The sequence below is a fragment of the Nocardiopsis sp. NPDC055879 genome (assembly GCF_053615935.1).
In genome coordinates, this window is the sequence record NZ_JBSHCT010000012.1 from 173,015 (window position 1) to 230,685 (window position 57,671).

Consider the following 57,671-nt stretch of genomic DNA (forward strand, 5'->3'; position numbering starts at 1 on the left):
AGCCGAATACCACCCGGGATGCCTTGTGGATACTTCGGACGCGCCCGATATCGCCTCGACGTTCCGGGAAACGGGGAAACGAACGGGGCCGGTGCCCGAGGTTCTCCCTCGGGCACCGGCCCCGTGAACCGGCGGCGTACCGCCCGGTCAGTCCGGGATCACTCCCTGGGCCTGAACAGGCTGTTGTTGACGCCGCCCTGCTGCTGCTCGTTCTCACCCGGGAACCCGGGCTCCTCGGTCTCCTCTTCCTCGCAACCCGGCATGCCCGGGAAGAAGCACTCATCCGGGTCATCGGACGGCTCGGACGGCTCGCAGTTCAGGTCCGCCGGGTCGCACTCCGGTTCGCTGGGCTCCTCGCTCGGCTCCTCGCTCGGCTCCTCGCTCGGCTCCTCGCTCGGCTCCTCGCTGGGCTCCTCGCTGGGAGGGGGCGTGGGCAGGTAACTCAGCTCGTCACCGACCCACTGGGGTTCGGGGAACTGCTGGTGTTCCTGCCCCTCCATGGCGGTCTCCATGAAGGCCTTCCAGACCTTCGCGGAGGTGGTACCACCGTAGACGTCACCGAGCTCGGCACCGAAGTCGAGCGGTTGGGCCTCGGCCCGGCTCAAACCCACCGCGGCCGACAGTTGCGGGGTGTACCCCACGAACCAGGCCGAGACGGCGTCGGAGGAGGTACCGGTCTTGCCCGCCACGGGGCGGCCGTCGGCCAGGGCGGCGTTACCGGCACCGCCTTCCAGGACCGCCTGCTGCATGGCGTAGGTGGCGTCCGCGGCGACCGCCTGGCTGAGGACCTCCTTGCCGGCCTCGATCTCCTCCGCGTCGTCGGGTTCCAGCACCGTGCCGTCGGCGGTCTGCAACTCGGTGACCATGTGGGCGGGGAAGTGCCGCCCCTCGGCCGCGAAGGTGGCGTACCCGCTGGCCATGTCGAGCGAGTTCACCTGGTGCGTGCCCAGGGCGATCAACGGACCGACGGTGGACGTGGTCTGCCGGTCCGGGTGCACGCCCATCTCGACCGCCAGCTCGTCGACCCGGGACTCACCGACCTCGATGGCCAGTTCCACGTAGCTGGTGTTGACCGAGTCCGCGGTGGACTGGATGAGGTCCACGTTGCCGTAGTCGACCTCGCCGGAGTTGATCACCGGGCTGGCCAGGCCGGGGAACTCGCGTCCGCTGTCCCCGTTGAACTGGCTGCGCAGGCCGATGTTGTCGGACAGGGCCCGGGCCAACACGTAGGGCTTGTAGGCCGAACCCGCCTGGGTCTGGTGGACCAGGGAGTTGTTGATCACCGTGGAGACGTCAGGTCCACCGTTGAACGCGACGATCCGCCCGGTGGTGGGCTCCACCGCGGTGAGGCCGTGCATGGTGTCGTCGGCCGCGCTCTCGGGGAGGACGTTGAACGCCTCCTCGGCCGCGACCATCAGTTCCTGGTCCAGGGAGGTCTTGATGACCAAACCCTTGGTGGCGATGTCGGCGCCGGTGATGCCCGAGCCCTCGTACCGCCGTTCGACCTCGTTGATCACGGCCTGACGGACGTACCCCTGTCTGGGGTCACCGCCCGTCTCCTCGGGGTTGTAGTCGATCCGCTCGGGGATCTCCAAGGCCTCGGCCTCGGCCCGGGGAAGACCACGTTCTCCGCCGGTCTCCTCGTGCATCAGGGCCAGCTGTTCCTGAACGTAGGGCCAGCGCTCGTCGTTGAGGTAGGTCTCGGTCCAGGAACCCTCTTCGGGGTTCTCGAAGTTGCTGGGCATCTGGATGATGAGGCCCAGGAAGGCGCCCTCGGCGCTGTCGAGCTCGCCCACGCTCTTGCCGAAGTACTCCTGCGCGGCCATCTCGATGCCGGAGGCACCGCGGCCGAAGTAGATCGTGTTGAGGTAGATCGTGAGGATCTCGTCGTGCTCGACCTGCTGGCTGAGCTTGATCGAGATGAAGATCTCGCGGATCTTGCGGGTCAGCGGCTCTTCGCCCTGAAGGTCGTTGTAGTAGCCGCGGGCCATCTGCTGGGTGATGGTCGAGCCACCACCGGCCTCGCCGCGGGAGAGCAGGGCGCGACCGATACCCATGATGTTGATGCCCGGGTCCTCGTAGAAGGTGCGCTGCTCGGCGGCGAGCACACCGTCGACGACCGTGGCCGGGATGTCCTCGCGCTGGACCGCGACGCGCTGGACGTCTCCGGTGGTGAGGGCGAGTTCGCCCTCCTCTTCCTCCCCGGCGCCGGCCCAGTAGATCTGGGTGGCGGACATCTGGTTCTCGGCGTTCTCGTCCAGCTCGTTGGCGTCGGGGGCCATGGAGTACAGGACCGCGAAGGTGGCCACACCGGCGATGAACATCAGACCGCAGAAGGCCAGCGCGGGCTTCCACGCCTTGGACATGAAGCGCTTGAACCAGTGGCGGTCGTCCGGTTCCTCCTCGCGGGAACGTCGGCGTCCACCGCCACCACCACGGCCTCCGGCGCCTCCGGCGGCTCTGGATCCTCTGCCCGGAGCGCGGCGGCCCTCGGAGCGGGAACCGTGTTCGCGTTCGCGGGGGTCACGAGGGCCCGACGTGGTCCTGCGGCGCCCACCGGCGCGCGGGTCGTCGGGGCGACGACGGGGGCGGTCCCCGCCCTCAGGGCTGCGGCGCCTGCCCTCTTCCGGGCGGCGCGGACGCTCGCCGTCCTCGGGGCGGCGGCGTCGTGCGCCTTCGGGGCGTTGGGGTCGGCCGCCATCGGCGCGGCGGCGTCCGCCCTCGGGGCGCGGACGTCCTTCGGCGCGGGATCCGGCCTCGGGCGGGCGCGGCCTACGCGGGGCGGCGTCGTCGTCGCCTCCCCAGAAGCCTCCTTCGTCCGCGGGATCGGGGCGGCGTCGTCCGCCGGCACGTTCCCCCCGGGGCGGGCCGTCGGCCCTACGCCTTCCGCCGTCACCGCGCGGACCGTCGCCCGGGCCGTCGGCCCGGCGACGGCCGCCTTCGGCACTCCGTCGTCGTTCGGTACTCACGTGGTCCTCGATTGCCTCTCACGGCCGGTCGGCCTGACGATTCCTTGGTGGAAGGGGGACTGTCCCCCCTGGGGGATCGGTGATTCGCGACCTGTTCACGGTGTACCGGCGTGGTTCTGGGCCGGATCAGCCTGGTTTTCCACCGCTGTCGCCTGTCGTTCAAGGCTTGATAAAGAGACGCCCAACCCTGGGTGAGGGTTTTCAACAGGTCGCGAAGACGTTGGCCGCTACTTCCTCCTGGTCGTTGGCCTGCGGGTGCGCATCCCCTGCTCAGCGGCCTTTTCGGGCCGATCTGAACGTCGCCGCGGCGGTGGCTCGGTTCGGGGGTTCTACCGGCCGCACACGCAAATCATGAGTCACGGTAGAGCGATCGAACGGTATTGCACAACCCACGCGCGAGGGTATCGCGCACTTCGCCCGACTTGTTACCGTGCGCCGGTTTGGCGGCGTCGTCGCAGGTCACAGCCTCGACTATGAGCACCATCCCGCATGTGACGGCGATCACTCAAATGCGCGACCGTGGCCATCGACCCAGTTGGGAGCCGTGATGTGACATCACCCGTGCGAATTCCTCGGGATGGTGGGCACCTTCTCCTGTTCGCTGTGGGCCATGAGACCCCTCGAGTGCCACGTGACATGCGTTCTCACGGCGAAAGCGAAGATAGAGTCATAGCAGACAAACCAGCCAGACAAGCACAGTTCGCCCTCGTAACCGACGGCCCTGAGGGGGAACAGAACCTTCGTGCGCGCTGCTGACCACATACGGAATACGGACGCAGGATGACGACCCCCGGACCGCCGTCGGCGTGGGGCCGTCGCCATGCGCCGTGGAATCCATGTTCGCGAAGAAGAAGGAGCAAGGACCAATGGGTTCGGTACGTGTAGCCGTCGTGGGCGTCGGCAACTGTGCGGCGTCACTCGTCCAAGGCGTGCATTACTACAAGGACGCCGACCCGGACTCCCGGGTCCCTGGCCTGATGCATGTCCGGTTCGGCCCGTACCACGTGCGCGACATCGAGTTCGTCGCCGCCTTCGACGTGGACGCCAAGAAGGTCGGCCACGACCTCGCCGACGCGATCGCCGCCAGTGAGAACAACACCATCAAGATCTGTGACGTCCCGCCGACCGGCGTGACCGTCATGCGCGGCCCGACCTACGACGGTCTGGGCATGTACTACCGCGAGACGATCCAGGAGTCTTCCGAGGACGCCGTGGACGTGGTCGCCGCTCTCAAGGCGAGCAAGGCCGACGTCCTGGTCTCCTACCTCCCCGTGGGATCGGAGGAGGCCGACAAGTTCTACGCCCAGTGCGCCATCGACGCCGGAGTGGGCTTCGTCAACGCCCTCCCGGTGTTCATCGCCTCCGACCCCGAGTGGGCCGAGAAGTTCACCAAGGCCGGGGTGCCGATCGTCGGTGACGACATCAAGTCCCAGATCGGCGCGACCATCACCCACCGGGTGCTGTCCAAGCTGTTCGAGGACCGGGGCGTGGTCGTGGACCGCACCTACCAGCTGAACTTCGGCGGCAACATGGACTTCAAGAACATGTTGGAGCGCGAGCGGCTGGAGTCCAAGAAGATCTCCAAGACCCAGTCGGTCACCTCGCAGATCCCGCACGAGCTCAACGCCGGCGCGGTGCACATCGGCCCCTCGGACCACGTGCCGTGGCTGGACGACCGCAAGTGGGCGTACATCCGGTTGGAGGGGCGCGCGTTCGGTGACGTCCCGCTGAACCTGGAGTACAAGCTGGAGGTGTGGGACTCCCCCAACTCGGCCGGCATCATCATCGACGCGGTCCGCGCCACGAAGATCGCCATGGACCGCGGTATCGGTGGTCCGATCCTGGCTCCGTCCTCCTACTTCATGAAGTCGCCGCCAGAGCAGTACAGCGACGCCCACGCCCACGACGCGGTGGAACAGTTCATCTCGGGTGAGCACGGTATCTCGGGCGAGCACGGTATCGCGGGTGACGAGTAGCCCGCGGGTCGCGTAGGAAACAGGAAGAGGCGCCGCCCGGGGCCGTAGCGGTCCCGGGCGCCCCCGTCTCTCCCTTCCTCCCCTCCCCGGGCACCGTCGGCTCTCCTATCCTTGGCGGGTGTCCTTCTTCGGCGATCTGCGCGCGGTCCTCCAGGGATCCCGGTTCCGTCGGCTGTTCGGTACCCGGTTGGTCTCGCAGTTCTCCGACGGGATCTACCAGGCCGGGCTGGCCGGCTTCGTCTTCTTCAACCCCGAACAGCACACCGGCGCCGGAGAGGTGGCCGCGGCCTTCGCCGTGTTGCTCCTGCCCTTCTCCGTTGTCGCCCCGTTCGCCGGGGTCCTCATCGACCGGTGGCCCCGCCGTCAGGTCCTGTTGCTGTCCTCGGTGTTCAAGGCGGTCCTGGCCACGGTGACCGCGTTCCTGGTCGCCAACGGCGAAGGGCCCGCGTTCTTCGTCGCGGCGCTCCTGGTGCTGAGCGTCAACCGCTTCTTCCTCTCCGGCCTCTCCGCGGGGCTGCCGTACGTGGTGTCCCGCGACAAGCTGATGATGGCCAACGCCGTCACGCCCACCTGCGGCACCGTCGCCAGTTCCCTCGGGACCGGTGTCGGTCTCGCCATCGGGATGATCGGCGGCGAACAGGCCTTGGGAACCGGGATCATCCTGTTCGTGGCCGCGCTGGGCTTCGCCGGGACCGCCCTGGTCTCGCTCACGCTGCGCTACCGGGAGCTGGGTCCGCACCTGGAGAGGGAGCCGGAGGAGGTTCGGGCCGCCCTCGGCAACGTGGTGCACGGCATGGTCTCCGGGGTCCGGCACATCTGGGAGCGCGTCCCGGCTCGCGCCGCGCTGCTCACCATCGGCGGCCACCGGATCCTGTTCGGCGTCTCCAGCCTGGTGACCCTGCTGCTGTACAACAACACCTTCACCGGGGGCGGTGTCGCCGGTCTGGCCGGGTTCTCCGTGTCCGCCGGGCTGCTCGCGCTCGGGTTCTTCCTGGGGGCCGTGGCCACTCCGTCGGCGACCGCGCGGATCGGGGCGAGCTCCTGGATCGCCGCCCTGTTGGCGTCGGCGGCGGTGGCTCTGCTGGTGTTCGCGCTGCCCTTCTCCCCCGCGCTGTTCCCGGTGGCCGCGTTCGTGCTGGGTTTCGTCTCCCAAGGCGTGAAGGTGACCGTCGACACGTTGGTTCAACGACATGTCGACGACGCGTTCCGTGGTCGGGTCTTCTCCGTATACGACGTGCTCTTCAACGCCACGTTCGTACTGGGCGCGGCACTGGCCGCGGGGCTGGTTCCCTTGTCCGGGGTGAGCGTGCCGGTGATCACGGTGATGGCGTCGGCCTTCCTCGCGATGGGCTGGGCCTGGACCGTTCGGGCCCGCCGCCTGGCCCGTTCCGACTTGGAGCGTTCCGCCTCCTGAAGTCGACCTGTCGAGTTGTCTCCCCGTCGACCTGTCGCCTCATCGACTCATCCATGAGTAGCCAAAGAGTCACTTAATGTAGTGTCCCCGCAGTGACCGATCGATGAGGAGATGGTGACCATGAGCGTCGGCTACGGACTCGGCAACCCCTCCAGCGCCTTCGGGGCGCGCGGGGTCACCAAGAGGATCGAGGCGGTACGCCGGCAGCTCCCCACCCGTGGTGACCGACTGCTGGACGTCGGCTGCGGGGACGGCACCTACACGGTGGAACTCGCCGAGGGGTTCGTGAGGGTGGACGCCGTCGACGTCGAACCCGCCCGCCTCGAAGACTTCGCCGCGCGTGTGGCCGGTACCGACCTGGAGGACCGGATCGGCCTGCACAAGATGTCGGCCGACGCACTCGCCTTCGACGCCAACACCTTCGACCGGGTCACCGCGTTCGAGGTGCTCGAACACCTCGACCACCTGGAGGAGAGTCTCGCCGAGATCCACCGGGTGCTCAAGCCCGGTGGGGCCTTCTCCATCACCACGCCCAACCGGTGGTTCCCGTTCGAGACCCACGGGGTCATGTGGGGAGAACGGCGCCGTTCCGCGCTGACCGTCCCGTTCCTGCCGTGGATCCGTCCGCTGCACGAGCGGATGTCGGACGCGCGGGCGTTCACCACCCAGGAGATGGGACGTCTGCTGCGTGACGCGGGCCTGCGGGTGCGGTCCATCGACTACCTCATGCCGCCGCTCGACCGCCGAATGCGGGCCCTCCAGCCCGTCTCGGACGGCCTGGAGGGCACCCCGGCACGGGTCTTCGGCATGGCGATGGTCGTCACCGCCGTCAAGCCGGGTCTCAATCCTTGAGGTGATCGGCCGCCCAGGAGCGCAGCTCCGCGGCGGCGTCCTCCTTGGCCATGGGGCCGTTCTCCAAGCGCAGTTCCAGCAGGAACCGGTACGCCTTGCCGATCAGGGGGCCGGGCTTGATGTCGAGGATCTCCTGGATCTCGTTGCCGTCCAGGTCGGGCCGGATCTTGTCCAACTCCTCCTGTTCGGCGAGTTCGGAGATGCGTCGCTCCATGTCGTCGTAGGAACGTGAGAGCGACGCGGCCTTGCGCCGGTTGCGGGTGGTGCAGTCCGCGCGCGTGAGGATGTGCAGCCGCTCCAGCTGGTCACCGGCGTCACGGGCGTAGCGGCGCACGGCGGAGTCGGTCCACTCCCCCTTGCCATAGCCGTGGAAACGAAGGTGCAGCGCGACGAGGGCGCCGACCTGGGTGATCACGTCCTTGGGGAAGCGCAGCGCGGTGAGTCGCTTGCGGCTCATGGAGGCGCCCACCACCTCGTGGTGGTGGAAGGTCACCCGGTTGCCGCCCTCGAAGGAACGGGTCTTGGGCTTGCCGATGTCGTGCAGCAGCGCGGCCAGGCGCAGAACCAGGTCGGGTTCGTGCCCACGGGAACGCTCCAGTTCCATGGCCTGGTCCAGGACGGTGAGCGAGTGCTCGTAGACGTCCTTGTGCCGGTGGTGCTCGTCGATCTCCAGGCGCATCTTGGGGATCTCCGGGAGCACGTACTCGGCGATGCCCAGGTCCACCATGAGTTCGATGCCCCGGCGCGGGTTCGGGCTGAGCATGAGCTTGGTGAGCTCGTCGCGGATGCGCTCCGCGGAGACGATGGAGAGCCGGTCCGCCATGTTCCGGGCGGCCTCGACCACCTCGGGAGCCAGTTCGAAGCCGAGCTGGGCGGCGAAGCGCACCGCTCGCATGATGCGCAGCGGGTCGTCGCTGAAGGAGTCCTCCGGGCGCCCCGGTGTGCGCAGGATCTTGGCCCGCAGGTCGGCCAGGCCACCGAAGGGGTCCACGAACTCGACGTCGGGCAGGCGCACCGCCATCGCGTTCACCGTGAAGTCGCGGCGCAGCAGGTCGTCGTGGATGTCGGTGCCGTAGGACACCTCGGGCTTGCGTGACTTGGGAGAGTAGTCCTCGCTGCGATAGGTGGTGATCTCCAGTTGGAGCCCCCTCTTGCGCAGACCCACCGTGCCGAACTCGATGCCGACGGTCCACACCGAGTCCGCCCAGCCATCGACCAGCTTCAGGATCTGCTGGGGTACGGCGTCGGTGGTGAGGTCCACGTCGTTGGAGACACGCCCGAGGAGAGCGTCGCGCACCGGGCCACCGACGAGGGCGAGTTGTTGGTCGTGCGCGGCGAAACGATCCCCGAGGTCCTCGGGGATCGGGCGGATCGAGTCGATCAACGCGGTGATCGCCGCCCGCTGCTCACCGGTCGGCTCGTTCACCACGGGCCGGGTAGGGGCGGTGTCGTTCTCACTCGAAAACTCTGTGTTCGGCACACCACGCAGATTAAGCGGCCTCGCGGGGTGACCGCGAATCGCCGACCTGCTCGCGTCGCCTCTGGCGCGTACCCCGCACCGGATGAAATGCTGTCCCCGCCACGCGCCGGGCGACCGGGCGCACCAGAACCCGGGTTCGGTGGACACGGTATCTTCTGGTGGAGTGGTGGCCCGTCACTTTCGTCCTGCGGCCACCGGCCCCGCCTCACGCCGAGCGCGCCGCGCGGGCACCCCGATCCGTCCCCGCCCCGTCACTTCACGGCCCCGGCGGGACGGACCCCTGGCCCCGAATCAGGAAACCGGTCAAGCGTTGCGTCGAACTGCTTCCGCGGCCGCGGTCATGGCCATGACCGCCGCGCTGCTTCCGATCCCGGCCACGCTCTCACCCGTCGCGGCGGAACCTGAGAACGAGGAGTCGGTGCCTCCGATCGTCGTGGACCGGATCACGCCGGACGCCATCGACGAGGACAGCACGCTACGCGTGTCGGGTGAGGTGACCAACGCCACCGACACCTCGATCGAGGACGTCACCGTCCGGATCCGTTACTCGCGGCACTCCTTCAACACCCGCGAGGAGATGGACGAGTTCGCCACCGGCGACGGCTGGCAGCCGGACGCGGAGGGACCGGAGAAGGAGTTCAAGGGCGCGTTGGAGCCCGACCAGGGCCTGGAGTACTCGCTCAGCACCCCGGCGGAGGATCTCGACCTGGGCTCCTACGGCGTGTACCCCATGGTCGTGGAGGCCCTGGACGGCGACGGCGAACAGTTGGGCGCTCAGTACACCTTCCTCCCCTACACCGGGAACGACGACGTCGACGAACTCGACCTGGCCTGGGTCTGGCCGCTGATGGACGAACCACAGCGCGCCGACGACGACACCTTCCTGAGCGAGGACCTGCACTCGTCCGTGACCGAGGAGGGGCGTCTGGGCCGTCTCCTGGCCGCCGGCGCCCAGGTCCCCCTGTCCTTCGATCCCGGCGACGAGGACCTCGTCGACGAGCTCGGCCTGGAGGAGGAGCCCACCGAGGACGAGCCCTCACCCGACGCCGAGAGCCCGACGGCCGAACTGTCCCCTGGCGAGGAGCCTCCCAGCGCGGAGCCCACCGAGGACGACGCCACCGCGGAGGAGCCCCCATCCCCCGAGGCGAGCGCGTCTCCGGAGGACGGCGCCACGGAGGCCCCGGACGCACCCGAGGAGACCGAAGGGGGCGAGGAGGACGAGGAGGAGACCCCCACGCGGACCGAGGGTGTCCCCATCACCTGGGCGATCGACCCTGGGACCATGGACGACGTCCTGCGCATCGCCGCGGAGGAACACGACGTCCTGGAGGATCTGCTGGAGGTCCCCGAGGGGGTCGAACCGGAACGCCACCAGCGCGCCGCCGACGTCCCCGCCCAGGTGTGGCTGCGCGAGGCCCGGCGGATCCTGCCCGCCGACACCGTCGTGACCACCCCGTACGCCAACACCGACCTGGTCGCGCTGTTGCGCAACGACCTGCACGTCGACGCCGACGCCTCCCTGACCCTGGCCCAGGAGGCGGTGCGCCGTTCCCTGGCGATGGAGCCCGACTCCAGGTACGCGTTCCCGGCCCGCGGTCTCATGGACGAGAACGTCCAGCAGCTGTACGCCTCACACGACGCCCACCGATTCATCCTGCGCGAATCGGCGATGCCGACCGCGTCCTGGCTCTCCACCACCCCCACCGCGCAGGCCCCCCTCCCGGCCGGTGAGGACGACGAGGACGACCCGTTCGCCCTGGTCGCCGACGCGGGCCTGACCGAGGTGCTGTCCATGCCCTCGCACGGCCCCGGTGAGTCCACCCTGGCCTTGCAACGGTTCGCCGCGGAGACCGCGATGATCGCGAGTGAGAACGTCGGCGGCGACCGTGTCGTGGTGGCCGCTCCCCCGGCCGGTTGGGACCCCGGCACGGGACTGGCGTCCGGCGTCCTCGAAGCCACCGAGGACCTACCGTGGCTCTCCCCCGAACGTCTGGACGAGGTCGAGCCGCCCTCCCAGGACGACCAGGAGGAGACCCGGTCGGGCCTGCGTTATCCGGACCGGGCCGCCGAACAGGAGCTCGGCTCCGGCTACCTCGGCGAGGTCGAGGACGTGAGTCGGGACGTGCGCCTGTTCAACAGCATCCTCGTCGGGGACAGCGACCCCTTCCGTCCGGCCATCGTGCGTCTGGAGTCGGTGTACTGGCGTGAGCGCGAGGCCCTGGCCGGGGCGACCCGTTCGGTGGTCGGTCAGTCGGTGCAGGAGCGGATGCAGGACGTGCGGGTCATCCCGGGCGAACCGGTGACCCTGGCCAGCAGCACCGGGATCACCGGTGTACTCGTCGCCAACGACCTGGAGGACGAGTCGGTCTACGTGCACCTGTCGATCTACTCGGAGAACGCCGAACGGCTCGGCATCGGCACCTACACGTCCGACTTCCAGATCGCCCCGGGCGCCAAGACGACCGTCTACGTGCCGCTCTCGGCGAGGATCAACGGGACCACCGCGGTCCACGTGAGCCTGCAGAACTCCAACGGTGAGCCGATCAGCCCGCAGGACACCGTGATCCAGGTGAACGCCACGGGTCTGGGCACACAGGCACTGCTCATCAGCGGGATCGGACTGCTGATCCTGGTCGCGGCCCTGGCCCCGAGGGCACTGCGCAAGTGGGCCCGCCGACAGGCCGCCAAGGCCGACGCGGCCGAGGGCGGCGCCCCTGACGGCGACAAGGACGACGAGGGCGACGCGGGCAACGAGGATGAAGAGGAACCGAGCGACGGCGAGGACGCGAGGTCCGAGCAGGACGCGAAGGACACCGAACCCGAGGACACGTCCCGTTCCGAGGACTCATCCGACTCCGAGGGCGAGTCCGTCCCCGAGGACACCGAACCCGGCGAGGACCGGTCGAATGACGGCGACACCCGCGCGTGAAGCCCGAAGCCGTGTCGACGAGATGACGGGGCGACATGACGACATGTCGCCCCGTCGACCTGTTCCCTTGTCCACACGTCACCACGCCCGCACCCCTCGCGAGGCTCCGGGCCCCGGAGTCGCGTCTCGATACCTCCGATGAAAGGAACCCTGATCCACGGTGGTCACCGAATCCCCTAACGGCGACGAACAACCCCCTCGTTACTCGCCGAGGCACAGTAAGCACTTCGACGGGTCCCTCCCGGGCGACAGCGCGACCCGGCCCTACCCGGGCTCGACGCCCTCCTCCGAGGATGGTGAGTTCCCCGAGCCCATGGACGCCCCACGCGACCCCGCGCCCGACGCCGAACCCGTGGCGGACAAGCCCGCGGCGGAGAAGGGCTCCGGCGGCATGATGCGTTCCAGCGCGATCATGGCCGTGGGCACCATGGCCTCCCGACTGACCGGATTCGCGCGGACCATCGTGCTCGCCGCGGCCATCGGAACCCACCTGCTCGGTGACGCCTACCACACGGCGCACACGATCCCCTTCATCCTGAACGACCTGCTCATCGGTGGCCTGATGGCCTCCGTGGTCATCCCGTTCCTGGTCAAGCGACGCAAGAACGACCTGGACGGTGGCAAGGCCACCGAGGACCGCCTGTTCACCTCGATGGTGCTGGCGTTGCTGGTGGTGACCACGGTCGCGATCCTGGCCGCCGAGGCTCTGATCTGGCTGTACGGTTCCCGGTTCACCCCGCTGCAGTTCGAGGCGTCCGTCTACCTGGCGCGTTTCCTGCTCTCGCAGATCTTCTTCGTTGGTCTGAGCGGCCTGCTCAGCGCGATGCTCAACACCCGGAACAAGTTCGGCGCCGCCGTGTGGGCTCCGGTGCTGAACAACGTCATCATCATGTGCGTGGCCGGGTTGTTCCTACTCGTGGCCGGGCCCGGGAAGACCCCCGACACGGTCACCGGTTCCGAGCTGACCCTGCTGGGCGCGGGCACCGCGGCGGGCATGGCCATGCAGGCCCTGGTCCTGTTCATCGCCCTGTCCCGCACCGGTTACCGGTGGCGTCCCCGGCTCGACCTGCGCGGCTCCGGGCTCGGCGAGGCGCTCCGAACCGCCGGCTGGATGATGCTCTACACCCTGCTCACCCAGGCCGGGCTGTGGATCACCACCAACATCGCCAACGCCGCCAACGTCGCGAGCATCGAAGAGGGCCTGGACGTGGGCGCGGGCATCAGCGCCTACAACCTGGCCTACCAGCTCTTCCAGTTGCCCTACGCGATCATCGCGGTCTCGCTGATCACCGTTCTCCTGCCCCGCATGAGTGCGCACGCCGACGATCGGAACTGGGACGCGGTCCGCTCGGACTTCTCCCGCACCCTGAGGATCTCCGCCTTCGTGCTGGTGCCGACCGCCTTCGCGGTCGCGATGTTCGCCGAGCCGCTGTCCATCCTGGCCTTCGCGCGCGGGTCGGTCTCGGTGGCCGACGCGGTCGCCATCGGCCAGATCCTCGCGGTGATGTCGCTCGGTCTGGTGCCGTTCACGGTCTTCCAGCTGATGCTGCGCGTCTTCTTCGCCATGGGCGACACGAAGACCCCCGCCCTCATCGGTGGCGCGAACCTCGCCGTGCACAGCGCGCTGGCACTGGTGGCCTACCTGCTGCTGCCGCCGAACATGGTCGTGGTCGGTGTCGCCTCGGGCTTCATGCTGTCGTTCCTGTCCGGTCTGACCATCGCCGGTCAGGTGATCAGTCGTCGTATCGGGGGACTTGACGGAAAGCACGTGCTTGGCACATTGTTGCGCCTGCACCTGGCCGTCATCCCCAGCATCGCGGCGGGCTTCGGTGTGCTCTGGTTCTTCGACGCCTACGTCGGTCCCGGTCTGTTCACCTACGTCGGCGCTCCCCTGGTGGGTTGCGTCGCCGGCGCCCTGCTCTTCCTCGTGTCCGCGCGCGTGCTGCGCGTGCCCGAACTGAGCGCCGCGGTGGAACTGATCCGCGGTCGGCTGCGTCGATGATGAACGTCCCCTTGTTCCGGCCCCGTACCCGCCGGCGCACGAACCCGTAGCCGCACTCAGTCAGAAAAGGACCGCCCGACGGTGTCCAGCGACAACCCCCGTCAGTACGCCGACGGTTCCCGGAACGGACCCGAGGACCCTCCGAAGCAACGCTCCGGTCGCCAGATGGTGATGCCGGAGGACGTGCTCGACGCGTATGAACGTTCAGAACCCCAGGGCGAACCCGAGACCGGTCTGAAGACCCTCCGGGATCCGAGCGACATCGGTGACGTGGGTACCGCGGACCGCGCCGGTATGGAGGACGGCGACGAGATCGGTGGTTCGTCCCACACCGGTCCGGGCAACATCGCCAAGTCGACCGCGATCATGGCGGTCGGCACGATCGCCTCGCGTGTGACCGGCTTCGTCCGGACCATCGTCCTGGCCGCCGCGATCGGCACCCAGCTGCTGGGCGACGCCTATCAGACCGCGGGCATGGTCCCGTACATGATCTACGACCTGCTCATCGGCGGGTTGTTGGCCAGTGTGTTCGTGCCGTTCCTGGTCAAGCGACGCAAGCTCGACCAGGACGGCGGCGACAAGACCGAACAGCGCCTGGTCACCCTGATGCTGCTCGGTCTGTTCGTGCTGACCCTGGTCTCGGTGCTGATCGCCGAGTGGTTCATCAGGATCTACGCGGGCGGGTTCAGCGGGGCGCAGTACGACGTCTCGGTGATCCTCGCCCGGTACCTGGTGCTGCAGATCTTCTTCATCGGCGCCAGCGGTCTGGCCAGCGCGATGCTGAACGCGCGGAACAAGTTCGGCGCCCCCATGTGGGCTCCGGTGCTGAACAACGTCGTGATCATCGGCATCTGCCTGTGGTTCCTGAGCATCGCCGGCCCGGGACGGACCCCGGAGACCATCACGCAGGGCGAGATCGCGCTGCTGGGCCTGGGGACCGCGCTGGGCCAGGTCGTGCAGGCCGCCGTGCTGATCTGGGCGCTGTTCGCGGCGGGCTTCCGCTGGCGGCCGCGTCTGGACCTGCGGGGTTCGGGCCTGAGCGAGGCGGCCGGCGCCGCCTCCTGGATGATGCTGTACATCGTGGTCGCGCAGGTGGGCGCCCTCGTCTCCACCAACGTCGCCACGCGCGCCGGGGCGATGTCGGCGGAGCTGGGTTACGACAGCGGATCGGGCATCGCGGCCTACAAGTTCGCCTCGATGCTGTTCCAGCTGCCGTACGCGATCATCGCGGTCTCGGTGATCACGGCGCTGCTGCCCCGAATGAGCGAACACGTCGCGGCCGGCCGCAAGGACCAGGTCCGCAGTGACTTCTCCCGGGGCTTCCGTCTCTCCTCGGTGTTGATCGTGCCGATCGCGGTGGCGATGATCGTCTTCGCCATCCCGTTCTGCGTGATGATCTACGCGCAGGGCAGCACCAGCGCCGAGGACGCCGCGGCCATCGGTCGGATCCTGATGGTCTTCTGCGTGATGTTGATCCCGTTCACGCTGTTCCAGCTACAGATGCGTGTCTTCTACGCGCTGGGCGACACCCGTACGCCCGCCCTGGTGGCGATCCCCTCGGAGATCACGCACGCCATCACCGGTGTCGCCCTGTTGTTCGTGTTCGCGGAGACCCCGCAGCACATCGTGGTGTGGTTGCCGGTCCCCTACGGCCTGTACTACATCGTGGGTTCGGCGATCATGTGGTACATCCTCCACAAGCGACTCAACGGCCTGGACGGGCGTCGCACCGTGGTCACCTTGTTCAAGTTGCACCTGGCCACCGTCCCCGCGGCCCTCTTCGGCATCCTGATGCTCGTGGTCTTCAATGGTCTGCCCGGTGATCTGTGGCCGGCTCTCTCCTCGATGGTGGCCGGAGGCCTGGTCGGTGCCGTACTGTTCGTGGTCTCGGCCAAGTTCCTCAATGTGTCCGAAGTCACATCCTTCCTGGATTTGCTCAAGACACGACTACGACGCCGCTGATCACCTGGAATGGATGACCTTGGGTAGTCGGATACGAATACGTCCAGGAAGGTCGATGGGTAATCAATGTCCTCCAAAGAGGCTGTTCACGCGTCCTAGCATGGACAGACACCGCTTTACCGCCAAAGCATCGTTCATCCGAGCTGCCCGAAGGGAGGCTGGGGACAGCAGACAGGGCCGATCCCCTCGTGTGAACCCGCATGGGAACCACGCGACTCAGCGGCACTGGCACCCGTCACTCCCATCATGAGCACCTTCCTGATCGAACCCGGGGCGAAGCTGGCCAACCGCTACCGACTCGACCACGTGGTGAGCGAGACCGGTGGTGCGACCCGGTGGAAAGCCACCGACGAGACGCTGGCGCGTCCGGTCGCCGTATGGACCTTCGCCGACGGTTTCCCCCGAACGTCAGAGGTCGTGCGAGCCGCCAGGGCCACCAGCCGTGTGCCCGACGCACGCGTGACCCAGGTCTTCGACGCCGACGACACCTCACCCATCCCCTATGTGGTCGAGGAGTGGGTCATCGGCTCCTCCCTGGCCGAACTGCTCCAGCAGGGCCCCATGGAGCCCGAACGCGCCGCGGGTCTGGTCGCCGAGGCCGCCGAGGCCATCGCCGCCGCCCACGCCAACGGTCTCCATCACCTTTGTCTGTCCCCCGGCAAGCTCATGTGGAGCAGCGGCGGAGCGGTCAAGGTCACCGGTATCGGGGTGGACGCCGCGCTGCTGGGCAGCAACGTCCCCCAACCCGGTGCCATCGACGCCCAGGGGCTGGGCAACCTGCTGTACGCGGCCCTCACCGGCTACTGGCCGGGCGGACCGCAGAGCGGCCTGCCCGGCGCCCCGCAAGGACCGATGGGCCCCTACCCTCCCGGTCAACTGCGTCAGGGCATCACCGAACAGCTCGCCACCATCACCACCCGCGCGGCCCTGCCGCAGCTGGTCGGTCAGATGGTGCCGGGCCCGCCCATCACCACCCCCGCGGAGTTCTGCGCGGCCCTGGCCGAGGTCCCCCGTCTCATCCCCCTGCCCGTGGCTCCGGCGGAGGCGGTCCCCCCGCCCGAACCCGGCACCTCCCGGCGCACGGGTGAGTTCGACACCACCACCGGTCCCCGTCGCAGCGCCCGCAACGGCTCCACCGCCGCGCGTTCGGGCGGGTCCCGGCCCCCGGCGGCCTCGCGAATGGAACAACGCGACTCCCGTGACCAGGGATCGTCGACCAAGCGCCTGCTCATCGGCGCCGTGGCCGTCCTGTTGTTCGCCGGTGTGGTCGCGGGCGCCTGGACACTCGGCACGAACCTGCGTTCGGGCTCCGGTGAAGAGGCCGACCCCAGCGCGGACGCCACCGAGGACGTCGTCGACAGCGCCGAACTGGAGGTCCTCCCCATCGCCGCGTCCGACGGGTTCGACCCGCTCGGTGACGGCAGCGAACACGGGGACAAGGCGGGGCTCGCGCACGACGGCGACCCGAGCACCCAGTGGAACACCGAGGGCTACAAGGACCCGATGGGCACCGAGAAGGCCGGCGTCGGTCTGCTCATCGACCTGGGTTCGGCCAAGGAGGTACACGAGCTCGACCTGATCACGCCCGACAAGGACTTCGGTATGCAGATCCGGGTCGGTGACGACGTCTCCGCCACGGACCCGGCGGCCCTCGACGCCGCCCTTCCCGTCGCCTGGGAGGGCTCGGTCAACGGCTCGGAGACGGTGCAGCTCGAAGAGAGCGTGACCGGACAGTACGTCGTGGTCTGGTTCGTCGAACTACCCGCGGACGGCGACCGCTACCGTGGAAGCGTCAACGAGGTCGAGGTACGCGGACTCTAGTTCTCTCTAGTCGTGGGGTATGTGATCAGCGCTGATGGAAGCGGCCCAGGAGCTCCCTGACAAGGAGCTGTTGTCCAGGCACGCTCAGGGTGACGAGCAGGCGTTCGCGGTACTGGTTCGCCGACACCGTGAGCGCCTCTGGGCTGTCGCCATCCGGATGATGCATGACCCCGAGGAAGCGTCCGACGCCCTTCAGGACGCCTTCCTTTCGGCCTTCCGCGCCGCGGATCGATTCCGAGGTGAGTCCCAGGTCACCACCTGGCTGCACCGGATCGTGGTGAACGCGTGCCACGATCGGCTCCGGCGCAGGAAGGTCCGGCCGGCCACCCCCACCGAGGACGAGACGCTCGACGTCATCTCCAACGAACGACTCGGCCGGACCGGCGGCGCCCCCGACCACGCCTCCCAGACCGAGTCCCGCCTGGACGTGCACGCCGCCCTCGAACAACTGCCCTTGGACCAGCGCATGGCACTGACCCTGGTGGACATGCTCGGGTACCGGGTCGACGAGGCCGCCGACATCCTCGAAGTCGCCACCGGCACGGTCAAGAGCAGATGTGCGCGAGGTCGCGCCAAACTACTTCCTTCCCTGGCTCATCTAAGGAACCCTGGACTTCCCCGAGACGTCACATCTGGGAGAGGAGGTGCCAACCCATCGTGACGTCCCATCCTGAGGTGGAGGCACTCGCCTTCTTCGCCGAGGACCTTCTGGAACCCGACGAGGAACGCTCTGTCGCCGACCACATCGAGACCTGCGCCATCTGCGCGACCACCATCGACGAACTCGCCGGGGTCACCCGCGTGCTCGCCGATGTCCCGGCGCCCACGATGCCGCAGGACGTCGCCGACCTCCTCGACGGTCGGATCTCCGAGGCCGTCTCCGAACGCACGGACGTGGACCGGCCCACCGGTGAACGCGACACCACACCCCCGACGGCATCGGACGCGCCCGCGTCCGTCACCCCGATCAACCGGAAGCGACGCGGTTTCGGTCTGCCCAAGCTCCTCATGGTGGCCGCCGCTTCGGTGTTCGTCATCGGTGCCGGCACAGCGGTGATCGGAAACCTGATGTCCGATGAACCGGACATGGGAGCGGCCTCCCAACTGTCGGAGGACACCGCGACCGAGAGCGCCCCGGACACCGCCCAGTCCTACTCCGCGGAGAGTGTGGCCAGCGGCACCGTCTACACCGAGGACGGTCTCACGACGCAGGCCTCCGAGGTCCTGGACCGGGCCGGGGACGACGGCATGGGCGTCAAGTCGGAGGAATCGGCGAAGTTGCCCCAGGGGGCGCGGGAATGCGTCGCCCACGTGGAGGCGACCACCGACTCCCACGTCACCCTGGTCGACGACGCCCAATGGGAAGGGCCCGAGGGCACCGACCGCGCCTGGGTCCTGTTCATCCGAAGCGGTGAGGGTGTCGACGTGCTCGTGGTCGACCCGACCTGCGCTCGCGGCGGTGACCTGGACTCGGCCGTCCTCGCCGAGGGAAACCTCTAACGGACTACCGCGGTGCGGGTCCGCCTTCTCCGGGGCGGACGAGGCCGCTCTCATAGGCGACCACGACCAGACCCACCCGGTCCCGTACCCCGAGCTTGGCCAGCAGTCGACCCACGTGGGTACGTGCCGTGGCCGGGCTGAGGTGGAGCTCGCCACCGATCTCCTGGTTGGACATGCCCCGACCGACGAGGGCGAGGACCTCGCGTTCCCGGTCGGTGACGCCGGCCAGGCGTTCGTCCGCGTTCGGCGGGGGTTCCACCCGTGCCAGACGTTCGACGACCCGACGGGTCACCCCCGGGGACAGCAGGGCGTCGCCCGCGGCGACCGTTCGGACCGCCTCGCGCAATTCCCGGGGGCCGGCGTCCTTGAGGAGGAACCCGGCGGCACCCAGGCGCAGCGCCCCGAACACGTTGTCGTCCTCCCCGAAAGTGGTGAGCACCACCACCCGGGTGTCGACATGTCGGCGCCCCGACGTGTCGACACGTCGACGTTCCAGCTCCCGCAGCACGCCCAGACCATCCACCGCGGGCATCTGCAGATCCAACAGCAGCACGTCCGGGCGGAAGCGGTCGAGTTCGACCAGGGCCGCGCGCCCATCGGAGGCCTCCGACACCACCTCGATGTCGCCGTCCCGTTCCAACAGCGCCCGCACCCCGGCCCGCACCAGTGGCTGGTCGTCGGCCAACAGCACCCGGATCACACGCCACCTCCGACCGGCAGACGAACACCGACACGGAAACCGCCGGTGGGCACCGCCTCGAACGCCATGGTCCCCTCCGCCATACGCACCCGTTCCCTCATCCCCGTCAGTCCGCTCCCCTCCCGCACCGGCACCTCCATGGTCCTCCCGTCGTCGGTCACCGTGACGACGAGTTCGTCACCGTCGCGTTCCAGGAGCACTTCGGCGCGGCGAGCCCGCGCGTGCCGCAACGTGTTGGTCAGCGCCTCCTGGATCACCCGGTAGGCGGTCGCGTCGACCAACGCCGTCAGCCCCTCCCCCGCGGAACCCGACACCCGCACCGTCAGTCCCGCGTCGCGCACCGATTCCACGAGCCCCTCCAGGTGGGCCAGCCCCGCGATCGGTTCGACCTCCGCTCCCGGCTCGCGCAGGGCCCGGACCGTGGAGCGCAGGTCGCGCAACCCCTCACGGGACGCCTGGGTGACGTGGGCCAGTTCGTCACGAGCGGTGGACAGGTCGGCCTCCTCCCCCTCCTCCAACGCCTCGGTGGCGACCGCGGCGTGCAGCGAGACCACGGACAGGTGGTGCCCCACCGCGTCGTGCAGGTCCCTGGCGATCCTGGTACGTTCCCGCGCCAGCAGTTCGGCGGCCTCGGCGTCCCGCGCCTGGGCGTCCAGCACGGCGATCCGTTCCCGCTGCCGTACCCCCTCGCGACGTTGTCTGGCGCCGTCCCCGAGCGCGATCGCCGCGCCCATGACCGCGACCGTGGACGCGAGTTCGTACCCGAGCAGGTAGGCGACGTCCTGGCCCTGTCCTAGGCGGGCCAGGGTCGACACCACGAGGAGAGCGATCGAACTCCCGGCCGCCCACTCCGTCCTCCCCGCCTCGGCGGCCGAGTACAGGGCTCCGGCCGCGGGGATCGCCAGTCCGATCGTCGGCAGTTCGATGACGTAGTTGCCGATGACCAGGACGCAGGTGGCCAGAAGGACCATCACGGGCGCTCGTCGGCGCAACAACATGAGCGCGCCGAGCACAAGGGCCATCACGTAACCCAGGGCCTGATTCCCCTCACCGCCGACATCCGCTCCGACCGCGATCGCCACCACGGCGAACACGGCGAAGCCGAACAGGACGTCGACGACGAGACCTTGGCGGGTGGACTGTTCCGGCATGCGTCGATTCTAGGGAGCGGGGACTCCCTCGCCCGTAGGTCCACGGACGCGCGTCGGTACGCGTTCCGACGTACGAACGAGAGCCCCCGCGCAGACGCCGACGAGGGGGTGCGCAATCCAGGATCGATGTCGTCGGGACACATCGACGACGCCAAGCACATCGACCTGTGAGGTACCCATGCGGCAGCACACCCCGTCCACGCCACAAGGACTGTTCTCCGGCATCACGTGGCCCCTCGTTCTGGGTCTGGGGGCGCTCGCCCTGGTCCGGCCCCTGCTGCGCATCACGGGTATCGCCGACGCCTTCGCCCAAGGCCCCTTGGTCCCCGTGGCCACGACCGTCCTCATCACCGTGTCGTGGGTCGCGGCGGTCCTGATCGCGCGGGTCCCGCGCCCCTTCCTCACCCTCGTCCACACCGGTGTGGCCTACGGGGTCTTCGCCATCGCGCTGAGCGCGGTCCTGTCGCCCCTCCTCGACGGGCGGCTCCAGGGGCCGCTCACCAATCCTTTCGCCCTGGTGATGGTGCTCGTGCTGAACGCCGCCTGGGGTGCGGTGGCGGGTGGGATCGCCCTTGGGATCCGAGGTCTGACCGGAGGCGGCGTCGAACGCTGAGACCCATGCCCACCCCGCGAGCAGGACGGATGTCTCGGAGGGAATGCGGTGCGCCTACCATCGGTTGTGCTAACCATCTTCCCTCCGGTCACGTCACCGTGGCCAGGAAAGCCGACTGCTTGAAGGGCCTACCAGCGTGAGCGACGTCCGCAATGTCATCATCATCGGTTCCGGTCCGGCGGGGTACACCGCCGCCGTCTACGCCGCCCGGGCCGAGCTGCGCCCGCTGGTCTTCGAAGGTTCGATCACCGCCGGCGGCGCGCTGATGAACACCACCGACGTGGAGAACTTCCCCGGTTTCCCGGACGGCATCATGGGCCCCGACCTCATGGACAACCTGCGCAAGCAGGCCGAGCGTTTCGGTGCGGAGCTGGTCCCCGAGGACGTCACCGAGGTCGAGCTGAGCAAGCCCGTCAAGGAGGTCACCGCCGGGGGCGAGACCTTCCTTGCGCACACCGTCATCCTGGCCACCGGTTCGGGCTACCGCGAGTTGGGCGTGCCCGGCGAGAAGGAACTCTCGGGCCGGGGCACCTCCTGGTGCGCCACCTGTGACGGCTTCTTCTTCCGCGACCAGGACATCGCCGTGGTCGGCGGTGGCGACACCGCGATGGAGGAGGCCCTGTTCCTCACCCGCTTCGCCAAGTCCGTGACGGTGATCCACCGCCGCGACGAACTGCGCGCCAGCAAGATCATGGTCGAGCGCGCCTTCGCAAACGACAAGATCAGGTTCGTCTGGGACACCGAGGTCGTCGAGGTCCTCGGTGAGGAGCGGGTCAGCGGCCTCAAGGTCCGCAACCGCAAGAGCGGCGAGGAGAGCGTCCTTGACGTGACGGGCCTGTTCGTCGCGATCGGCCACGACCCGCGGGTTGAGCTCTTCAAGGGCCAGATCGAACTCGACGGGGAGGGTTACGTGAAGGCGGACTTCCCCTCCACCCGGACCAACCTCGCGGGTGTCTTCGCCGCGGGCGACGTGGTCGACCACCAGTACCGCCAGGCGATCACGGCCGCGGGCACCGGCTGCTCCGCCGCGCTGGACGCCGAGCGTTACCTCGCCGAACACGGCAACTGACCCTCCACCCACCCGGTTTCGTCGAACCAAGGAGAACCAAGAAGTGTCGACCGTCAAGAACGTCACCGACGCCACCTTCAAGGAGGAGGTCCTCGCCAGCGACAAGCCCGTGCTGGTGGACTTCTGGGCCGACTGGTGCGGCCCCTGCAAGCAGATGGCCCCGGTCCTGGACAAGCTGGCCGAGGAATACGGCGACAAGATCGAGGTCGTCAAGATCAACACCGACCAGAACCCCGAGACGCCGCGCGCCTACAACGTCATGTCGCTGCCGACCATGAACGTCTACAAGGACGGCGAGGTCGTCAAGCAGCTCATCGGCGCCAAGCCGAAGCGGGTCCTGGAGAAGGAACTCGGCGAGTTCCTTTAACCGACCCCACGAAAGGCCCTCAGGTGACACCTGGGGGCCTTTCGTCGTCTTCGGCGACCCGTGTACGAGCCGACCCGCGCCGGCCGCCCCAGGGGGACCCTGGCGCTTCGAGCGCCTTCGAGGCCGTTCGTGTTTCACGTGAAACACGCGCCCCCGAAGGCGCCTCGACGGCGCCCCTCGAACACGAACGAGGGCGGTGTTTCACGTGAAACACCGCCCTCGGATCACGCCCCCGCTCGGTCACGAGGGTGGCGCCATCACGGTTCGATCTGCTTGATGATCCGCTCCAGGTCCTCCATCGTCGCGAACTCCACAACGATCTTGCCCTTCTTCCGGCCGATGTCCACCTTCACGGTGGTGTCGAGCCGGTCTCCGAAACGGGACGCCCACTCTTCGACCTGAGGCGGGTTGGAGATGCGCCCGGCGGACCGGCGCGCCTTCTCCGCGTCATCGATGTCATGACCCTTGCGGCGCAGGGCGACGATCTCCTCCAACGTACGGACCGAGAGGCCCTCGTTGTTGACCCGATCGGCCAGACGCTCCTGAGCCTCCGGGTCATCGATCGACAGAAGCGCTCGGGCGTGCCCGGCGCTCAGCACCCCGGCCGCCACCCACCTTTGCACCTTCCCCGGGAGGCGCAGCAGACGCAACGTGTTGGAGATGTGCGACCGCGACTTGCCCACGCTCTGGGCCAACTCCTCCTGAGTGGTCCCGAAGTCGTCCAGCATCTGTTGGTAGGCGGCCGCTTCCTCCAGCGGGTTGAGCTGCTGCCGGTGCAGGTTCTCCAGCAACGCCTCCCGGAGGAGTTCGTCGTCGTTGGTCCTACGAACGATCGCCGGCACCCGGTCCAGACCCGCGGACTTGCTCGCCCGGAACCGCCGCTCCCCCATGATCAGCTCATAGCGAGGATCCTTCCCGCCCTGGAGCTTGCGGACCACGATGGGCTGAAGCAGACCCACCTCGACGATGGAGTCCCTCAGTTCTTCGAGGGCCTCCTCGTCGAAGTGGATACGAGGCTGCCGGGGGTTCGGCGTGATCGAGGTGAGCGCGATCTCGTCGATGTAGGTGCCGTCGGGGAGTTCGTTGGGGGCTTCGACCACCGCAGGTTCGGGGGTGGTGGGTTTGGTGGGCGCGGGTGCCTCCGGGACACTCTCCACCGGCGCGGGGGCCGCCGGCCCCTGCGGGATGAGCGCCCCCAATCCCTTGCCCAGTCCGCGCCGCTGCTGGCTCACCGGCAATTCCCTTCACAATCCTTGTACTGATCCGACCGACCGACGGCCGGGATGTTTCACGTGAAACGGTCGCCGTCAGCCGGCGCTGATCCCCTCCGCGCGGTGGGCGATCTCGCGCGCCGCCCCAAGGTAGGCCACCGCACCGGTGGATGTGGGGTCGTAGGTCATGACCGACTGCGCGTAGCTCGGCGCCTCGGAGACGCGGACGCTTCTCGGCACCAACGTCTTCAGGACCAGGTCCCCGAAGTGCGAACGCACCTCCTCGGCCACCTGTTGGGACAAACGGGTACGCCCGTCGTACATCGTCAGCAGGATGGTGCTTATCGACAGCCCGGTGTTGAGGTGGGACTTGACCAACTCGACGTTGCGCAGCAACTGGCCGAGCCCCTCCAACGCGTAGTACTCGCACTGGATCGGGATCATGACCTCATCGCAGGCGACCATCGCGTTGACCGTCAGCAGGCCGAGCGAAGGCGGGCAGTCGATGAGGATGTAGTCGAGGTCCGTGGTGTCGTAGGCGGCGAAGGCACGCTTGAGACGTGCCTCGCGAGCCACGAGCGAGACCAACTCGATCTCCGCGCCGGCCAGGTCGATGGTGGCCGGGGCACACCACAGGTTCGGGATGTCCGGCACCGGCTGGGCGAGCTTGCGGATCTCCTCGTCCTCCACCAGGCAGTGGTAGATGGATCGAGTCTGGGCGTCGCGTTCCATGCCCAGAGCGGTGGACGCGTTCCCCTGCGGGTCGAGGTCGACCACGAGGACGCGCTGTCCATGCATGGCGAGGGCGGCGGCGATGTTCACCGTCGTGGTGGTCTTGCCGACGCCCCCCTTCTGGTTGGCGACGCTGATGATGCGACAGGTCTTGGGGCGAGGCCAGGCATCTTCGTGTCCTTGGCCGGCCATGGCCGCACGGGCCACCTGCGCTATGGGCGTTTCGGGTGCGACGGCGTGTGTGGCCCCCCATGTTTCACCTGAAACAGGGGACTGGCCCACCGCTGGTTCCGGCGATGTTTCACGTGAAACATCGAGCAGGTCTCCATAAGCACCCGCCGGTGTTTCACGTGAAACGCCGGCGTCGTCGGCTGGATTGTGGGGCACGAATGAGTTCACCTCTTCCGTCCGCGCTTCTTCTTGCCGTCCCGTCTCTTCTTCTGTGAACCTTCGGACGGGGACGGACCACCCTCGGATGTCACCGTGACGCGAACGACCGTGGTAGCGGGATCGACCTTACCCCGCCCCACCCTGATCACATCGCAGACGCTAGGCCGCATTTTCGAAACGTCTTGTTCCGCCTCCGCGAGTTCGGCCTCAGCCTGCTCCCCCTTGAGGGCCAACAGGCTGCCGTTCTTGCGCAGCAGAGGCAACGACCAACCCGCCAGACGTGCCAGCGGCGCGACCGCACGAGCGGTGACGAAGTCGGTGTACAACTCGCCACGCACCTCCTCGGCACGCCCGCGGAGCACCGTCACATTGTCCAGGCCGAGTATCTCGACGGCCTCCTCCAGGAAGACCGTCCTTCGCAGTAGCGGCTCCAGGAGGGTCATCCGGATGTCGGGGCGCAGCAGTCCGATCACCAGCCCGGGAAGTCCGGCACCCGATCCGACGTCGACCACCTCCGCCCCCTCCGGGATCAACTCCTCAACGACAGCGCAGTTGATGAGATGCCGCTCCCATAGACGGGGCACCTCGCGCGGGCCGATCAGCCCTCGGCGTACACCATCGTCGGCGAGCAGTTCAGCGAAACGGATCGCCACGGGCAGGCTGTCGCCGAACACCTCCACCGCCTGTGAGGAGGGTACGGGGGGCGTAGCGCCGGTCTCCTCAGCGCCCGAGGTCATCGGTCACCACCTGTCGGAACTCGTCCATCGTCACTTCCATGAACCATTGATCGCCTTGTCGACCTGTCCACAGGTCGACGGCGAGTGGGACGCACGGCGGATCACGGCAGTCCGCGCGTACAGGGCTCTCCCACCGACGGGTCGCGCTGGGCGCGGAATCGGGGTCGTCCTCGCACTGCCGAGGACGGGACGACTCGTGGGGAAGGCCCCGGGGACGATCCTATGTGTGAGGCGCCCCCGGGTTTCACGTGAAACACATCCCCTGGGCCACCCGAATCGAGGGAAGATACCTGAGCAAGGCTCCGGAGCCCTCCCCCGGACATACGTCGGGGGCGATGTTTCACGTGAAACATCGCCCCCGAGGATGCGGCTTCCGGTCAGTCCGCCGGACGCACCACCACGTAACGGTTGGGCTCCTCGCCCTCCGACTCACTGCGCAGACCGGCGGCGGCGACCGCGTCGTGCACGACCTTGCGCTCGAACGGGGTCATCGGCTCCAGCGAGTGGGACTCACCGGAATCCTTGACCTTGTTCGCCGCGTCGGTGCCGATCTGGAAGAGCACCTTGCGGCGACCCTCCCGGTATCCACCGATGTCCAGCATGAGCCGGCTGCGCTCACCGGTCGCCCGGTGCACCGCGAGACGGGTCAGCTCCTGGAGCGCTTCCAGGACCTCACCCTCATCACCGATCAGCTCGTCCAGGGTGGCACCGACGACAGAGACCATCGCACGGTCGCCCTCGACGTCCATGTCGATGTCGCCGTCGAAGTCCGCGATGTCGAGGAGACCCTCGATGTAGTCCGCGGCGATGTCGCCCTCGTTCTCCAGGGCCTCGATATCGATACCGGCCTCGGGTGCCTGGGCCACCGCTACACCGCCGTTCTCTTCCTCGCTACGTCCCACAGCGTTCCCGTCTCCTCATATCCGTCGGTCCCTGGCCGTCGTACGCCTCAGGGGCATTGTCGCCTGCGCACTCGAAAGTCGCCGCGGCCGACACGAAACAGGGGTCCCTACTTGGATCCACCGCTGCGCTTGGAGCGCGTCTGCTTCTTCGGCTGCTTGCGTTCGATCTTAGGCTGTTCCGTCGGCTCCGGAGCGGTTTCGGCGACCTTCTTACGCCCGAGCATGCCCTTGGCCGAACCCTTGGTGGAGTTGCCCTTCGCAGCCGGGGCCTCCTCGCCCGGAACCGGCTGGTTCCGGTACAGGAAGTGCTGCTGCACCATGGTCCACACGTTGGAGGTCACCCAGTAGACCAGAACACCGATCGGCATCATGAGACCGAAGAGCCCGAAGAGGGGCGCCATGTACATCATGATCTTCTGGGTCTGCATCATCGGGTTGTCGGGCTGCTGCGCGATGCTCCGCTTGATGCTCTGACGCATGGTCAGGAACGTCGTCGTGCCCATCAGTACACAGGCGATGGCGATGACGATCTTCGCCATGATGGGGTCGGTGGCCCCCAGCTCGGCGAGGTCCTCGGGCGAGGTGTTGAACTGGGCCGCGATGGGCGCGTGGAAGATCAGCGCCTCACGAGCGCTGTCGACCAACTCCTGGGTGAAGCCGAACTGCACCTTGCCCTCGGCCACACCACGCAGCACGCTGAACAGGGAGAAGAACACCGGCATCTGGAGCAGCAACGGGAGGCAGCCCATGATGGGGTTGGTGCCGCTCTCCTGGTACAGCTTCATCGACTCCCGCTGGAGTCGCTCCTTGTCGTGCTTGTAGCGCTCCCGAAGCTTGGCGATCTTCGGTTGCACTTCCTGCATCTTGCGCTGCGTGTTCATCTGCTTGACGAACAGCGGCACCATCAGGAGACGCATGATGGCGGTCAGCAGCACGATGGACAGGCCCCAGGCCCACCCACTGTCGGGGTCCAGACCAACGAGGGCCAGACCCGAGTGGATCCAGACCAACACGTGGCCGATGATGTTGTAAAGCCAGTCGAGCACCGGCCAACTCCTCGGTGATTCGGTTCAGCTACTGGTCCCCGGAAGCGGTGCCGGTCTGCCCGGTTCCGCCCGTAGACTCCTCGGACTCCTCGTTCCGGCGCCCTCGGGGCGGCGGAACCGGATCAAGTCCTCCGGGGTTGAAGGGATGACAACGGGCGATACGCCTGACGGCGAGCCACCACCCGTACAACGCTCCGTGCACGCGCAACGCCTCGACGGCGTACGCACTACACGAAGGATAGAAGCGACAGACCGGTGGAAAGAGCGGGCTGATGAAACGCTGATACCCGCGGATCGGCAGGATCCACAACCGTGCGAACGCCGTCGGTCTGTGCTCGGTCATCGGCTCGTCCACCGTTCTGCGCCCTCGTCGGGGCGGCGGTTCCCGTCTGTTCCGCTGATCGCGGGGGCGCTCGTGGCGGGCTTTCGCCCACCACGGCCGCCCCGGCCTCGCGAGGCCCCACGGGGTCGCTGGGCCGCGGCGATCGCGCTGTCGAGTCGTACCGCCAGGTCCTCCTGGCGCAGCTGGGCGGCGAGAGGTTTGGCACGTACTACCAGCAGGCTACCGTTTGGCAGAACACCCAATCGTTCCCGCATCAGGTGGCGCAGTCTGCGTTGTACGCGCTTGCGCACCACCGCTCCCCCGACGGCCTTGCTCACGACGAAACCGATCCGTGGCGGATCCGTCCGCTCGGAGGTCCCCGCGAAGTCGGAACGCTTCGGAGCGAGGTAGACCACGCCCAGGGCGTCGCTCGAAGCGCGTCGCCCCGAACGCATGACCGATCCGAACTCGGTGCTGTGACGCATCCGGTTCCGTGGCGACAACATCGGCGTTCCTCCGGGAGGGGTGCGGGCACCACCGGACCTCACACTCGGAACGGCCGGCGTGCCACACGACAAAGGGACCGGCCGGCGAGAAGGCCGGACGGTCCCAGTGAAGACTTGAGGCTTCGCGTGGCCTAGTGGCTCACGGTCAGCGCGGAGCGTCCCTTACGACGACGCGAGGCGATGATGGCGCGACCGGCGCGCGTACGCATGCGCAGCCGGAAGCCGTGGACCTTCGCGCGACGCCGGTTGTTCGGCTGAAACGTACGCTTGCTCACTACTGGCTCCAGGGGCGTGTCAGGAAAATGCTACGACAGACCCCCCATGATATGCGGGGCCTTACAGTGCGTTTGCCGAGGCCGCGACGTCGTGTGGATGAACACACACGAGCGCAGGCAGAATCAACGGCATAAGCATAAAGAAGATACGACCTGGTCGGGTCGGGGTCAAATCAGACCCGTCCTCGCCGGTCCGGGTCCACCGGAACAGGGCGCTGGGGGCGGTGTCGGGCACCACTGGGCGCCGATCGCCCACACGCCTGTGGACAAGTGGGCGCCCACAGGGCGGGAGGGTTCCACAAGGGGTGAGGGTTGTGGATAACCTCAGCCTGTGGATAACTTGCCGGCGGCACCCACCAAGGGCTCGAAAATCCTGCGGGCGGATGCCATGCACACGCCCTGACCTGCAAATTGTGGATAACTTCCGGCTGTGCACGGTCGACTGCCATCCTGTGGATAAACCTGTGCACAACGTGTGGACAACTGCGAGAACCTGTGGATACCCGGAGGTAGTCAAAGCCTTGGCGACCCACCGGCGAACGAGTTGTCCACAGGGTGGTTCCGGACGAGAAGTCCGGTTTCCCATCGGAGGTCCTGCCCCGACACCTCCCCCAGGGGAGGACAATGGAAGCAGTGGCCCCCGGACCCACGCACGGAAGTGACACGCAACACCCACTCCCCCGTCCCCTCAACGCCTCCGAGCAACCCACCCGAATAGATTCGCATCGAAGGGACAGCAACCATGGCAGGTCACCTTGGCTGACGCACAGGTCAACCTCGCAATGGTCTGGTCGAGCGTGTTGGACGGGATCGACAACGACGCCCTCCCCGCCCACCAGCGCGCCTGGCTGCCTCAAACCCGTCCACTGGGCCTGATCGAGGACACCGCACTGATCGCGGCGCCCAACGAGTTCACGAAGAAGGTCCTGGAGAGCCGTCTCTACCCGGCGATCAGCAAGGCGCTCTCCGCACACCTGGGGCGGGAGATCCGGGTCGCGGTGACCGTCGACCCCACCGCCGTGCCCACTCCGCCTCCGACCCCGACCTCCCCGGGCCACTATGGCGGCCCGGACCGGTTCCCCGTGGGCCGGGACCAGCCCCGACCCACCCCCGGTCCCCCGCCGTCGAACCCGAACCCGCAGCAGGGACCGCAGGCTTACCAAGAGCCCCGCGGACAGCACGCGCGGCCGGCCTCACCACACCCGGCCGAGGCGCTGGGCGCCCACACTCCCGGCCAGGGCACCGAGCAGGCCGACCTGCTCGGCTCGGACCAGCCGCGTGTAGGCCCCCTATACGACCCCGCACCCGAAGCCTGGGCGGCCACAGCCACCGGTGAGCCCCGGCGGCAGGAGTACCCGGCGCGGCATCATGGCGTACCCCCGGCCGCCCCCGGACCCGACTCCCCGCCGGCGGCCGCTTCTCCCGTGTCCGAGGGCCACACGGAACCGGCCGCCGGGCCCCCCGCGTCCTGGGGTTCCTCCAGCGGCTGGCCCACCCAGGAACAGCTGTGGCAACAGCAGGGGTGGGGTGAGGCCGGCTGGGAGCAGCCCAACCGCTGGGAGACCCCGGCTCAGGAGGCCCCCGTCGCCCCGGAACCGGCCGATCTCCCCACCGCCCCGGCCCCCGAGCCGACACCTTCCGCGGCTCCACGCCCGGAGGGTTCCGAGAAGTCCGCCGAACCTGCACCCGCGCCGCCCGAGAGGGACCTCACAGCCTCCCCGAAGTCTCCGCCGGGGCGGTCCCCCGAGATCCCACCGGGTGACTACGCGCGCCTGAACCCGAAGTACACCTTCGACACCTTCGTCATAGGGTCCAGCAACCGGTTCGCGCACGCGGCTTCGGTGGCCGCGGCGGAGGCACCCGCCAAGGCGTACAACCCGCTGTTCATCCACGGCGGTTCCGGGCTGGGCAAGACCCACCTGCTGCACGCCATCGGCCACTACACCCACCGGCTCTACGAGGGCTCGCGGGTGCGCTACGTCAGCTCCGAGGAGTTCACCAACGAGTTCATCAACTCGATCCGGGACGGCAAGGCGGACGGGTTCCGTCGCCGTTACCGGGACATCGACGTGCTCCTGGTGGACGACATCCAGTTCCTGGAGAACAAGGAGCAGACGCAGGAGGAGTTCTTCCACACCTTCAACACGCTGCACAACTCCGACAAGCAGATCGTCATCTCCAGCGATCGTCCGCCCAAGCAGCTGACGACGTTGGAGGACCGGATGCGCAGCCGGTTCGAGTGGGGACTGCTCACCGACGTCCAGCCCCCCGAGCTGGAGACGCGCATCGCCATCCTGCGGAAGAAGGCCGCGCAGGAGGGGTTGGCGGCGCCGCCGGAGGTGCTGGAGTTCATCGCCAGCAAGATCTCGACCAACATCCGCGAGCTAGAGGGCGCGCTGATCCGCGTCACCGCCTTCGCCAGCCTCAACCGGCAGTCGGTCGACCTGGACCTGACCGGACAGGTACTGCGTGACCTGGTGCCCAACAGCGAGGTCCCCGAGATCACGGCGAGCTCGATCATGTCCCAGACCGCCGCCTACTTCGGGTTGAGTCTGGAGGACCTGTGCGGGACCTCGCGTTCGCGGGTGCTGGTGACGGCCCGACAGATCGCGATGTACCTGTGCCGTGAGCTGACGGACCTGTCGCTGCCCAAGATCGGCCAGCAGTTCGGCCGAGACCACACCACCGTCATGCACGCGGACCGCAAGGTCCGGGCCCTGATGGCCGAGCGCCGGTCGATCTACAACCAGGTGCACGAGCTCACCAGCCGGATCAAGGACCAGCCCACGCTGACCTGACCGCCTGGCGACGTGTCAACAAGGGGACACGTGCATAAGGAGAGAAGAGGGGTACCGCCGAGCGGTGCCCCTCTTCTCTCGTTCGTGCCCGCCCCGGCACGCCGTCGACCTGTCGACCCGTGCACAGGTCGACAGGTCGACTCGACGAGCCCGCTTCCGGGCGATCCACAGCCTCCACGGCCCCAAGGAAGCGCCCCACAGAGTTATCCACAGGCTTGTGCGGGGATATCGCCGATCACGAGTGATAGGCGCGTGTCGTACCAGAGCCGTGGTGTCCGTGCCCGAAGTCGACCGTTCGCCCTGCTTTCCAGGGCCTTCGCCGACTGTCGGACCCCTCACAGTGGTGCCGGCCAGGATCACGCACGCACCGTGACAACGAGCGATGAACAGAACTTCGGGAGGGCCTGTGGATAACCCTGTGTACAGAGTCTTTGCCCAGGTTCGCGCGTTATGTGAGTGGGCCCCAAAACTTTTTTCGCTGACTTTTCCCGAAGTTATCCACAGGAGGGGGCCGAAATCTGTGGACAACGCTGTGGATAACCTGTGGACAACCCCTCTGAGCCTGTGGGTAACCCGGGGTAGCCCTGTGGACATGAGAACCCGTCATCGGATCATCGAACCACCGGCTGCTGTGTACAACTTGGGGAAAACCTGTGGATGAAGCTGTGGACGGGGTGTGGAAAAACTAGGGGCTCCGATTTTCGTCCACAGCCGAGCCGAGTTACACACAGGGTCATCCACAGGTCCTGTGGACAAAAATCTCCGGAGTGACCTGCGAAAACAAGGGTTATCCACATTATCCACAGGCCCTACTACTACTACGCACCTTCCTTAGCTCAAATGTGGCTTCAAAACCGCTCCGCGAAAAATCTGTGGACAACGCCCCGAGATCGAGGTGACGGCGGTCCGGTCCCGAGCCGGCAGCGACAGCGGAGGAATCCGGGTAACGTGTGTTCTCGCCCCTGTCCTGCGCCGCTCTCGATCTGAGCGGTGACCCCAACGGGATCCGAGGCGGCTCCACGTGGCTCGGACCTGCGCCTCACGCCGGTTCGTCCACACCCTGTCGACGGAGCCCCCGGTAGACCCAAGAGACACCCACGAGCTGCAACGTTGAGGCTGCGACCGATCCAACGGTCGTGCGGAAAGTGAGTCGGAAAGTGAAGTTCCGGGTCGAACGCGACGTACTGGCCGACGCTGTCGCCTGGACGGCGCGCACACTGCCGACACGCCCCTCGGTGCCGGTTCTGGCCGGCATCCTCCTCGATGCCGGGGAGACCGATGGCCGTCAGCGGGTCCGCCTGTCCGGGTTCGACTACGAGGTCTCCACCCAGGTCTCCGTGGACGTCGACATCGAGGAGGCCGGGCAGACCCTGGTCCCCGGTCGACTCCTCGCCGAGATCACCCGAAACCTTCCTCCACAGACCGTGGAGATCGCGACCGACGGTCCCAAGGTCGTCGTGACGTGCGGCAGCGCGAAGTTCACCCTGAACACCATGCCGGTGGAGGACTACCCCTCGCTTCCGGAGATGCCCGGTGTCAGCGGAACGATCGGCAGCGACGTCTTCGCCGCCGCGGTGAGTCAGGTGGCCATCGCCGCCGGTCGTGACGACACGCTTCCGATGCTCACCGGCGTTCGGGTCGAGATCGAGGGCGAGACCATCACGCTCGCCTCCACCGACCGCTACCGACTCGCCGTGCGTGAACTGACCTGGAAGCCCGCGAACCCGGAACTCTCCGCGGTCGCCCTCGTTCCGGCCAAGACCCTGCACGACACCGCCAAGTCCCTCACCTCGGGCGCCGAGGTCTCCATCGCGTTGTCCGACGGTGACAGCGGTGAGGGCATGATGGGCTTCGAAGGCGGTGGTCGTCGCACCACCACCCGTCTGCTGGACGGTGAGTTCCCCAAGTACCGCGCGCTGCTTCCGGACACCTTCAACACGGTGGCCGAGGTCGGGCGAGCCGAGTTCGTCGAGGCGGTCAAGCGCGTCTCCCTGGTCGCCGAGCGCAACACGCCGCTCCGCCTGGCCTTCTCCCAGGGCGCCCTGGTCCTGGAGGCCGGAACCGGCGAGGACGCACAGGCTGTGGAAACCCTCGAAGCCGACCTGGACGGCGAGGACATCCAGATCGCCTTCAACTCCGGCTACCTGCTGGACGGTCTCGGCGCCATCGGCACCGACGTGGCCCGTCTGCACTTCACCACCTCGACCAAGCCGGCGATCCTCACCGGCAAGCCGGCCGAGGAGGGTGGCGCCCCCGAATATCGCTACCTGATCATGCCGGTGCGCCTGTCCGGCTGACGGATCCGGCAGACTCGAAGACCGATGTCCGCCGGCCGGGCCGTGGCCCCGTCCACTCCCCGGCCGGTCGGCTTCCACGTGTCCAGCAGGTGTCCAAGGGGGAGCCCAAACATGCAACTCGGAATGATCGGCCTCGGCAAGATGGGCGGCAACATGGCCGCCCGACTGCGGGAGAAAGGGCACGACGTCGTCGGCTACGACGCCTCCCCCGGTGAACGCGACGTGGAGAGCCTGGAGGCCCTCGTCGACCGACTCCAGGCGCCACGGGTCGTCTGGGTCATGGTTCCGGCCGGGGCCCCGACCACGGGCACCATCGAGAAGCTGGGCGAACTCCTCTCCGAGGGCGACATCGTCATCGAGGGCGGCAACACCCACTACGTGGACGACGCTCCTCGCGCCGAGGCGCTGAACGCCAAGGGCATCGGATACGTCGACGCCGGTGTCAGCGGTGGCGTGTGGGGACGCCAGAACGGCTACGGGATCATGGTCGGCGGCCGTGAGGAGGACGTGGCGCGTCTGCGTCCCATCTTCGACTCCCTCACCCCCGACGACGGCGGCGGCTTCGTGCACGCTGGGGCGGTCGGCGCCGGACACTTCGTGAAGATGGTCCACAACGGCATCGAGTACGGCATGATGCAGTCCTTCGCCGAGGGCTACGAACTGATGGTCGCCTCGGGGATCGTCAAGGACGTCCCCGGCACCTTCGAGAGCTGGCGAGAGGGCACCGTCGTCCGTTCCTGGCTGCTGGACCTGCTCGGTCGCGCCCTGGAGCAGGACCCGGACCTGTCGGAGCTGCGCGGCTACGTGCAGGACTCCGGCGAGGGACGCTGGACCGTGCAGGCCGCCGTGGACCTCGCGGTCCCGGCCCCGGCCATCACCGCCTCGCTCTTCGCACGCTTCGCCTCCCGGCAGGAGGACAGCGAAGCCATGAAGGTCGTCTCCGCGCTGCGCAATCAGTTCGGGGGCCACGCCGTCACCAAGTCCACCGACTCCGGCGGCGAACAACAGGACTGACCCCCTGACTCCTTCGGGGCGGCAGGGCCCGGCCCGTGCCGCCCCGCACCCTTTCCCTTCCATCACCCAGCTCCCTCGCTCCAGGAGGAAGGCCGGATGTACGTTTCCCACCTGCAACTGGCCGACTTCAGGTCGTATGAATCGGCCCTGTTGGAACTCGAACCGGGGGTGAGCGTCTTCGTCGGTTCCAACGGCCAGGGCAAGACGAACCTGGTCGAGGCGATCGGTTACGTCGCGACCTTGGCCAGTCATCGGGTCTCCTCCGACACTCCGCTGGTCCGCATGGGGGCGGAACGGGCGATCGTCAGCACCCGGGTCATGCGGGACGGGCGTGACATGCTCGTCGACCTGGAGATCAACCCGGGCAGGGCCAACCGCGCTCGGGTGAACCGAGGGGCGGCGGGCCGGCCCCGGGACATCCTCGGCATCCTGCGCAGTGTGCTGTTCGCGCCCGAGGACCTTGCCCTGGTCAAGGGTGATCCCGGAGAGCGCCGCCGTTTCCTCGACGACCTCCTGGTGGCCCGCGCCCCGCGTATGGCCGGGGTGCGTTCGGACTACGAACGGGTGCTCAAGCAGCGCAACGCCCTGTTGAAGTCGGCGTCGGCGCGGTTGCGCCGGCGGGCGACCCCGGATCTGAGCACCCTGGAGGTGTGGGATTCCCACCTGGCCGAGACCGGGGCGGAACTGTTGGCCGCCCGGTTGGGGCTGGTCGAGGAACTGCGCCCGTTGGTGGCGAAGAACTACGCGGGGCTGACCGAATCGGGTGGGCCGGCCGTACCCACCTACCGTTCCTCGGCCGTCGAGGAGGGGGGCGAGTTGCCGCGCGACCGTCCACGGCTCGTGGACACCCTGCTCTCCGCCTTGGCCGCGGCCAGGGAGCGCGAGCTCCAGCGGGGGGTCGGTCTGGTGGGTCCACACCGGGACGAGCTCCACCTGCGGCTCGGTGAGTTGCCCGCCAAGGGGTACGCCAGTCAGGGGGAGTCGTGGTCGTACGCGCTGGCGTTCAAGCTGTCGGCGTTCGACCTGCTCAGGGCCGACGGCGACGACCCGGTCCTGATCCTGGACGACGTGTTCGCCGAGCTCGACTCCGAACGGCGCCGTCGCCTTGCCGAGCGGGTGCGCGACGCCGAACAGGTTCTGGTGACCGCCGCGATCGGGACGGATATCCCCGAGGAACTCGATGGTGCGAGGTTCGGGGTGCGCCGGGGGGTGGTCGAGGGTGAGTGACCGTTATCCACAGCCTGTGGATCCGGGGTCCGGGCGCGGGGCGGAGGGGCCCGGCGGAGTCGGCGGTCGTCCACAGCCTGTGGACGGCGCGCCCTCCCCAACTCCCCCGGTGGCCTCCGGCGCGGATCTGGCCCGGCAGGCCCTCGCTCGGGCCAGGGCCGAGGCGCGGGAACGCGGTGCGGTCCCCCGCGGTGCCCCGAGGGCTCGAAGGCGTGGCCGATTGCGGTCACGGAACGAGCCCCAGTTGTTCGGGGACGCGGTCCGGACCTGGCTGATCGAGCATGGTTGGCAGGAGCAGGTGGCCGTCGGAGGGGTCTTCGGGCGCTGGGCCGACATCGTGGGCGATTTCAATGCCGAACATCTCCGCCCCGAAAGTTATTCGGAAGGTGAACTTGTCGTTGTCGCCGATTCACCGACGATGGCGGCTCACGCACGTGCGATGGTGCGGGATCTGATGCGACGCCTTAACGAGGAACTCGGGGACGGGTCCGTCATCACCATCAAGGTGAAGGGGCCGGGATCCCGGCGGAGATGACCCCATGACCAGGGTTTTCGGGGTGATTCGGGTGAGATGTGGTGCGGTGTTCGCCTTGGTCCCACCGGCGTCCCCTGGTCGCCGAACCGGGGAGGAGGGGGCCGTCGGCTCGCGGGAGGGCACTGAAGCGCGCCGGGACTTGTGTGTGGCCCCTCCCGTGTGTAGGGGCTCGGCTCCCGCCCCGATCGTTCGTTCTGGTGCGGCACAGCGCCGCCAATGCCACTTTGTCGCACCGGGCGGGGTATCATGGGGACGGTTCTTCAGACGCCTGTAGCCGGTACCACGCCCCCATGTAGAGGGTGGGCGGGCGGCCCGTGCGGTGAACGGTGATCCCCCGGGTCCGCGGTGCGCCGCCCCTTGTCGATCACCCTGCCGTGGGTTGACCGTCGTCCGTTCGGCCGCGGCCGACAGGCGTCCCCAGCAGGAGGGTGTTCCCACTTGGCCTACGACGCAGGATCAATCACGGTTCTCGAAGGGCTTGAGGCAGTACGCAAGCGTCCGGGTATGTACATCGGCTCCACCGGGGAGCGCGGTCTGCACCACCTGGTCTACGAGGTGGTCGACAACTCGGTCGACGAGGCGTTGGCAGGTCACGCCGACGCCATCGAAGTGACCCTGCTCGCTGACGGTGGGGTCAGGGTGGCCGACAACGGCCGCGGTATCCCGGTCGGCATCCACCCCGTGGAGAAGCGCCCGGCCGTGGAGGTCGTCCTCACCACGCTGCACGCGGGCGGAAAGTTCGACGGCAAGTCCTACGCGGTCTCCGGCGGTCTGCACGGTGTCGGTGTATCCGTCGTCAACGCGCTGTCCACGGCACTGGACGTGGAGATCCGCACGGACGGGCACGTGTGGCGGCAGCACTACGAGATGACCGCTCCCACCGGCGACATCGTCAAGGGTGAGGCGACCGAGGAGACCGGTACCCAGCTCACCTTCTGGGCCGACGGTTCCATCTTCGAGACCACCGTCTACTCGTTCGAGACGCTCTCCCGTCGACTGCAGGAGATGGCCTTCCTCAACAAGGGGCTCGCCATCACCCTCCGGGACGAGCGCCCCGAGTTCACCGATGACGGCCCCGTCGTGCAGACCTACCACTACGAGCAGGGTCTGGCCGACTTCGTCGACTACATCAACGCCAAGAAGGAGCCGGCGCACGCGTCGATCATCTCCTTCGAGGAGGACGGCGATGGCATCTCCGTGGAGATCGCCATGCAGTGGAACCAGTCCTACACCTCGTCGGTGCACACCTTCGCCAACACCATCAACACGACCGAGGGCGGTACCCACGAAGAGGGTTTCCGCTCCGCGCTCACGACTCTGGTCAACCGGTACGCCCGGGACCAGAGGCTGTTGCGGGAGAAAGAGGACAACCTCACCGGCGACGACATCCGTGAGGGTCTGACCGCGATCATCTCGGTCAAGCTCGCCGACCCGCAGTTCGAGGGACAGACCAAGACGAAGCTCGGCAACACCGAGGCCAAGTCCTTCGTCCAGAAGGTCACCAACGAGCACCTGCGCGACTGGTTCGAGCGCAACCCCGGTGAGGCCAAGGACATCGTGTCCAAGGCCAGCCAGGCCGCCCGCGCCCGCGTGGCCGCCCGGCAGGCCCGCGACCTCACCCGTCGCAAGACCCTCCTGGAGACCACTTCCCTGCCGGGCAAGTTGTCGGACTGCCAGTCCACCAAGCCGGAGGAGTGCGAGCTCTACATCGTCGAGGGTGACTCCGCCGGTGGCTCCGCCAAGGGTGGTCGCAACCCGCACAACCAGGCCATCCTGCCCATCCGGGGCAAGATCCTGAACGTGGAGAAGTCCCGGATCGACCGGATCCTCAAGAACCAGGAGGTCCAGGCGATCATCACCGCCCTGGGCACCGGTATCCACGAGGACTTCGACCAGGAGAAGCTCCGCTACCACAAGATCGTCCTCATGGCCGACGCCGACGTCGACGGTCAGCACATCCGCACCCTGCTGCTGACGTTGCTGTTCCGTTTCATGAAGCCGCTGGTCGAGGCCGGGAACGTCTACCTGGCCGCGCCCCCGCTCTACAAGATCAAGTGGGACCAGAAGGGGTCGGACGCGAGCTACGCCTTCTCCGACGCGGAACGCGACCGCGTCATCGAGGAGGGCATCGCCGCCGGCAAGAGGGACCCGCGCCCGCGCGACATGGTGCAGCGCTTCAAGGGTCTGGGCGAGATGAACGCCAACGAGCTGTGGGACACCACGATGGACCCCGACAGCCGAGTCCTGCTCCAGGTCACCCTGGAGGACGCGGCCCAGGCCGACGAGATGTTCAGCGTGCTGATGGGCGAAGACGTCGAGTCCCGGCGCTCCTTCATTCAGCGCAATGCCAAGGACGTCCGTTTCCTGGACATCTAGGTCCTCTCCGTTCCACTCGCTTCAGCAAGCTTAGAAGGGATCGACATCCGTGACGGATGCGAATAACCCCGACGCCCCTGAGGGCGGCTCCCCCATGGAGTCCCCGCAACGTGTGACGGACCGGATCGAGCCCGTCGACATCCAGGTCGAGATGCAGCGCAGCTATCTCGACTACGCGATGTCCGTCATCGTCGGCCGCGCCCTCCCCGACGTCCGGGACGGCCTCAAGCCGGTCCACCAGCGCGTCCTGTACGCCATGTACGACGGCGGATACCGCCCCGACCGCGGCTACTTCAAGTGTGCCCGCGTCGTCGGTGACGTGATGGGTAACTACCACCCGCACGGCGACAGCGCCATCTACGACACCCTGGTCCGTCTGGCCCAGTGGTGGTCGATGCGGATGCCCCTGGTCGACCCGAACGGCAACTTCGGTTCGCCGGGCAACGACCCGGCCGCCGCCATGCGCTACACGGAGAGCAAGCTCGCTCCGCTGGCCATGGAGATGCTCCGGGACATCGACAAGGAGACCGTCGACTTCCGGCCCAACTACGACGGTCGTTCCTCGGAGCCCGTCGTCCTGCCGGCCCGCTTCCCGAACCTCCTGGTCAACGGCTCCTCGGGTATCGCGGTCGGTATGGCGACCAACATCCCGCCGCACAACCTGCGCGAGATCGCCGAGGGAGTCTACTGGTACCTGGACAACCCCGAGGCCGACGACGAGCGACTGCTCGACGAGCTGATGGCCCGGGTCAAGGGCCCCGACTTCCCGACCCGCGGCCTCATCGTGGGCAAGCGCGGCATCGAGGAGGCGTACCGCACCGGGCGCGGCTCCATCACGATGCGCGCCGTGGTCGAGGTCGAGGAGGACAGCCGCGGTCGCCAGATCCTGGTGATCACCGAGCTGCCCTACCAGGTCAACCCGGACAACCTCGCGCTGAAGATCGCCGACCTGGTCAAGGACGGCAAGGTCAACGGCATCGCCGACGTGCGCGACGAGTCCAGTGGTCGTACCGGTCAGCGTCTGGTCATCGTGCTCAAGCGCGACGCCGTGGCCAAGGTCGTGCTGAACAACCTGTACAAGCACACCCAGCTCCAGGAGACCTTCGGCGCCAACATGCTGGCGCTGGTCGATGGTGTGCCGCGCACCCTGCGCCTGGACCAGATGATCCGCCACTGGGTCAAGCACCAGGTCGAGGTCATCGTCCGTCGGACGAAGTACCTGCTGCGCAAGGCCGAGGAGCGGGCGCACATCCTGCGTGCGCTGCTGCGGGCCATGGACCGCATCGACGAGGTCATCAACCTCATCCGGGCCAGCCCCTCGGCCGACGAGGCGCGTACCGGCCTGATGGGTCTGCTGGAGATCGACGACATCCAGGCCCGGGCCATCCTCGACATGCAGCTGCGCAAGCTCGCCGCCTTGGAGCGCAACGCTCTGACCGCCGAGTACGACGAGCTGATGGCGCTCATCGCCGACTACAACGACATCCTCGGTTCGGAGGAGCGCCAGCGCTCGATCATCCGCGAGGAGCTCGGCGAGATCGTCGAGAAGTACGGCGACGAGCGACGCACGCACATCATCCCGTTCGAGGGTGACATGCGCATGGAGGACTTCATCGCCGAGGAGGACGTGGTCGTCACGATCTCCCGCGGTGGATACGCCAAGCGCACCCGCATCGACAACTACCGGGCGCAGAAGCGCGGCGGTAAGGGTGTACGCGGTGCCCAGCTCAAGCAGGACGACATCGTCCAGCACTTCTTCGTCACCACCACCCACCACTGGATCCTCTGCTTCACGAACCAGGGTCGGGTGTACCGGACGAAGGCCTACGAGCTGCCGGAGGCCGCACGCGACGCGCGCGGTCAGCACGTCGCGAACCTGCTGCCGTTCCAGCCGGGCGAGGAGATCGCGCAGATCATGGCGCTGCGCGACTACGAGGCGGCGCCGTACCTGGTGCTGGCCACCCGCGAGGGTCTGGTCAAGAAGTCGCGTCTGGCGGACTTCGACTCCGCTCGTTCGGCCGGCATCATCGCGATCAACCTGCGCGAGGACGACGAGCTCATCGCCGCCCGTCTGGTCTTCTCCGAGGACGACCTGCTGCTGATCTCCAGCGACGCCCAGGCGATCCGCTTCTCGGCCTCCGACGAGTCGCTGCGTCCCATGGGTCGCGCCACCAGTGGTGTGATCGGCATGCGCTTCCTGGAGGGCGACTACCTGCTGTCCATGGACGTCATCCGGCCCGGTGACGGTTCGACCGACGTCCTGGTCGCCACCGAGAACGGGTACGCCAAGCGGACCCTCTCGGAGCAGTACCCGACGCAGAACCGTGGCGGTAAGGGTGTGCTGACGGCCAAGGTCGTGGAGGCCCGCGGCAAGCTGGTCGGCGCCCTGATGGTGGACCCGGAGGTCGATGAGATCTTCGCGATCACCTCCGCCGGTGGTGTCATCCGCACCGGAGCCGGTGAGGTCAAGCAGTCCGGGCGTACCACCATGGGCGTCCGCCTGATGAACCTCGACAAGGGCAACAAGATCGTCGCCGTGGCCGCCAACGCGGAGGCCGCGGAAGAGGCGGAGGCCGAGGAGGTCGCGGACGCGGTCGAAGCGGCCGAGAACGCGAACGCCGACACGGGTGACGGTCAGGTCTCGGGTGAAGGAGACAACGAGGCCTAGACTGCGCGTTATACGCAGTACGTCCCGTGGGGTTCGTTTCGGCGGCCCCACGGGACCCACGGATCGATCCGTCCCAATGAAAGTCCAGCGGAAACGTTTCTATGTCTGAGAATCAGTCGAACACCAGCAGCAAAGATTCCGACGCGGCGGGTGTCGCAGGGGACTCGAACGTGGAGACGGCGGAACCGACCGCTGCGGACTCCTCGGAGACAACGGCCGAGCAGGAATCGGGGGGCGCCACAGTGAAGTCCGAGTCCACACCTGAGTCCACGCCGGAACCCGAGTCCGAGACTCCGTCCACGCCCGAGGAGCCCAAGGCGAGCCCCGGGCCGGCGAGCCCGACCGCCGTCAAGGCGACACTGGCGAGTCGGAAGGCCCACCTGACCGTCTCCAGGGTGGAGCCGTGGTCGGTCATGAAGTTCAGCTTCGTGGTCGCCCTCGTGTGCTTCATCATCCTGTTCGTCGCCGTCGCGGTGATCTACGCGGTCCTGTCGATGCTGGGTGTCTTCGACGAACTCACCAACATGATCAACGCTCTCCTGGAGGGCGACGGTGGCGACGACGAGTTGGGTCTGAACCCGGCCGCCTGGTTCTCCCCCGGCCGCGTCCTCGGTTACACCGGTGTCGTCGGTGCGCTGAACGTCGTGCTTCTGACCGCCCTGTCCACGGTGGGGGCGATGGTCTACAACCTGGTCGCGGACCTGGTCGGTGGCGTCGACGTCACCCTCTCCGAGGCCGAGTAGCCTTCGTTCGTCCGTCGGGCCCGGCTCTGCTGCTGAGAGCCGGGCCCGACGAACCTTCCGGATCGGTCCGAGCACTGTCGTGAACGGGCTAAAATGGGAGGTGAAGAGGGACGTGGTTCATCCCGCGTCACCTCTTTCGTGCCAGGAGGTCTCCGGTTCGCCCAGGCCCCCGGGATACGGTAGAGTTCCTGACGGAACGAGGGCGTATAGCTCAGTCGGTTAGAGCGCATCCCTGATAAGGATGAGGTCCCAGGTTCAAGTCCTGGTACGCCCACTCGATTTGTGCGGTTCAGAGCCTTGCTTCTCCATTCGGAGAGCAGGGCTCTTTCTGTTTCGACCGGTCATCTGACCGTGGAGCCCCACGCCCGACCCCTGCCGAGCCCGTGCTCCCCCGGTACTTGAGGGGTATCGACAGGACGCCAAGTCGACAACAGATCGAATCGCCATGTCGACCCGGCTCTGGCCGACGCTTCCCTCTTTGCCAGTGGCACGCCCAACAGCTCCAGGAGCTCCGCGGCGGCCACCCGGTAGCTCCCGCCATAGCGGAGTGGCCGTCACGGGAACGCGCCACTTCTGGCGAGCTCGGAGGCCACGACGGTTTGGCTGACCCTGACCGGAAGTTGATCAGCGTCCTGTCACAGACCGATCGCCGACTTGGGTCCCATGTAGGAACCGGCCCCGGGAAATCCGTCCTCGACCAAACGCGCGAAGCGTTCGCTGAATCCGAGGTGGGGTAGGTCCCCGGTCTTCACGAATTCCACTCCTCGGATCGGCCGCGAGTCGAGTCCTTCCGAGATGTCCCCCAGAGAACCACCCGTACGGCGAACCTCAAAGGTGATGTGCACGACGTGCACATCCTTTTCCGAGACGATGTGGTCGCACAGATACAACAGGCGCCCAACCTCGGCCTTGATCCCTGTCTCCTCGCGCATCTCGCGAACCAGGGCGTCACCGAGCGATTCGCCCTCCTCCACCCGTCCACCTGGCAAGCTCCACCTGCGTGGGCCGTCGGTGTCCTGGTCCAAGAGCAGTACTTTCCCGTCCTCGACAAGGAGGCCTGTCACTCGTGTGTCCATACCGGCACCCTAGAGAACGCAATGAGGCCATGGGGCCGACCGAGAACCAAGAGCGAACCGATGCGTGATCGCTGTCTCCGTCACACCCGGTGGGGAACACGACGATGACGACCCTGCCCGCGCGGGCAGGGTCGTCATCGTCGTGTCAGTCCTCGTCGTCAGCCTTCGACGCCGGCGTTCCGAGGCAGGCCCAGGCGTCCGCGGGTGCAGACCAGAAGGAACAGGGCGACCAGCAGGACCAGCCCGACCTCGATGGGCGAGGCCGGGGCGCCCACGGCCACACCCTTGAGTCCCGAGGCGACGTTGATCGCGGCGTGAGTGATCACCGCGGCGATCACCCCGCCTCGGGCCGAGTTGAACACGTAGCCGAGGACGACGGTGATCCCGAGGCACAGCAGGACGTACGAGGGGAAGTGGATGTTCGACTGGGAGGTGCCCTCCATGAAGAACAGCGGGGCGTGCCAGACGGCCCAGATGATCCCCAGCATCACGTTCGCGGCCAGGGGGCTGTGCGCTCCCTGGAGGCGCGGCAGGGCGAAGCCTCGCCAGCCGAGTTCCTCGTTGCCGCCACCGACCAGGGCGATGACCAGGAACTGGATCGGAACGGTCATCAGGGCCTGCCGAAGGGCGGCCTCGTCAAGGTCGGCCTGACCCAGGTAGACGGGCAGCGCCGCCGAGCCGGCGATGGCGAGAACGATCAGGACGGCGGCCGCGTAGGGCAGGAGTCCGCCTCTGCGGCGAAGGGAGTGGCGGCGGAAGAGCGCGCCCACCCCCTGGCGGCCCTGGGTGGCCGCGGTGACGATGATCGCGGCCACCATCGGGCCGAAGGCCCCGATGACGACGGCCGGCATCGGGTCGGCGCCGGGGAACAGGCGAGGGAAGATCCACCAGGTCGTCCAGGAGAAGGCGAAGGCCAGGAGGAAGAAGACGCCGAGTCCGTGGGGGGCGACGACCGTCGTGCGTGACTGATCGGGGGTGGAGGGGGCGGAGGACAGGGGGTGCGTGGAGGAGCTCGTTGTTGCCATGCCCAGAAACATACACCGTTGGATAGATACATACAACGTAGGATTGCGGATATGCTGTCGAGCATGGCTGATACAGGATCCGAGCAGCAGTTCGAGAGCGTCTTCCAACGCTCGCCGCGCAAACGCCGTGCGAAGCCGGCACTGAGTAGGGACCGCATCGTCGGAGGGACCATCGCCCTACTCGACCGCGATGGGGCCTCGGCTCTCACCATGCGCAAGGTCGCCGCCGAACTGGAGGTGCACGCGACGAGTCTGTACTGGTACGTGGAGCGGCGTGAGGATCTGGTGGACCTGGCCGTGGACGAGATCCTCGCGGGGGCCGCCTCGGCTCTCCCCGGCGCGGACGTGCCCTGGGACCTCGCGATCAAGGAGGCCGCACGCCGCTTCTACATGGCCCTGACCGAGCATACGTGGGCCGCCGAGTTCGCCGGTTCGAGACCGTTGCTCGGCCCCAACGCGATCGCCCTGTCACGGCGGATCGTCGAGGCGATCCAGGGGTCCGGTGCCGACGAGGAGGGTCAGGCGGTCATGATCAGGGCGGTGTCGAACCAGATTCTCGGTGCGGCCACGTCGGCCGTGGCCATGCGGGTGGCCAAGACCGACCATCCCGAGGGTCACGAGGGCGCGGTCTCCGCCGCGGTGGCCAAGGCCGACGCCCTGGCGGTGGAGAACACCTACTTCGACCAGGCCCTGGACCTGATCCTGACGGGAGCCGAGGCACGACTCCGTGGGTGACCCTCGGGTCGTCATGTCGACAACGAGGCGCGTCGTCATGTCGACAAGTGTCCACGAACGCGTGGAGGGCCGGCCTCCGTGTGGTGGCCGGCCCGAACCGTTGGGAAGGAAACTCGACGGCTCTTGGCAATCGAGGGTGATGGAGATGGTGATGCTGCGGGGGATGGTGCTCGGTGCGTCGACACCCTCGTCCAGAGTGACGCTCATGTCCTCCTGAACGGCCTGGGCGCCGGCGGCTCAGATCCAGCCCGCCTCACGCGCCAGCTCGGCGGCCTCGTAACGGGTCTTGACGTCGAGTTTCTCCAGGATCCCCGATAGGTAGTTGCGCACGGTGCCGTTGGCCAGATGGAGCTTGGCGGCGATGTCCTTGGTGGTGGTGCTCTGGTCGACCTCGGCCAGGATGCTCAGCTCCCGCTCGCTCAGTGGACAGCTCGGCTCCGCCAGCGCGTCGGCCGCCAAGTAGGGGTCGACGTACCTGTCCCCCACCGCGACGCGCCTGAGGACGTTGGACAGGCTCTGGGCGGACGTGCTCTTGGCGATGAAGCCGGTCGCCCCCTCCTTCAACGCCCGCCGCAGCGTTCCCGGGTTGGCGTGGCGAGTGAGGATGACACAGCGCACGTTGGGGCAGTGCTTGCGCAGTCTTCCCAAGAGCACGAGTCCACCGTCGGGCATCTCGATGTCCAGCATGGCGATGTCCGGGCGCGACTCCAACGCGATCCTGAAGGCGTCGCCACCGTTGTCCGCCTGGCCGACCACCGTGATGTCGGGCTCCAGATCGAGCAGAGCCGCGATGGCCTCACGGGTCATCGCCTCGTCCTCGGCGAGCAGTACGCGAATCAGGTCTTCCTCCCCGGGAACGTCCTTGTGCGACGCCCTGTCGCACGGTAGGGCCATTATCGCCGCCACCTCGCGGAGCGTGCCAGAGAAGTCCCGGGGCGGTTCACGCGGGGGTGAACGGACCGGTGAGGTCCCGGGCGATGTCCACCACGTCCTGGTCGTGGAAGCCGGGCCCGTGGAACACGTGGTCCCCAGGAGTGCCTGGAACGGGGTGAGCGAGTCGGGTGCGCAGATGAGGAGGACGCCCTTCATACCGTCGACGCCTTCCTTGCCCGGGAATCGTTTGTACGATCGGTCCGCACGCCGACGTCACCCTTCAGGGAGCGGGCCCATGAGCGATCGCCGACGGCTCGACGAGGCCATCACCCCGGACGGTGTGGTCCTCCGTCACGTGCGCAGGAGCCACTACCTCACGATGATGTTCGTGGTGGTCGTCCCGGTGGTCACCCTGATCGCGGTCTTTCCCGGGACGCTCCGGGCCCTGTTCCTGGTGGCGCTGGTCGGTCTGTTCTTCCTGGTGCGCATCCTGACGTTCGACGTCCTGCCCTGGCGGCCCTCGCCGCCCTACCGGGCGGTCATCACGTGGACGCTGGTGCTGGTCTCGCTGGTGGCCACCTGGTTCGCGACGGAGTGGGTCGCCGTCCCCTGGATGTGGCTGCTGCTGCCGGGAACCGCGATCGCCGACGTGATCACGCTGTACCGGAACCGACTCGGTCCCTACTACGCGCTCTCCGTCGGGTTGGCGGCGGCGACCTGTGTGTACCTGGTGAAGGCGCAGGAGGCCGGAGCGGACAGCGGCCAGCAGGCCCTGCTCTCCTTCTTCGTCGTCATGTTCATCGGGTACTGGGAGGCGACCGGTCCCATGCTGTGGCAGCGCACCGTCAGCGCGGAGCGTGCGACGTTGCGGCTCGCGGTCGCCGAGGAGCGGCTGCGTCTGTCCGAGGACCTGCACGACATCCTGGGCCGGGCCCTGGAGGTCGTGGCGTTCAAGGGCGAACTCGCGGCACGGCTCGTCGAGGCGAAACCGGAGCGTGCCCGCACTGAGATGGAGGAGATCCAGTCGGTCGCGCGTGGTGCCGTACACGACGTACGGGAACTGGTGCGCAACCGTCGGGCCACCCACCTGCCCGAGGAGGTGCGCGCCGCCGAACGGCTGCTGCGATCGGCCTCCGTGCGCTGCGAGATCGAGGGCGACTTCGACGACGTGGACGAGCGATCGAGCGGGGTCTTCGGAAGCGTGATCCGCGAGTCGGTCACCAACATGCTGCGGCACGCGACCCCGACGACCTGCCTCATTCGCTGGTCGCGCGAGGGGGATCACCTGGAACTCACGGTGCGCAACGACGGGGTGCCGCCGGTGAACACCTCCTCCGAAGCCGACGAGGGCAGCGGCATCGTCGGCATGCGTCGACGTGTCGCCGAACACGGGGGCGAACTGACCGCCGAGGAGCATGACGGCACGTTCACCCTCGTGGCCCGGGTGCCGGCGGCGGTGACCGCTCGCCCGGCACGACGTCGGTGGTGAGCGACGGCGGTCGCTCTCCCAGGGACGACCCCAGAGCACGCGTGAGGAAGCAGAACTCCTCCACCGCCTGTGCCTCGCCGGCCGTCAGGGTCCCGGACCCGTGTCCGAGCCGGTGCCGTAGCGCGTAGAGCGCGACACCCGGTGGTTCCTCCGCGGACCCGATCAGCGGTCGGAGGTCGAGCGGTCGGCGCGTTGGGCGGAGATGACGACGACCACCCGACCGACGGAGTAGACCAGGATGGCCGCCATGCCGAGGATCTGGATCAACGGCCGGTCGGAGACGAACAGGTGGATGATGAGCCCGACGACACCGATGGTGATGAGCTGGACGAGGACCTCTTGGGCCACGCTCGTACCGGGCTTGAGGCCGGAGAGGGCGTACAGGAAGTTCATGGTCTTCTCCTTGTGGGTCCGATGGCTTCGGGGCGCCGTCCCCGGGGGTCAGGAACGGGGCTCCCACCGCCAGGTACGCGTCGTCACGAAGATCGCGAGCGCCGTCCACCCCACGAGGAGGACGATGTCGGCGACCACCGGCGACACCGGTAGGGGGAGGGTCTGGAGTCCGGCTCCCGAGCCGCCCCAGCCCTTGGTGATCAGGTCCGCCGCGGGGACGAGGGGGACGAGGATCGAGAGCCAGGAGACGATCTCGATCGGGTGGTCGAGCAGTTGGGCGCCGATGACGGCCAGGATGAGCAGCGGCATCATCGTGAACATGACGCGCTCGTGGTTGCCGGTGATGGACACGATGAAGGTGCCCAGGGTGGGTGCGAGGATCAGCCCCAGGACGACCCCGACCAGCACCAACGGCAGGTTCTCGGGTGCCGGGGCGCCGGTCACCAGGAACACGGCCAGCATCAGGAGCATCTGGGTGAGGCCGAGCGCCGCGACCGCGAGCAGGTTGGCGGCGATCAGCTCCGCGCCGTCCAGCTCCGTGGTTCGCAGTCGCTTGTAGACCAAGGTGTCCCGACGTGACGAGAGCTGCGTCGCCGTGCTCATGTACGGCGTCATCATCAGCGCGTACATGAAGTACACGCCGAGTGTGGCGCCCCACTGCTCCGAGCCCTCCGGTCGCTGCCCCAGGTAGGAGAGACCGACCAACATCATCGGCAGGAGCAGTGCGACCGCGAGCACGCCCTTGCGACGCGTCAGCAGCCGTAGTTCGGTGAGGGTGAAGGCCATCATGAGGGCGAACCGCCCGCGTGAGCGGATCATGGTCCGGTCCGGGGCGGCCGGGCGCGTTTCGTTCGTCGTCATGACGTGGTCACGTCCTCCTTGACGCGGTGCTCGGCGTCGGTGCTCGGCGGCTCGTCCGAGGAGAGCCGTTCGTCTCCCACCCGGATCGCGTGGAAGAGGTTCTCCAAGGTGGCGGCTTGGGCGTGCAGGTCGGTCAGGGTGAACCGTTGGCGCTCCGCCCAGTTCAGGAGGAGGGTCAGGTCCGTCTGGAGTGTCGAGGTCTCGATCCGCAGCGAGGCTTCCGAACCGTCGGTGTACCGCTCCATGGTCGGGACGGCGGACAGGGCGGGCAGCCGGTCCGCCTCCGCGTCGGGCAGGCGGGCGGTGATGGTGGCCGGGTACGAGGCGAGGACCTCGCGCTTGGTCCCGGCGACGGCGACACGTCCCTGGTGCATGATGGCCAGGCTGTCGGCCAGGGACTCGGCCTCTTCGAGGTAGTGCGTGGTCAGGATGATGGTGGAGCCGTTCGACCGCAGCTCGTCGACCATGGACCAGAGGCGCCGACGGGACTCGGGGTCCAGCCCGGTGGTGGGCTCGTCGAGCACCACCAGCTCGGGGGAGCCCCACACCGCCAGTGCGATGTCCAGGCGTCGCTTCTCGCCGCCGGACAGCTTGTCCAGACGGACCCCGGCACGGTGGGAGAGTTCGACGCGCTCCAGGACCGAGTCCACGTCGTCGACACGACCCGAGATGGAGCTCCAGAGGTGTGTCATCTCGCGGACGGTCATCTCCGTGAGGAAACCGGCCTCCTGGAGCATGAAGCCGGTTCGTCGACGCAGGTCGCGGCGGTCGCGGAAGGGATCCAGGCCGAGGACGCGGATGTGGCCCTCGTCCGGCCTCCGGTAGCCCTGGATCAGTTCCAGCGAGGTGGTCTTCCCTGCGCCGTTGGTACCCAACAGGGCGAACACCTCACCTCGACCGGCGCGCAGGGAGACGTCCTTGACGGCCTGGAACGAACCGTAGGAGTAACAGAGCCCGTCGACTTCGACTGCGAGTTCGGTGAGCGGTGGTGTGGACATGCCTTCACTGTCACAGCGCGGCTCTCACACGGGTAAGTACCGCGCTGTCACGGAAACCGGATGACAGCCACGGGAGGATGTCACACTGCGTCAAGCGATTCGTGCGCAGCGGTGATGATCTGCTCCTGATCGGAGTCCTTGAGGGAGGGGTACAGGGGCAGCGAGAGGACCTCCTCGGCCACGGCCTCCGTCACGGGGAGGGAACCCGGCACGTACCCCAGGTGCGCGGAGCCCGACGTCAGGTGGACCGGGCGGGGTAGCGCACCGTCGTCCGTACCCCGCGGCGGGCGCCCACGGCGTCTCAGCATGTGGACTTGTCGCCGTGCGGATTTGTCGACCCTTCACCGTGACCGCGTGGTCGCGTGGTGTTCGAAGTGCCTGAACAACCATGGTTCCCCACCGACCGTTCGGTCAGGTCATAGGGTCCCAGCTGCGAATATTTGGACCCTGGTGTAGAAAGTGCTCTGACTCACATGCCATGGTGTCCTAGGGCTCAGGCGCATACCGTCCAAATACCTCCGTGTCGTGACACCCGTCGCGGCCGGAGCGGAGTGTGCGTCGCGGCCCCGCCAGCGAATCCGGCCACGGCCGGCTGAGAAATACGGAGCATTGATGGCGACTTCCGACGCCGCGACCCCCGGCCCCCGGCCACTCGACCAGAAGGAGAGGCGAAAGGTCCTCGCGGGGACGATGGTCGGCACCACCATCGAGTGGTACGACTTCTTCATCTACGCCCAGGCGGCGGGCCTCGTACTCGCCCCGCTCTTCCTGGCGCCCCTGTCCGAGAGCAGCCCCGCCGTCGCTCAGGTGCTGTCCTTCGCCACCATCGGCATCTCGTTCCTCTTCCGACCGCTCGGCGCGATCGTCGCCGGGCACCTCGGCGACCGCTTCGGGCGCAAGAAGATCCTGGTCGCCACCCTCATCCTGATGGGGTTGGCCACCTGCGCCATCGGCCTGCTGCCGACCTACGCCCAGATCGGCATGGCCGCGCCCATCATGCTGATCCTCATGCGTGTGCTCCAGGGCTTCTCCGCCGGTGGAGAGTGGGGCGGTGCCGCCCTGATGTCGGTGGAACACGCACCGGTGAACAAGCGCGGCTACTTCGGCGCCTACCCGCAGATCGGCGTGCCGTGCGGCATGATCCTGGCGACCTTCGTGGTCTGGCTGATCACCGCGATCATCGGCGCCGACGCCTTCCTCGAATGGGGCTGGCGCATCCCGTTCCTGCTGTCCTTCGTGCTGATCATCATCGGTCACCTCATCCGCAAGACGGTCGAGGAGTCCCCGGTCTTCGAGCTCATGCAGGAGCGCCGGGCCAAGTCCTCCGCCCCGCTGGGTCGGTTGTTCCGTGAGAACACCCGCGAGGTCGTCCTGTCCGCGCTGATCTTCGTCGCCAACAACGCCGCCGGCTACCTGGTCATCGCCTTCCTCGCGACCTACGCCTCGCGTCCGGTCGAGGAGTTCGGTCTGGGCATGGAACGCGGTCCGGTCCTGCTCGCGACCACCCTGGCGTCCTTCGGCTGGCTGATCTCCACCCTGTACGGGGGTTGGATCTGCGACAGGATCGGCCGGGTGCGCACCTTCCAGATCGGCTACGTCCTACTCGCCGCCTGGGCAATCCCGATGTGGTTCATGGTCGACACCGGGAACATCTACATGTACTTCCTCGGCGTCTTCGTCTTCACACTGACCTTCGGGCTGAGCTATGGCCCCCAGTCCGCGCTGTACGCCGAGATGTTCCCCGCGGAGGTGCGCTACTCGGGTGTCTCCATCGGTTACGCGCTCGGCGCCATCCTGGGCGGCGCCTTCGCCGCGATGATCGCCGAACTGCTGCTGACCAACTTCGGTGCCTCCTGGACCATCGGCGTCTACATCGTGGTCCTGTCCGTGATCTCCTTCGTGGCGGTCTCCCTGGTGAGGAAGGACATCCAGGGCGTCGACCTGCACGTCGAGGAGGTCGCCGGGGCCAAGTAGACGTAGCCCCCTCACACGGGACGCGGCCCCGGTTCGCCGTCGAACCGGGGCCGCGCCGTCGTTCGGTGGACGGCGCCTCAGCGCTCGACCACGTGGCGTTCGTTGGGCACGCAGTGGGTCATGGTCAACCCGGACACGTCCCTGGGGCCGTTCGCTCCCAGGTTCGCCAGCCGCTCCCGGTCCTCGTCGGTGAGGTCCTGGCCGCGCAGGGGCTCCATGCCGGCCACGTCACCGGGCGCGATCCCCAGCCCTTCGCCGACCCGGAGTCCCAGTTCGTCCTCCACCAGGAGGAAGTGCCACACCATTCGCTCCTGGATGGGGCGCACGCACTGGGAGAGCAGGTCCGTGAAGTTGTGCACCAGGTCGTCGCGCTCCCACTGCTCCATCAGCCTGAATCGCTGCCCCGCCTGCTGATAGTCGTTGGCGCGGCCGATGCGCTTACGGGTCAGGCGCCCCCGGATCTGCGGCCCCTGCTCGTCATGGGTGGGGAACCGTCCCTCCCGGAGCCCGCCGGTGATGGAGGGTTCGTAGTTGACGTGCGGGTTCTCGCCGCCTTGGTCCTGCCCGTAGGCCATCAGCCCGTCGCGCTGGTTGGTGCGCACTTCGGTGTGCTTGGCCTGGTTGACCGGCAACTGCAGGTAGTTGGGGCCCACGCGGTACCGCTGGGTATCGCTGTAGGAGAAGGTGCGGCCGACCAGCATCTTGTCGTCGGAGAAGTCCAGGCCGTCGACGAGGACGCCGGTACCGAAGGAGATCTGCTCGTTCTCGGCGAAGTTGTCCGAGACGTTGCGGTCGAGCACGATGCGACCCACCGGCTTGGGCGGGAAGTCCTGCTCGGGCCAGGTCTTGGTGTCGTCCAAGGGGTCGAAGTCGAGTTCGGGATGCTCGTCGTCGCTCATCATCTGCACGAGCAGTTCCCACTCGGGGTGGTCACCGCGGTCGATGGCCTCGTGCAGGTCCTTGGTCGCGTGCCCGGTCTCGTCCGCCTGGACGTTGGCGGCGTCGGCCTCGGTCATGCTGCGCACACCCTGCTTGGGCATCCACGTGTACTTGACCAGGACGGTGTCGCCCGTCTCGTTCACCCACTTGTAGGTGTTGACGCCGAACCCCTGCTGGTGCCGGTAGTCCGCGGGGATGCCACGGGGACTGAACAGGTTGACGATCATGTGCATGCACTCGGGTGTCTGGGACATGAAGTCGAAGATCCGGTTCGGCTCCTGTCGGAAGGTCACCGGATCCGGTTTCAGCGCGTGGATCACGTCCGGGAACTTGATGGCGTCCCGGATGAAGAAGACCGCGAGGTTGTTGCCGACCAGGTCCCAGTTCCCGTCCTCGGTGTAGAACTTGATGGCGAAACCCCGAGGGTCCCGCGCGCACTCGGAGGAGTCGCGTCCGCCGATCACCGTGGAGAAGCGCAGGGCCACTTCGGTGTGCCGACCCGCGCCCTGGAAGAGCCTGGCCCGGGTGAAGCGCTCGATCGGTTCGTCGCCCCACTTGCCGTAGGACTCGAAGTAGCCGAACGCGGTCGCCCCTCGCGCGTGCACGACGCGTTCCGGGATGCGCTCGCGGTCGAAGTGGCTGATCTTCTCCAGGAACTGGTAGTTCTCCAGGGTGGCGGGCCCCCGTTCGCCCACCGTGCGCTGGTTCTGGTTGTCGTAGACCGGGTGGCCCTGGCGATTGGTGAGCACTTCGCGCTCGTCGCCTGCTTCGGGCCCCTGGCTGGATACGTCGGTCATGTCGGCGGTCCCCCGTGTCGGTCGTGTTCCCCTCACTCCCCTGCCCGTGGTTGCGCTGAGTGATGCCCAGGTGACCGAATAATTGCCGAAGGAAAGGTCGACGGGGAGGAGCGCCCCGCGTTTCACGTGAAACACCGGGGCTGGACGCTTCCGACGCCGATTCGTGGGGTCAGGCGTCGCGAACCTGGTCGGGGCGCTCGACCACCGGAGGCAGCACGGACCAGGGGAAGTTGATCCAGCGGTCGGTGTGCTTCCACACGTACTCGCACTTGATCAGCGACTGCGGCTTCTCGTAGATGACCGCGCTACGTACCTCGGCGACGTGCGCGGAGCAGAAGTCGTGCACGAGCTTGAGGGTCTTGCCGGTGTCGGCGACGTCGTCGGCCACCAGGACCTTCTTGTTGCTCAGGTCCACCACGTTGGGGACCGGGGGCAACATGACGGGCATGTCGAGGGTGGTGCCGACGCCGGTGTAGAACTCCACGTTCATCACGTGCAGGTTCTTGACGTCCATGGCGTAGCCCAGACCACCGGCGACGAACAGGCCGCCGCGTGCGATGGACAGGATGATGTCGGGCTCGTACCCGTCGTCGGCGATCGTCTGGGCCATCTCGCGAATGGCGGTGCCGAAGAGCTCGTAGGTCAGGTTCTCGCGCTCGTCGCTCACGGTCTGGTTTCCCCCTGGTAGCCCTGGCGTTGTCCGGTTCGCGGCGGCGTCTCGCAGGTCAGGCCGTCCGCCGCACCGGTACATGCTAACGACGCCCGGGTACCCGAATGGCGGCGCGGTGAGCCCACCGGGTGTCGGTTCGGCGACGAGTCGAGGTGGGGACGAATCGATGGGTCGACACGTGGGGTGAGGGTCACTCGCCCCTGAGTCGTGGGCCACATGTCCACGAGCGGCGGTGTCCTGGGTCACATATTCAGACCTTTTGTCACTTATTGGTCCTTCCCTCATGACATTTTCTTGATTCTGTCCGGTTTGTGGCGAACAGATGGCCGGAAACAGCACCATGTCCGCATACAGATCTTCCGCGCACCAGGAGGTTGCAGCATGGCTGAACACCAGGGCCTACTCCCCTCCGAGCGGCCGCTACAGCTGCTCGACGAGACCGGAACCCCGGTCGACGGCTCCGGGCTCGCGATGCCCGACAACCAGCGCCTCCTGGAGGCGTACACCTCCCTGGTGATCGGCCGCAGGGTCAACGACCAGGCCGGTGCCCTCGTCCGACAGGGCCGCCTCGCCGTCTACCCCTCCTCCCACGGGCAGGAGGCATGCCAGACCGGTGCCGCGCTCGCCCTGGCCGACGGAGATTGGCTCTTCCCCACCTACCGCGACACCGCCGCCGTCATCGCGCGCGGAGTCGACGCCGTCGAGGTCCTCACCCTCCTCAAGGGCGACTGGCACGCCGGCTACGACCCCTACGCGCACAACGTCGCACCCCAGGCCACCCCGCTGGCCACCCAGCTCCTGCACGCCGTCGGCGTCGCCCACGCCGCGCGCCTTCGCGGTGAGGACACCGTCGTCATGGCGCTGTGCGGTGACGGCGCCACCAGCGAGGGCGACTTCCACGAGGCGTTGAACTTCGCCGCCGTGTTCAAGGCCCCGGTCGTGTTCTTCGTACAGAACAACGAGTACGCCATCTCCGTGCCCCTGGCCCGACAGACCGCCGCCCCCTCACTCGCCCACAAGGGCATCGGCTACGGCGTTCCCGGCGAGCGAGTGGACGGCAACGACGCCGCCGCGGTCCTCGCCGTCCTGGAGCGCGCCGTCGCATCGGCCCGTTCCGATGGGGGCCCGCGGTTGGTCGAGGCGCACACCTACCGGATGCAGGCGCACACCAACGCCGACGACGACACCCGCTACCGCGACGGCGGCGAGGTCGACCCGTGGGTGGAGCGCGACCCGTTGACGCGCATGGAGAAGTACCTCAAGCGCAAGCGGGTGCTCACCAAGACCAAGCGGGCCGAGATCGCCGAAGCGGCGGAGGCCGTCGCCGCCCACATGCGCGAGGGCGTCGCGAAGAACACCGACCCCGATCCCGCCGAACTGTTCGCGCACGTGTTCGCCGACCCCACCCCACAGCTGAACGAGCAGGCCGCCTTCCTGGCCGACGAACTGAGCAGAGAGGGCAACTGACATGGCGACCGAGAAGCTCTCCATGGCGCAGGCGCTCAACCGGGCGCTGCGCGACTCCCTCACCGAGGACCCCTCCGTGTACGTGTTCGGTGAGGACGTCGGACCGCTCGGCGGCGTCTTCCGCATCACCGACGGACTGACCGCCGAGTTCGGTGAGGACCGCTGCTTCGACACCCCGCTGGCCGAGTCCGGCATCGTCGGCATGGCCGTGGGCATGGCGATGAACGGCATGCGCCCGGTCGTCGAGATGCAGTTCGACGCGTTCGCCTACCCGGCCTTCGAACAGATCGCCAGCCACGTGGCCAAGACCCGCAACCGCACCCGCGGCCGGGTCGGTCTGCCCATCGTCATCCGCGTGCCCTTCGCCGGCGGCATCGGCGGCGTCGAGCACCACTGCGATTCCTCCGAGGCCTACTACGCGCACACCCCCGGCCTGAAGGTCGTCACCCCGGCCACCCCCGAGGACGCCTACCACCTGCTGCGCGAGGCCATCGCCTCCCCCGACCCCGTCGTGTTCATGGAGCCCAAGAAGCTCTACTGGGCCAAGGAGGAGGTGGACTTCGACCGACCCGTGCCCGCCCTGGGCAAGGCCGTCGTCCGCCGAGAGGGCACCGACGCCACGCTCATCGCCTACGGGCCGTCCGTGCCCACCGCGCTGGAGGCCGCCGAGGCCGCCGCGCAGGAAGGGCGCAGCCTCCAGGTCGTGGACGTGCGCTCCCCCGTCCCCTTCGACGACGAGACCGTGTGCGCCGCCGTGCGCTCCACCGGTCGCGCCGTCGTGATCGCCGAGGCGAGCGGCTACGCCAGCGTGGCCTCCGAGATCGTCGCCCGGGTCACCGAACGCTGCTTCCACTCCCTGGCCGCCCCGATCCGCCGCGTCACCGGCTTCGACATCCCCTTCCCCCCGCCCAAGCTGGAGCGGTACCAACTGCCCGGCGTGGACCGCATCCTCGACGCCGTCGACGACCTGCAGTGGGAGGACCAGTGACCGCCCAGAACTTCGACCTCCCCGACCTCGGGGAGGGCCTGACCGAGGCCGAAGTGGTCCGGTGGCTGGTCGCCGTCGGCGACACCGTCACCCTCGACCAACCGATCGCCGAGGTCGAGACCGCCAAGTCGATCGTCGAGGTCCCCTCCCCCTACGCCGGGACGGTCACCGTCCTGCACGGACAGGAGGGCGAGGTGATGGCGGTCGGCAAGCCGCTCATCACCGTGGACTCCGGCACGGCCGCCGACTCCGCGGGTGAGCGCTACCGCGAGGAGGAACGCGCCGGCTCGGGTTCGGGCAACGTCCTCATCGGTTACGGCACCCCCGAAGCGCAGGCCACGGGACGGCGCCGCAGGCCCCGCGACCGTCCGCCGGCGCGTGGATCCCAGCCCGCGAACCCGACCCGTCGGGTCCCCCTGGTGACCTCTCCCCTGGTCCGCCAGATGGCCCGGGAAGCCGGGCTGCGCGTGACCGACATCCAGGGAAGCGGACCCGGCGGGCTCATCACCCGACGGGACGTAAGCTCCGCGATCGAGGCGGCCGGTGCCTCCACCACCGCTCCGGCCCCGTCCGCCCCGATCGCGGTCCACTCCCCCGCTCCCCCGCCCACCCCGGCCCCGGTGGCCCCGGGCACCGTCGACACCCGCACCGGCCTGGCCGAGTCCCGGCGGGCCCCGATGGGCGCGTTCCGCCGGTCCGTCGCCGCCTCGCTCTCCCGCAGTCGTCAGGAGATCCCCGAGGCGACCGTGTGGGTGGACGTGGACGCCACCGAACTGGTGCGCCTACGCCGGTCCGATCCGGA

47 protein-coding genes and 1 tRNA gene (1 of these 48 cut by a window edge) are annotated in these 57,671 nt (G+C 67.8%); 27 read left to right on the forward strand and 21 right to left on the reverse strand.

All coding sequences use genetic code 11. From position 1 onward, the window contains the following. Positions 1-158: 158 nt before the first annotated feature. Entirely contained in the window at positions 159-2,969 is a 2,811-nt protein-coding gene (locus ACWGKS_RS16455) for a transglycosylase domain-containing protein (RefSeq protein ID WP_358508713.1), read from the reverse strand. Between the two features lie 866 nt (positions 2,970-3,835). On the opposite strand from ACWGKS_RS16455, the gene ACWGKS_RS16460 reads away from it, so the two are divergent. The 3 genes from ACWGKS_RS16460 (at position 3,836) to ACWGKS_RS16470 (ending at position 7,211) form a co-directional block, all read left to right on the forward strand. Continuing rightward, a complete protein-coding gene (locus ACWGKS_RS16460) occupies positions 3,836-4,945 on the forward strand; it encodes an inositol-3-phosphate synthase (protein ID WP_358508711.1) in 1,110 nt (369 codons plus the stop codon). Between the two features lie 118 nt (positions 4,946-5,063). Further along, positions 5,064-6,359 (forward strand): MFS transporter, encoded by a 1,296-nt coding sequence (locus ACWGKS_RS16465; RefSeq protein WP_358508709.1) that lies wholly within the window; start codon positions 5,064-5,066, stop codon positions 6,357-6,359. A 120-nt stretch (positions 6,360-6,479) separates the two neighbouring features. Beyond that, positions 6,480-7,211 carry a class I SAM-dependent methyltransferase gene (locus ACWGKS_RS16470; RefSeq protein ID WP_358508707.1) on the forward strand — a complete coding sequence of 244 codons (732 nt, stop codon included), beginning with the start codon at positions 6,480-6,482 and terminating at the stop codon, positions 7,209-7,211. Here the strand turns inward: ACWGKS_RS16470 and ACWGKS_RS16475 are convergent. Beyond that, positions 7,201-8,691, reverse strand: coding sequence for a CCA tRNA nucleotidyltransferase (locus ACWGKS_RS16475; protein WP_358508705.1), 1,491 nt, complete (start codon positions 8,689-8,691; stop codon positions 7,201-7,203). The two genes, ACWGKS_RS16470 and ACWGKS_RS16475, sit on opposite strands and share 11 nt — an antisense overlap. 310 nt (positions 8,692-9,001) lie before the next feature. Between ACWGKS_RS16475 and ACWGKS_RS16480 the strand changes: the two genes are divergently transcribed. From ACWGKS_RS16480 to ACWGKS_RS16505, 6 genes are all read left to right on the forward strand, one after another. Continuing rightward, positions 9,002-11,620: a DUF6049 family protein gene (locus ACWGKS_RS16480; protein ID WP_358508703.1), complete on the forward strand. Its 2,619-nt coding sequence runs from the start codon at positions 9,002-9,004 to the stop codon at positions 11,618-11,620. Positions 11,621-11,780: 160 nt separating this feature from the next. After that, positions 11,781-13,622 (forward strand): murein biosynthesis integral membrane protein MurJ, encoded by a 1,842-nt coding sequence (murJ, locus tag ACWGKS_RS16485; RefSeq protein WP_358508701.1) that lies wholly within the window; start codon positions 11,781-11,783, stop codon positions 13,620-13,622. Positions 13,623-13,787: 165 nt separating this feature from the next. Then, positions 13,788-15,584 carry a murein biosynthesis integral membrane protein MurJ gene (gene murJ, locus ACWGKS_RS16490; RefSeq protein ID WP_358508741.1) on the forward strand — a complete coding sequence of 599 codons (1,797 nt, stop codon included), beginning with the start codon at positions 13,788-13,790 and terminating at the stop codon, positions 15,582-15,584. Positions 15,585-15,830: 246 nt separating this feature from the next. Further along, on the forward strand, positions 15,831-17,405 hold the full coding sequence (locus tag ACWGKS_RS16495; protein WP_358508699.1) for a protein kinase family protein: 1,575 nt from the start codon (positions 15,831-15,833) through the stop codon (positions 17,403-17,405). A 34-nt stretch (positions 17,406-17,439) separates the two neighbouring features. Beyond that, positions 17,440-18,066, forward strand: coding sequence for an RNA polymerase sigma factor SigM (gene sigM, locus ACWGKS_RS16500; RefSeq protein ID WP_358508697.1), 627 nt, complete (start codon positions 17,440-17,442; stop codon positions 18,064-18,066). Next, entirely contained in the window at positions 18,063-18,905 is an 843-nt protein-coding gene (locus ACWGKS_RS16505; RefSeq protein ID WP_358508695.1) for an anti-sigma factor, read from the forward strand. The genes sigM and ACWGKS_RS16505 overlap by 4 nt, the downstream gene beginning before the upstream one ends. A gap of 4 nt (positions 18,906-18,909) precedes the next feature. Here ACWGKS_RS16505 and ACWGKS_RS16510 read toward each other — a convergent pair whose 3' ends face one another. Both ACWGKS_RS16510 and ACWGKS_RS16515 read right to left on the reverse strand, forming a co-directional pair. Further along, positions 18,910-19,605 carry a response regulator transcription factor gene (locus tag ACWGKS_RS16510; protein WP_358508693.1) on the reverse strand — a complete coding sequence of 232 codons (696 nt, stop codon included), beginning with the start codon at positions 19,603-19,605 and terminating at the stop codon, positions 18,910-18,912. Continuing rightward, complete coding sequence (locus tag ACWGKS_RS16515) at positions 19,602-20,756, reverse strand: sensor histidine kinase (protein WP_358508691.1); 1,155 nt, start codon at positions 20,754-20,756, stop codon at positions 19,602-19,604. Before ACWGKS_RS16515 ends, ACWGKS_RS16510 begins: the two co-directional genes overlap by 4 nt. Positions 20,757-20,934: 178 nt before the next feature. On the opposite strand from ACWGKS_RS16515, the gene ACWGKS_RS16520 reads away from it, so the two are divergent. The 3 genes from ACWGKS_RS16520 to trxA all read left to right on the forward strand — a co-directional run bounded on the left by ACWGKS_RS16520 (position 20,935) and on the right by trxA (position 22,805). After that, positions 20,935-21,369: a hypothetical protein gene (locus ACWGKS_RS16520; protein ID WP_358508689.1), complete on the forward strand. Its 435-nt coding sequence runs from the start codon at positions 20,935-20,937 to the stop codon at positions 21,367-21,369. Positions 21,370-21,505: 136 nt separating this feature from the next. Next, positions 21,506-22,438 carry a thioredoxin-disulfide reductase gene (gene trxB / locus ACWGKS_RS16525; RefSeq protein ID WP_358508687.1) on the forward strand — a complete coding sequence of 311 codons (933 nt, stop codon included), beginning with the start codon at positions 21,506-21,508 and terminating at the stop codon, positions 22,436-22,438. Between the two features lie 43 nt (positions 22,439-22,481). Next, positions 22,482-22,805, forward strand: coding sequence for a thioredoxin (gene trxA / locus ACWGKS_RS16530; protein ID WP_087102811.1), 324 nt, complete (start codon positions 22,482-22,484; stop codon positions 22,803-22,805). A gap of 257 nt (positions 22,806-23,062) precedes the next feature. On the opposite strand, the gene ACWGKS_RS16535 is transcribed toward trxA, so the two are convergent. From ACWGKS_RS16535 to rpmH, 8 genes are all read right to left on the reverse strand, one after another. Next, a complete protein-coding gene (locus ACWGKS_RS16535; RefSeq protein ID WP_358508683.1) occupies positions 23,063-24,037 on the reverse strand; it encodes a ParB/RepB/Spo0J family partition protein in 975 nt (324 codons plus the stop codon). A 75-nt stretch (positions 24,038-24,112) separates the two neighbouring features. Beyond that, positions 24,113-24,940, reverse strand: coding sequence for a ParA family protein (locus tag ACWGKS_RS16540; RefSeq protein ID WP_358508739.1), 828 nt, complete (start codon positions 24,938-24,940; stop codon positions 24,113-24,115). A 203-nt stretch (positions 24,941-25,143) separates the two neighbouring features. After that, positions 25,144-25,875, reverse strand: a complete 732-nt coding sequence (gene rsmG / locus ACWGKS_RS16545) for a 16S rRNA (guanine(527)-N(7))-methyltransferase RsmG (RefSeq protein WP_452523064.1) — start codon at positions 25,873-25,875, stop codon at positions 25,144-25,146. A gap of 377 nt (positions 25,876-26,252) precedes the next feature. Further along, on the reverse strand, positions 26,253-26,741 hold the full coding sequence (locus tag ACWGKS_RS16550; protein ID WP_358508737.1) for a Jag family protein: 489 nt from the start codon (positions 26,739-26,741) through the stop codon (positions 26,253-26,255). A gap of 143 nt (positions 26,742-26,884) precedes the next feature. After that, complete coding sequence (gene yidC / locus ACWGKS_RS16555) at positions 26,885-27,823, reverse strand: membrane protein insertase YidC (protein ID WP_358508680.1); 939 nt, start codon at positions 27,821-27,823, stop codon at positions 26,885-26,887. Between the two features lie 28 nt (positions 27,824-27,851). After that, positions 27,852-28,166, reverse strand: a complete 315-nt coding sequence (gene yidD, locus ACWGKS_RS16560) for a membrane protein insertion efficiency factor YidD (protein WP_084392256.1) — start codon at positions 28,164-28,166, stop codon at positions 27,852-27,854. Next, on the reverse strand, positions 28,163-28,651 hold the full coding sequence (gene rnpA, locus ACWGKS_RS16565; RefSeq protein WP_358508677.1) for a ribonuclease P protein component: 489 nt from the start codon (positions 28,649-28,651) through the stop codon (positions 28,163-28,165). The genes yidD and rnpA overlap by 4 nt, the downstream gene beginning before the upstream one ends. Positions 28,652-28,782: 131 nt before the next feature. Next, entirely contained in the window at positions 28,783-28,926 is a 144-nt protein-coding gene (rpmH, locus tag ACWGKS_RS16570; protein WP_033303406.1) for a 50S ribosomal protein L34, read from the reverse strand. 755 nt (positions 28,927-29,681) lie between these two features. Here rpmH and dnaA point away from each other — a divergent pair. The 9 genes from dnaA (at position 29,682) to ACWGKS_RS16615 (ending at position 42,858) form a co-directional block, all read left to right on the forward strand. Then, the gene (dnaA, locus tag ACWGKS_RS16575; protein WP_452523067.1) at positions 29,682-31,724 is read left to right on the forward strand and encodes a chromosomal replication initiator protein DnaA; all 2,043 of its coding nucleotides are present in this window, start codon (positions 29,682-29,684) and stop codon (positions 31,722-31,724) included. A 1,157-nt stretch (positions 31,725-32,881) separates the two neighbouring features. Further along, positions 32,882-34,021 carry a DNA polymerase III subunit beta gene (gene dnaN / locus ACWGKS_RS16580; RefSeq protein WP_452456201.1) on the forward strand — a complete coding sequence of 380 codons (1,140 nt, stop codon included), beginning with the start codon at positions 32,882-32,884 and terminating at the stop codon, positions 34,019-34,021. A 111-nt stretch (positions 34,022-34,132) separates the two neighbouring features. Beyond that, a complete protein-coding gene (gene gnd / locus ACWGKS_RS16585) occupies positions 34,133-35,035 on the forward strand; it encodes a phosphogluconate dehydrogenase (NAD(+)-dependent, decarboxylating) (RefSeq protein ID WP_358508671.1) in 903 nt (300 codons plus the stop codon). Between the two features lie 96 nt (positions 35,036-35,131). After that, positions 35,132-36,262, forward strand: coding sequence for a DNA replication/repair protein RecF (gene recF / locus ACWGKS_RS16590; protein ID WP_358508669.1), 1,131 nt, complete (start codon positions 35,132-35,134; stop codon positions 36,260-36,262). A gap of 79 nt (positions 36,263-36,341) precedes the next feature. After that, positions 36,342-36,797 (forward strand): DUF721 domain-containing protein, encoded by a 456-nt coding sequence (locus ACWGKS_RS16595; protein WP_358508735.1) that lies wholly within the window; start codon positions 36,342-36,344, stop codon positions 36,795-36,797. A 438-nt stretch (positions 36,798-37,235) separates the two neighbouring features. Beyond that, positions 37,236-39,173, forward strand: a complete 1,938-nt coding sequence (gyrB, locus tag ACWGKS_RS16600; protein ID WP_358508667.1) for a DNA topoisomerase (ATP-hydrolyzing) subunit B — start codon at positions 37,236-37,238, stop codon at positions 39,171-39,173. 49 nt (positions 39,174-39,222) lie between these two features. Continuing rightward, positions 39,223-41,841: a DNA gyrase subunit A gene (gene gyrA, locus ACWGKS_RS16605; protein WP_358508665.1), complete on the forward strand. Its 2,619-nt coding sequence runs from the start codon at positions 39,223-39,225 to the stop codon at positions 41,839-41,841. 101 nt (positions 41,842-41,942) lie between these two features. Beyond that, on the forward strand, positions 41,943-42,584 hold the full coding sequence (locus ACWGKS_RS16610; RefSeq protein WP_358508663.1) for a DUF3566 domain-containing protein: 642 nt from the start codon (positions 41,943-41,945) through the stop codon (positions 42,582-42,584). Positions 42,585-42,784: 200 nt separating this feature from the next. Then, a tRNA-Ile gene (locus ACWGKS_RS16615) sits at positions 42,785-42,858 on the forward strand. A 361-nt stretch (positions 42,859-43,219) separates the two neighbouring features. On the opposite strand, the gene ACWGKS_RS16620 is transcribed toward ACWGKS_RS16615, so the two are convergent. Beyond that, positions 43,220-43,660 (reverse strand): NUDIX domain-containing protein, encoded by a 441-nt coding sequence (locus tag ACWGKS_RS16620; protein WP_452456099.1) that lies wholly within the window; start codon positions 43,658-43,660, stop codon positions 43,220-43,222. A gap of 158 nt (positions 43,661-43,818) precedes the next feature. Continuing rightward, entirely contained in the window at positions 43,819-44,697 is an 879-nt protein-coding gene (locus ACWGKS_RS16625) for a CPBP family intramembrane glutamic endopeptidase (RefSeq protein WP_358508659.1), read from the reverse strand. Between the two features lie 39 nt (positions 44,698-44,736). Between ACWGKS_RS16625 and ACWGKS_RS16630 the strand changes: the two genes are divergently transcribed. After that, positions 44,737-45,420 (forward strand): TetR/AcrR family transcriptional regulator C-terminal domain-containing protein, encoded by a 684-nt coding sequence (locus ACWGKS_RS16630; protein ID WP_358508658.1) that lies wholly within the window; start codon positions 44,737-44,739, stop codon positions 45,418-45,420. Between the two features lie 237 nt (positions 45,421-45,657). Here the strand turns inward: ACWGKS_RS16630 and ACWGKS_RS16635 are convergent, their stop codons facing one another. After that, positions 45,658-46,314: a response regulator transcription factor gene (locus ACWGKS_RS16635; RefSeq protein ID WP_358508657.1), complete on the reverse strand. Its 657-nt coding sequence runs from the start codon at positions 46,312-46,314 to the stop codon at positions 45,658-45,660. A 274-nt stretch (positions 46,315-46,588) separates the two neighbouring features. On the opposite strand from ACWGKS_RS16635, the gene ACWGKS_RS16640 reads away from it, so the two are divergent. Next, positions 46,589-47,782 carry a sensor histidine kinase gene (locus ACWGKS_RS16640; protein ID WP_358508655.1) on the forward strand — a complete coding sequence of 398 codons (1,194 nt, stop codon included), beginning with the start codon at positions 46,589-46,591 and terminating at the stop codon, positions 47,780-47,782. A 162-nt stretch (positions 47,783-47,944) separates the two neighbouring features. Here the strand turns inward: ACWGKS_RS16640 and ACWGKS_RS16645 are convergent, their stop codons facing one another. From ACWGKS_RS16645 to ACWGKS_RS16660, 4 genes are all read right to left on the reverse strand, one after another. Next, entirely contained in the window at positions 47,945-48,175 is a 231-nt protein-coding gene (locus ACWGKS_RS16645; protein WP_358508653.1) for a hypothetical protein, read from the reverse strand. A 48-nt stretch (positions 48,176-48,223) separates the two neighbouring features. Further along, the gene (locus ACWGKS_RS16650; RefSeq protein ID WP_358508651.1) at positions 48,224-49,036 is read right to left on the reverse strand and encodes an ABC transporter permease; all 813 of its coding nucleotides are present in this window, start codon (positions 49,034-49,036) and stop codon (positions 48,224-48,226) included. Further along, complete coding sequence (locus ACWGKS_RS16655; RefSeq protein ID WP_358508649.1) at positions 49,033-50,034, reverse strand: ABC transporter ATP-binding protein; 1,002 nt, start codon at positions 50,032-50,034, stop codon at positions 49,033-49,035. The genes ACWGKS_RS16650 and ACWGKS_RS16655 overlap by 4 nt, the downstream gene beginning before the upstream one ends. An 80-nt stretch (positions 50,035-50,114) precedes the next feature. Beyond that, positions 50,115-50,342, reverse strand: a complete 228-nt coding sequence (locus tag ACWGKS_RS16660; protein WP_358508647.1) for a DegT/DnrJ/EryC1/StrS family aminotransferase — start codon at positions 50,340-50,342, stop codon at positions 50,115-50,117. 304 nt (positions 50,343-50,646) lie between these two features. On the opposite strand from ACWGKS_RS16660, the gene ACWGKS_RS16665 reads away from it, so the two are divergent. Further along, positions 50,647-52,008 carry an MFS transporter gene (locus ACWGKS_RS16665; protein WP_358508645.1) on the forward strand — a complete coding sequence of 454 codons (1,362 nt, stop codon included), beginning with the start codon at positions 50,647-50,649 and terminating at the stop codon, positions 52,006-52,008. Between the two features lie 77 nt (positions 52,009-52,085). Here the strand turns inward: ACWGKS_RS16665 and ACWGKS_RS16670 are convergent, their stop codons facing one another. Both ACWGKS_RS16670 and ACWGKS_RS16675 read right to left on the reverse strand, forming a co-directional pair. Further along, the gene (locus tag ACWGKS_RS16670; protein ID WP_452523074.1) at positions 52,086-53,744 is read right to left on the reverse strand and encodes a catalase; all 1,659 of its coding nucleotides are present in this window, start codon (positions 53,742-53,744) and stop codon (positions 52,086-52,088) included. A gap of 169 nt (positions 53,745-53,913) precedes the next feature. Further along, a complete protein-coding gene (locus ACWGKS_RS16675) occupies positions 53,914-54,411 on the reverse strand; it encodes a phosphoribosyltransferase (protein WP_358508641.1) in 498 nt (165 codons plus the stop codon). Positions 54,412-54,795: 384 nt separating this feature from the next. Here ACWGKS_RS16675 and pdhA point away from each other — a divergent pair, with 384 nt between their 5' ends. The 3 genes in view from pdhA to ACWGKS_RS16690 are tightly spaced (at most 1 nt apart) and all read left to right on the forward strand, a layout consistent with a single transcriptional unit that may run on beyond the window. Next, positions 54,796-55,881 (forward strand): pyruvate dehydrogenase (acetyl-transferring) E1 component subunit alpha, encoded by a 1,086-nt coding sequence (gene pdhA, locus ACWGKS_RS16680; protein WP_358508639.1) that lies wholly within the window; start codon positions 54,796-54,798, stop codon positions 55,879-55,881. A gap of 1 nt (position 55,882) precedes the next feature. Then, positions 55,883-56,869, forward strand: coding sequence for an alpha-ketoacid dehydrogenase subunit beta (locus ACWGKS_RS16685; protein ID WP_358508638.1), 987 nt, complete (start codon positions 55,883-55,885; stop codon positions 56,867-56,869). After that, positions 56,866-57,671 carry the 5' portion of a dihydrolipoamide acetyltransferase family protein gene (locus ACWGKS_RS16690; protein ID WP_452523077.1) on the forward strand. The gene runs 535 nt beyond the window's last position, so the window shows 806 of its 1,341 coding nt (coding positions 1-806); the start codon lies at positions 56,866-56,868; the stop codon falls past the right edge of the window. The genes ACWGKS_RS16685 and ACWGKS_RS16690 overlap by 4 nt, the downstream gene beginning before the upstream one ends.

Bases quoted from the DNA above. Each gene is read 5' to 3' on its own strand.
- sigM (WP_358508697.1), top strand. From the start codon at position 17,440: ATGGAAGCGGCCCAGGAGCTCCCTGACAAGGAGCTGTTGTCCAGGCAC.
- rnpA (WP_358508677.1), bottom strand. From the start codon at position 28,651: ATGTTGTCGCCACGGAACCGGATGCGTCACAGCACCGAGTTCGGATCG.
- ACWGKS_RS16640 (WP_358508655.1), top strand. From the start codon at position 46,589: ATGAGCGATCGCCGACGGCTCGACGAGGCCATCACCCCGGACGGTGTG.
- recF (WP_358508669.1), top strand. From the start codon at position 35,132: ATGTACGTTTCCCACCTGCAACTGGCCGACTTCAGGTCGTATGAATCG.
- ACWGKS_RS16630 (WP_358508658.1), top strand. From the start codon at position 44,737: ATGCTGTCGAGCATGGCTGATACAGGATCCGAGCAGCAGTTCGAGAGC.
- ACWGKS_RS16625 (WP_358508659.1), bottom strand. From the start codon at position 44,697: ATGTTTCTGGGCATGGCAACAACGAGCTCCTCCACGCACCCCCTGTCC.
- ACWGKS_RS16665 (WP_358508645.1), top strand. From the start codon at position 50,647: ATGGCGACTTCCGACGCCGCGACCCCCGGCCCCCGGCCACTCGACCAG.
- gnd (WP_358508671.1), top strand. From the start codon at position 34,133: ATGCAACTCGGAATGATCGGCCTCGGCAAGATGGGCGGCAACATGGCC.
- murJ (WP_358508741.1), top strand. From the start codon at position 13,788: ATGGTGATGCCGGAGGACGTGCTCGACGCGTATGAACGTTCAGAACCC.
- yidD (WP_084392256.1), bottom strand. From the start codon at position 28,166: ATGACCGAGCACAGACCGACGGCGTTCGCACGGTTGTGGATCCTGCCG.
- pdhA (WP_358508639.1), top strand. From the start codon at position 54,796: ATGGCTGAACACCAGGGCCTACTCCCCTCCGAGCGGCCGCTACAGCTG.
- ACWGKS_RS16540 (WP_358508739.1), bottom strand. From the start codon at position 24,940: ATGGCCGGCCAAGGACACGAAGATGCCTGGCCTCGCCCCAAGACCTGT.
- ACWGKS_RS16495 (WP_358508699.1), top strand. From the start codon at position 15,831: ATGAGCACCTTCCTGATCGAACCCGGGGCGAAGCTGGCCAACCGCTAC.
- ACWGKS_RS16645 (WP_358508653.1), bottom strand. From the start codon at position 48,175: ATGAACTTCCTGTACGCCCTCTCCGGCCTCAAGCCCGGTACGAGCGTG.
- rsmG (WP_452523064.1), bottom strand. From the start codon at position 25,875: ATGACCTCGGGCGCTGAGGAGACCGGCGCTACGCCCCCCGTACCCTCC.
- ACWGKS_RS16685 (WP_358508638.1), top strand. From the start codon at position 55,883: ATGGCGACCGAGAAGCTCTCCATGGCGCAGGCGCTCAACCGGGCGCTG.
- ACWGKS_RS16460 (WP_358508711.1), top strand. From the start codon at position 3,836: ATGGGTTCGGTACGTGTAGCCGTCGTGGGCGTCGGCAACTGTGCGGCG.
- ACWGKS_RS16670 (WP_452523074.1), bottom strand. From the start codon at position 53,744: ATGACCGACGTATCCAGCCAGGGGCCCGAAGCAGGCGACGAGCGCGAA.
- ACWGKS_RS16470 (WP_358508707.1), top strand. From the start codon at position 6,480: ATGAGCGTCGGCTACGGACTCGGCAACCCCTCCAGCGCCTTCGGGGCG.
- ACWGKS_RS16635 (WP_358508657.1), bottom strand. From the start codon at position 46,314: ATGGCCCTACCGTGCGACAGGGCGTCGCACAAGGACGTTCCCGGGGAG.
- ACWGKS_RS16620 (WP_452456099.1), bottom strand. From the start codon at position 43,660: ATGGACACACGAGTGACAGGCCTCCTTGTCGAGGACGGGAAAGTACTG.
- ACWGKS_RS16660 (WP_358508647.1), bottom strand. From the start codon at position 50,342: ATGCTGAGACGCCGTGGGCGCCCGCCGCGGGGTACGGACGACGGTGCG.
- ACWGKS_RS16655 (WP_358508649.1), bottom strand. From the start codon at position 50,034: ATGTCCACACCACCGCTCACCGAACTCGCAGTCGAAGTCGACGGGCTC.
- ACWGKS_RS16650 (WP_358508651.1), bottom strand. From the start codon at position 49,036: ATGACGACGAACGAAACGCGCCCGGCCGCCCCGGACCGGACCATGATC.
- ACWGKS_RS16515 (WP_358508691.1), bottom strand. From the start codon at position 20,756: ATGCCGGAACAGTCCACCCGCCAAGGTCTCGTCGTCGACGTCCTGTTC.
- ACWGKS_RS16610 (WP_358508663.1), top strand. From the start codon at position 41,943: ATGTCTGAGAATCAGTCGAACACCAGCAGCAAAGATTCCGACGCGGCG.
- ACWGKS_RS16520 (WP_358508689.1), top strand. From the start codon at position 20,935: ATGCGGCAGCACACCCCGTCCACGCCACAAGGACTGTTCTCCGGCATC.